The organism is Shewanella indica (assembly GCF_002836975.1).
Taxonomy (GTDB): domain Bacteria; phylum Pseudomonadota; class Gammaproteobacteria; order Enterobacterales; family Shewanellaceae; genus Shewanella; species Shewanella indica.
The window spans coordinates 1-57671 of record NZ_NIJK01000022.1 but is presented as its reverse complement, the minus strand read 5'-3'; the positions used below and the strand labels follow the sequence as shown (position 1 = coordinate 57671).

Sequence of the window (57671 nt, the reverse complement as noted above, 5' to 3'; positions counted from 1 at the left end):
CTTTAACATTTTTGCATTTGTTTTTCGGTTGTTAAAGTTATGTGTTGATTGGCTGTTTTTTTGATCTTGGTTTGTTTTTATTGTTGCTTGCTTAGGGCGCCTTGTGTTTTTGTACTTTTCCAAAACCAAAGCTTTACCAACCTGAGTATTGTAATCTCACAGGCTTAGTGTCGGGTTTATCAGTTGTATGTATCGGCGCATAGGCTGTCAGATCCATTAATTTTCCTTGCCAGCCTTAAAGGCGTTGTTGTCTAAAACAGCGGAACCTTTTTGGCACTTCATGATCAGAGCTTGCATCGCAAGGTTTACGGTCAATATCATGGGCAAGTCAAAGCGCACTGTCACCAATTGGAAGCAATACAATCAGGCATTAGTTAACCGTGGCTCTATCACTTTCTGGTTGGACAAAGCGACTCAACACTGTCAGGCGATAGGCAATATGCGCCCCTGGAGTGTGGATCAGGAGCAGCGGCCCTTGTTTCGTGCCGTGCCCGGTTATCCAATTCAGTATGCCAGGATGAGCCGAGAAGGTTGGGTCAACGTGGAAGTGACTGTAAACAAACAGGGCTTTGTCAGCCATGTGGAAGTGCTGGACTCCAAGGGTGGCAAGCAGTTTGAAACTGAAACCGTCAAAGCCGTGTCAAAGTGGCGCTATGCACCTAAGTTTGTCGATGGTAAGCCTGTTAGCGCCAAGACGTGGTCGAAGATCTCCTTCACGCTTTAAGGCTGCAAAGCGGATTGTTGCCCAATAAAAACGCCGGCAGTTGCCGGCGTTTTTGTCCTCCTCATCCTGAGTTAGATAAGGAACACATTCAGACTACAGGCGCCGTGGGCACCAACTACCAGTGCCTGCTCAATGTCAGCCGTCTTGGATGGGCCGGCGATAAACACCCCAAACTCACCCGAGTCCAACATTATCTTGTCGGCCGCTTCATGCATGTTGGCGACAATGGCATCGGCTTCCAGTACCAGAAACAGGTTCTCACAGATAAAAGGTGTGATCCTGTGAGATAGAGACTTCTGACTGACCCAGATGGCACCGTTTTCAGCAACACCCACTTGACCCTTGATTACGGCATAATCGATATCACGCAGATCATGGCTGTCAGCGGGCACTTCACGGTTACCTGTTACCCCTTCTACCTGAGAGATAATCTGCTTGCCTTCGGCAATCAAGGCATCGACTTGCTGCTGCAGTTCGGTAAAACCACCACGCTTATGCAGTTTGCCGGCAACGGTTCCCAGGTTGGTTTCAAACTGGCCAATCAGGTCGTCCAGTCTAGGGGCCACATCTATGGCCGGCATATTGTGTCCTTCAAGTGCGCAGGACTTAAGGGCATCCAAAATAAAAGATTTGCTGGACATCTGATTAGCTCCTGTTTTTCTTGAACCAGGCCTCGAAACTAGAGGCGGGTGCCTTGGGCAGTTCACGGTATTTACCCCAAGCGCCAGAGAATGGCTTGAGCAGGCTACCTGGCAGTATTCTCAAGCCCAGTCTTGCCATGCTCATGGAGCAGTTCAGCATAGTGGTATTGGCCATAAACTTACCGACCAATGGCATATAACTGCCTTTACCGTAAGGCAGTTTACCTGACTCGGCCTTTAGACGACGCTGACGGAAGATGATCTTGTCCAATGGCACCTTAGTGGGGCATACATAGGAGCAAGAGCCGCACAGGGTACAGGCCCAGGCGATGGAGTTGGTGTCATCGTCCTGCGCACCGACTGCGATGCCAATTGGACCTGGAATAGTGTAGTTGTAGCTGTAACCACCGCTGCGACGATATACAGGGCAGGTGTTCAGACAACCGCCACAGCGGATACACTTGAGCGACTCGGCAAGGATCTTGTCCTTGAGCATCTCAGTACGGCCATTGTCCACTATGATGACGTGCATCTCACCACCGGCCTGCGGGCCGCGGTAGAAGCTGGAGTAAGTGGTTACCGGCTGGCCGGTGGCGTTGCGGGCCAGAGTACGCAGGTAAACTGCGGCGCTTTCCACCGATGGTACCAGCTTGTCTATTCCCATGGAGTGCAGCTGCAGCTTAGGCAGGTTACAGCCCATGTCGGCGTTACCTTCGTTGGTACAAACAACCACTGCGCCCTTGTCGGCGATGGCCATGTTAACCCCTGTCATGGCAGCATCGGCACTGAGGAATTGCTCACGCAGATGGGCACGGGCGGCACGGGTCAGGTAAGTCGGGTCGCTGGCACCGGCCTCTGTGCCGAGTTTTTCATGGAACAGTTCGCCCACTTCCTCTTTCTTGAGGTGAATGGCGGGGACCACGATATGTGAAGGTGGCTGTTTTTTCAGCTGAATGATGCGTTCACCCAAGTCTGTGTCTATGACCTCTATGCCCTTGCTTTCGAGGAAGGGGTTGAGATGACACTCTTCGGTGAGCATGGATTTGGACTTCACCAGCTTCTTCACCTGATGGCTGGCCAGAATCTCATGCACTATGCGGTTATGCTCGGCGCCGTCTTTGGCCCAATGCACTTGAATGCCGTTCTGGATACAGTTGGCTTCGAACTCTTCCAGATACTTGGCCAGATTGGTCAGGGTATGCAGCTTGATAGCCGAACCCAGATCCCTAAGCTGTTCCCACTCGGGCAGGCTGCCGGCAGCGCGGTCGCGCTTTTCCCGCAACACCCATAGGGCTTTGGAATGCCAATCAACTCTGGACTCATCGCGGCAGAAGATCTCTGCCTGGCTGGCGTGGGCTTTGGCCCCTTGTGTCTGTGACATGGCTATCTCCCTAAATGGCAGCGTTGAGGATCTGCGCCAGATGGCGGGTTTCTATCGGCAAGTTTTGGCGACGGATCATGCCGTCCAGATGCATCAGACAGGATGGGTCAAAACCGACGGCATAGTCTGCACCCGTGGCTGCATGGGCCTGAGCCTTGTCTTTGCCCATCTTGGCAGACACAGCACCTTCATCTACCGCGAAGGTACCGCCGAAGCCGCAGCATTCGTCGCGGCGATCCGGATAGGTGATCTCTATGCCGGGAATACGTTCCAGCAGGGCTTCCATTTTGTTGTAACGTGGGCCCATATATTCACTGGGGCTGGCGAGATCCAGCATACGAATACCGTGACAACTCAGTTGTAGGCTCACCTTGTGTGGGAAGGCTTTGGGGAAGCTCTCTACCGGGGCGACATCGTGCAGGAACTCGGTCAATTCGTACAGTTTGGCGATAACGGCCGCGGCTTCCGGGCTGTCGTCAAACTCATGGAAGTTTTCTTTGGCGGCTACCAGGCAGGATGCCGCTGGACATACGATAGCATCGCATTCGACTCCCTTGAAGGCGTTGAGCAGCTTCATAGTGGTCTTGCGGGCTTCGTCAAAACAACCCGAGTTGGTCATGGGCTGACCACAGCAGGTTTGGCCTTCAGGCAGGATCACCTGGTGCCCCAGCTTCTCCAGCAGTTCCAAGGTGGCGATGGCCACATCCGGCAGCATCTGGTTGACCAGACAGGGAATAAACAAGGCTATCTTCATTTGGTGTTTCCTAATTGGATGTTGCTTGCGTTAACCGACATCATCTATGTCCGGTGTGGTCAGATGCTTTCTGACTCTGTATTTGAACATCACCTGACACAGGGTAAATATGCTTGAATATAAGCCTATAACCACACAATAAATAGTGCTAATTCAGTAAATGATTAAAATCTTTTTTGCAAAAATGAGAAGGTTTTAACCATTTGATTTTAATGTGTTTATTTGTATTTACTTTGTTCGTTAATCCGAACGTGAATCCGTTATATAACACAGATGAAAAAAGAGGGAGCTAATGCTCCCTCTAAGTATAGTCAGCGACTGCACTCCTCCAGCAGATAAGCCAGGTGGCGGTAGGAAATACCACTGTGGTGGCTCAGGCCCACTTCACACATACGGTTGGCGTAGTAACCTTCCTTAAAGTCGGTGGGGATAAGTTTCTTAATGTTACGCAGTGCCGAGGCGTTGATCTCAGGCTTGTAAAGACCTTTCTCACCGGCATAACCACAACAGTCTACACCGGCCGGGCGCAGCACCTTGTTGGAGCAGGCATCGGCAATGGCTTGCATCTTGGGTTCCAGCTTCATCTTACGCGCCGAGCAACCCAGATGCAGTGCCACATTGACCTTCTTGGTGAGGGTGAGTTTCGGCAATACCTTGTCGTGCAGGAACTCGACCAGATCCAACAGTTCAACCTTGGGATTGCCGGAAAGAGCACGGTAGGTGCAGGAGAGGGCATCGACAACCACGGGCAGCTTGCCGCCCTCGGTCATGGCGCTGACTGCGTCAATAAGCTCGTCACGCTTCATATCGGCGTTCTTGAAATCCCCTTTTGATTCCCACATCTGGCCGCAGCACAGATTGCGGGTTTTGGCCGGTGTAATCACGTTATAGCCGGCACGTTCAAGCAAGGTCACTACCACTTCAGGCAAGGTACGGTCATCGGGATCCAGCGGTGTTGGGCCGAAGGTACGACCGCCGCAAGCGGCGAAGTAGACCACGGTTTCCTGGTTGGCTTTGGGAGCCGATGGTTTGGGCAGCTTACCGCCTTTGGGGAAGTCAGGGTTCCAGTAAGGCACTTCTTTGGAAATCGCCCGGCCCATGTTCATCAGCCCTGAGGTGATATCCGTGCCCGTGAGTTTGTGTATTGTGCCCAGGGCATCAAAGCCTGTGCTCAGCACCTGGTTGACGGCGCCCCAGTGCTTGGCCTGGAAGTCCAGAACCTTCTGTTCTGTGGTGGTGATATAAGGGGTACGCAGCTTGCGGACCAGTTGGCCCATGCTGTTGTCTACCGGGCAGGCAATGGTACACAGCTGACAGGCAGCGCAGGTATCCACCACATCATATTTGGCGGCGGCACGCATCTTCTCGGCCGCTTCCTTGTCGCCGCTCTGTTCCAGACGCTCGATTTCACGCAAGGTGGCTATCCGCTGTCTGGGTGACAAATTCAGCGCCGAGGTGGGGCAGGTCTTTTCACAGAAACCGCACTCGATACACTTATCGACCAGGTCATCCACTTCGGGACAGGGCTTGATATTCTTGATGTGTACCTGCTTGTCGTCGTTGAGGATCACCCCAGGGTTCAGCAGTCCTTCGGGGTCGAAGATCTGCTTGATGTTTTTCATCAGGGTGTAGGCGTCACTGCCCCATTCCATTTCCACAAAAGGTGCTACGGCGCGGCCTGTGCCGTGCTCGGCCTTCATCGAACCGTCGTACTTGTTGATCACCATATCGGCGACCGCTTCCATAAATTGATGGAACTGTTCGATATCGGCCTGGGAGCCGAATTTAGGGGTAATGATAAAGTGGAAGTTACCGGCTAGCGCATGGCCGTAGATCACCCCTTCAGGATAGCCGTGCTTATGGAACAGCTCGGTCAGATCGTGGGCGGCACTGGCCAGGTTTTCAACCCGGAAAGCCACGTCTTCGATGATTACTGAAGTGCCTTTGGGACGCTCGCCACCGATAATGGGGAATAGGCCGGAGCGCATGGCCCAATATTTACCGTAAACGGCCGGGTCACGGCTGAAGCTGATGGGGCGCTCGGTCTCGATATGCGCCAGTTTGGCGATAACGTCCTGGGTATAGCGTTCCAAAGTTTCATCATCGTTGGCGCGGGATTCTATCAGCAAAATCGCAGCGCCTTCAGGCAATTCGGCCAGCCAATCCGGCATGCCCTTTTTGCCTGTTACCGCCTTGATGGAGGCCCAGTCCAGCAGCTCGGCTGCGGCTACGCTTTCGCCCTGAATAGGGGGGATTGCCCGGGCTGCATCTTCCATATTGAAGAATACCGCCATGGCCGAGGCCTTGAATTTAGCCTCTTCCACTGTGTGATAGGTGACTTCGTTGACAAACGCCAGTGTGCCTTCGGCGCCGACTATGATGTGGTTGATGATGTCGAAGGGATCTTCAAAATCCACCAGGGCGTTGAGGCTGTAACCTGTGGTGTTTTTAATGGCGAACTTTTTGCGAATTCGCGCAGCCAGGGTCTCATTACCGCGAGCCATGGCACCTAAGTCTGCCAACGCCTTGAGCAGTTCGGGGTGTGACTGACGGAAGGCTTCTTTGGACTCTTCGCTGCCGGTATCCAGTTCTGTGCCATCGGCCAGCAGCAGTTTTACTGAGGAGATGGTTTGGTAACTGTTTTGGGCGGTGCCGCAGCACATACCGGAAGCGTTGTTGGAGACGATACCGCCTACCATGGCTGAAGCCAGAGTTGCCGGATCCGGGCCGATTTTTTTATTCAAAGGTTTGAGAGCAGCGTTGGCATCGGCGCCAATAACAGCGGCACCCAGAGTGACTTTGTTGCTGTCTTCGCTGATATCCAGGGTACGGAAACCGTCGAATCCGAGGATAAGCAATATGCCTTCTCCTATGGCCTGACCCGACAGACTGGTACCAGCGGCACGGAAAGTCACCGGAGCGCCGTAGCTTCTGGCTACAGCCAGAGTGCGTTTTACCTGCTCCAGATCCTCGGCATGTACCACAACCTCGGGCACTATCCGGAAATAGCTGGCATCGGTTGACCAGGCAAAACGGCGCACAGGGTCGTCACTGACGGCAGCTTCTCCCAACTGTTTACGCAGGTCACGGATCACGGCTTCATAGTTGATAGACATAAGACATTTCTCTACACATTAAATTTGATAATAAAGGCAGCGCCAAGGGCGGCTGCCTTATCGAGGAGTTATTATCGTTATTAGAATCCGCCCCAGAGCATTGCCAAGGTACCAGCCAGCAAAGCATAGCCAAGCGCTACAGGCATAGTCTTACGGATAATTTCAGATTCGCGACCGGCCATACCGACCACGGTTGCCGCCGCGACCACGTTCATCACGCACATCATGTTACCTGCGTTGGCACCAATACCTTGCAGTGCCAGGATAAGTGCATGGTTGGCCCCTATGTTATCGGCCACGCTGTATTGCAGGCCGGAGAACATCATATTGGAGAAGGTGGCCGAACCTGACAGGAAGGCACCGAAAATCCCGACTATCGGGGAAATCCAGGCCCAAACGCTGCCGAGGCTTCCGGCCAGCATATCGGCCAATGCTACCGGCATGGATTGCAGACCGGCACTGTTGGTGCCTGAGTTGAGGAAGATTTTCACCATAGGCACAGAGGCACCCAGAGAGATAATGGTTGGCACCATGGATTTGCAGGAAACCGTAACCGATTCTTTGATGGCCTTGGAGTTCATTCTGAACAGGAAGAAGCCCAGAATACACACGGCAATAAAGAAGGCGCCCGGTGCAAAGAAGGTGGCGAAGCCGGCCTTGAGCTCAGTGCCTAACAGGCCGGTCCAACTAATGTTGAAGCTGTTCAACCAGGCTTTCAGTGGCTGTACTACACGTGAAAGCACCAAGAGACCTGCCATGATCAGGTAAGGGGTCCAGGCGGCCAACTGGGAGAAACGCGCCTTGCTCTCTACTTGAGCTGTTTCGCCCTCTTTGTCATTTTCAGCGAAGTCATTCCAAGGGGTTTTAGGCAGTAACCAGCCTTTGCGGGCAACCGGGATTACCAATGCCATACCGACCAGGGCACCAATCACGGAAGGGAACTCTGGGCCGGCGAAGAAGTTGATCAACCAGGCAGGAATGGTGAAGGCTAAACCGGCGAACAGGGCAAATTTCCAGATGGCTAAGCCTTCCTTGAAGGACTTGTTGCGACCAAAGAAGCCAGTCAGCACAGACACCATTACCAAGGGGATCAGCGTACCTGTGATTAAATCTATGGTGATCATATGCATGGCAATGAACTGAGCATAATCGCTGAAGTGGCCCCCATGTTCGGCAATTTGCGCCGCAGCCATGCTGGTACCGCCTTCGAGCAGGCCCTGTTCCATACCAAAGAGCACTGGCAGACCAATGGCACCGAAAGACACTGAAGTTGAGTCGGCGACCAGGGCAACCACGGCGGCCGCAATCGGTGGGATACCCAAGAGCACCAACAGAGGCGCGCCAATCGCGGCTGGTGTACCAAAACCGGCAGAACCCTCAATAAAAGAGCCGAACAGCCAACAGATGATGATCACCTGAACCCTGGCGTCTGAACTGATATTGGTAAAACCGGCACGAATGGTATCCATGGCACCCGAGTATTTCAGGGTATTGAGCAGGAATACTGCACCGAAGATGATGGTTAAAGGTGTAATCGCCGACAGCAGGCCTTCAACCACGGAGGCGGCCAGCAGAGTGGTGTCCATCTGCCAGATAAAAACGGCGGCCAGGGCGGTTATCACCATGGAGATTGGCATAGCTCTGGATGCGGGCATCCGGAGCAACACTAGGAACAGCATGACGCTGATCACGGGTGTCAGACTTGCGAGTAACTGAAGAAATGTCATGGTTGCCTCATCATTTCATATGTTGCTTGTGCTTATTGTGGTGTTGAGAAAGTGCTATCGCCTTTCCCATTTGTTGTTGTGCGTGCTTATCATGGTTAATTTACCCGGAACCAAAATGATCTGGATCATCTTGCCTTTCGTATGTGGCTTAAGTTTTCGGTTATGGGAGCCGTGTCTCCGCTGGCAAATGAAAAAATGTGACATGACTCACTGCCGTGCTGGCGTTTATATAACTTTGGGGAATAGATATTTAAAAAATGGCCCACAACCTTAGGAATTATGGCTTTGTTTTACTCAAAAGGGTAATAAAGTGATCCTGTTATTTCATTTATGATGGAATGACAGGCTTATATCGCAAATCTTGAATGTGATTCAAGTCACACTAATTGAGCTTTTGGTGAAGTTGGTTTTTGGGTGTTTTTATTTAAAATAATATAAATCAGATAGATAAGTTGTTTTTTCTTGCTGGCTTACCGTGATCTTAGTCACCGTTATATCGGGCGTCATAAAACGTGACATTGATCACGTGAGTGCTGTTTTACATTTTTTGAAAATAAATAACAAAAAAGCACCTTTGTTCTCAGGTGCTTTAACCCAGGCCTGTGGCTGAACTGCGTTTGTAGCTGTAAGAGTTTGCTCAGGCCACTCAAGCTTCAAAAGAGTTTACTGCCCCAACCCAACTTGTTGCGCAATACATGAAAGTAGTTGTGCCCCTTTGGGTGGATGAGTTTGAGCCGCTCTTTGCTGCGCCTCAGGATAATTTCATCGCCCGGCATCACAGACAAGGTGACATGGCCGTCACAGCTCACTTCCAGGTTTTCGCCGTTTTCCGGTGACACTACCAGTTTGATGATGCTGGAGGCGTCGACCACTATGGGACGACAGGAGAGGGTATGGGGAAACATGGGCACCAGGATCAGTGCCTCGAGATTAGGGGTCAATATCGCGCCGCCGGCCGACAGCGAATAGGCGGTTGAGCCGGTCGGTGTAGAGACTATCATGCCATCGGCCCGTTGGCTGTACATGAACTGGTTGTCGATATAAACCTCGAACTCGATCATATGGGCTATCTTGCCTGGGTGCAACACGGCCTCGTTGACGGCGGTATTGCTGGCTTTGACTTCGCCGTGGCGATAAACCTCGGCTTCCAGCAGGAACCTGTGTTCTGTGGCGTATTCGCCATCCAGCACCTTGGCGAGCGACTCTTCAAAGGCATCCGGCGGCAGATCGGTTAAAAAACCCAGATTACCGCGGTTGACACCGATAACGCCGAGATCGAAGCGCGCCAGTACCCGAGCTGCACCCAGCATATTGCCATCCCCCCCGACGACTATCGCCAGATCACAGTGCTCGCCGATATCCAGTAGGTCTACCGCGCGTACATCTTTCCCGAGTTCAGCCGCGACTCTCTCTTCCACAAGCACATCATAGCCTTGCATTTTCAGCCAATAATGCAGACGCTTGAGGGTCAGGTTGGTCCCCTGATGGTGGGGTTTTCCTATCAGGCCTATAGTATGAAACTCAGTGGACATAGATTTTGGGAACTCTGGGGGTTGAAACGGTCAATTTGATCCCCATAATATGCCCAGAGTATGCAGAAACAAAGCATTTTTAGCTGGAGTAGAAATGAACAAAGAGTCATTTAAAGCAGAGCAGGAACAGGTCGAAGAAGTGGTTGACCAGGTTGAAACCACCGAGGGCGTAGCTGAGGAAGGCGGCATTATCGACGAGTTGACTCAGGCGAACTTCCGTATTGAGGAGCTGGAGCAGGCTTTATCTGACGCACAGGCGACAGTTGAGGAGCAGAAAGATTCTGTCATCCGTGCCGCAGCCGAAGTTGACAACATCCGTCGCCGGGCGGCGCAGGATGTAGAGAAGGCACATAAGTTTGCCCTGGAAAAGTTCAGCAATGAACTGCTGCCTGTGATCGATAACATGGAACGTGCTCTGGTGGGCGCAGATAAGGCCGATGAAGTCACCAAGCCTCTGTTTGAAGGTGTTGAGCTGACACTGAAGAGCTTCCTGTCAGCGGTGGAGAAGTTCGGTGTCAAGCAGATAGATCCTATCGGCGAAGCTTTTAACCCTGATCAGCACCAAGCCATTGGCATGCAACCAAGCGCCGAGTTCCCGGCCAATACCGTGATGCTGGTGATGCAAAAGGGCTATCAGCTCAATGAGCGTTTGCTGCGTCCTGCCATGGTAATGGTGTCCAAGGGCGGTGAAGGTGTTGATACCCAAGCCTGATAGCGCACTAAAACGCCCATAACGGCGAGAATAAAAAACCGCAGATAAGTCTGCGGTTTTTTTATTTGCAAGCAGATTTCCAGCCATGAAAAAGCCGAGCTAGGCTCGGCTTTCTTGTTCCTGGGTTTTCTGGAGCCTGGGTAGCTTTTGAATCCAGGAGCTTACTTCTGGCCAGCGGCCTTTTTGATAAAGTCCACAATCTCTGCCATAGGCACTTCCTGCTTTTCTCCGGTGCGGCGGTTCTTATACTCATAAACACCGGCATCCAGGTTGCGGTCGCCAATCACTATGGTGTGAGGCAGACCCAGGAGTTCCATATCGGCAAACATCACGCCAGGGCGCTCTTTACGGTCATCAAACAGCACTTCGATACCCGCATCGGTCAGCTCTTTATAAAGCTGTTCGGCAGTGTCTGTCACTCTGTGTGACTTGTGCATATTCATCGGCAGAATACCCACTGTGAATGGGGCAATCGCTTCCGGCCAGATGATACCGCGGTCGTCGTGATTCTGCTCGATGGCGGCGGCAACGATGCGGCTGACGCCGACACCATAACAGCCCATCAGCAGAGTCTGAGACTTGCCATTCTCATCAAGCACAGTGGCGTTCATGGCGGCCGAGTAGTTGGTGCCCAACTGGAAGATATGGCCAACTTCAATACCGCGGGCGAAGGCGTAAGTGCCTTTGCCGTCAGGGGTGGTTTCGCCTTCCACTACATTACGGATATCGGCGGCACTGGCCAGCGGCAGATCCCGCTCCCAGTTGATACCGAAATAGTGTTTATCGTCTAGGTTGGCGCCGGCGGCAAAGTCGCTCATCACGGCAACACTGTGATCTATGACCACTGGAATAGACAGACCGACTGGGCCAAGAGAACCTGGGCCGGCTCCCAAGGCGTCACGGATTTCTGCTTCAGAGGCAAATTCCAGCGGCGCGGCAACCAGTTCCAGTTTGTCGGCTTTGACTTCGTTCAGCTCATGGTCGCCACGGACAACCAGGGCCACCAGTGGGGCTTCTTCGGTGGCGCCTTTGACTATCAGGGTCTTGACAGTCTTGGTGATATCCAGGCCAAACTGCTCAACCAGCTCGTCTATGGTTTTGGCATTTGGCGTGTCGACCAAAGTCATTTCCTGAGTGGGTGCGGCGCGCTCTGTGGTCGGCAGCGGCGCTTCAGCCTTCTCGATATTGGCGGCATAGTCGCTGCCGTTGGAGTAGGCAATCAGATCTTCGCCGCTGCTTGCCAGTACGTGGAACTCGTGTGACATGCTGCCACCGATAGAGCCGGTATCTGCCAGTACAGGACGGAAGGCCAGGCCCATGCGTGACAAGATGTTGCTGTAAGCCGTGTACATGGCCTGATAGGTATCATCCATGGTTTGCTGATCCAGATGGAAAGAGTAGGCATCTTTCATCAGGAACTCACGTGAGCGCATAACACCGAAGCGTGGGCGAACTTCATCACGGAATTTGGTCTGGATTTGATACAGGGTCAGCGGCAGTTGCTTGTAGGAACTGACTTCTTTGCGCACCAGATCGGTAATCACTTCTTCGTGGGTCGGGCCCAGAACGAAGTCACGATTGTGACGGTCTACAAAGCGCAGCAGTTCCGGGCCAAACTTGTCCCAGCGACCTGTTTCCACCCAGAGATCCCCCGGCTGTACCATGGGCATCAGAATTTCGATGGCACCGGCCTTGTTCATCTCTTCACGCACAATGGCTTCGACCTTGCGCAGTACGCGCAGGCCGGACGGCAGCCAGCTATAGAGGCCTGAGGCGTTGCGACGTATCATACCGGCGCGCAGCATAAGCTGATGACTGACTATCTCTGCATTGGCAGGGTTTTCTTTCTGTGTTGATAACAGGTATTGACTGACTCGCATTACCTTGGGTCCGAAATGAATTGAATGGCCGCCATTTTATCACTTGCTTCGATGATGTCACGCGACCAGGGCGGATAAATTCCCCTTTCCTTGTTCGAATTTAGCTCGTCGGCAACCGATTGACACCGGCACTACAGTTGCCGCCGCGATTTTGGGCGCTGAGCAGGGCTTCTTCTGCTTGAAATAGTAAGTTGTCCCAACCTTGTTGTTTGCTGGGTTGGATGTTGGCCACGCCGATAGAGACTGTGAGTCGCGGGCTTTGGGCCTTGGCTCGCAGATTGGCCGCCAACACAAATTGATTGAGGCTCTGGGCGATGCGGATACAGGCTTCCGGATCCCGGTTGGGTAATAACAGTGCCAACTGAGATTGTTGTAACCGTGCCAGAAAATATTCACCCTTGATCTTAAAGTCCAGCAGCCTCTGGGCCAAATGCAACAGGGTTTCGCCGGTAATAATTTGATCGCTCTGAATGAGTAACAGGCCTATTCTGTGTTGCTTTGCAACCCCCTGATGCCAGTACTGTTTCATCAACTGGTTGAATGTACGGCGGTTATAAAGCCCCGTGAGTTCATCTTGTTGCTGCTCGCTGGTCAAGGCTCTCATCTGCGCCTCAAGGGACAACAGCGCATGGTTTATCTTGAGTGTTTCTCGGTTCACCGGGGCTGGCGAGCGGCCACCAAAGTTTTGCTCTACCAGTTCGCTGAGCTTGTTGCTGGTCTGCAATAGAGGCTTGAGCAAGTGGCGGCCAATGACTGTCCAGGCTACAGATTGGCTCAAAACTATCAGCGCCAGTGACCCGATCACCAGCCATAGCAGGGTTTGCATCAGCGATTGGCTGTTCTTTTGCATCTGGGCATCCAGATGGGTCAGGCCTATGCCGGACAGGCGCAGAGAAAGATGATCTATGGCGCTTATCATGCCATTCATATGTGGCGCTCTCAGGGGGTGACCGCTCATTACTGACAATTGCTGCCCCAGAACCAAGGCCTCATCATATTCTTTGGTTGCCAGGGTAAACTGGCTCAGGGTGGATATTATCTGTCGTTGTCTCTGCCTGGTTTCATCAAGAATCGCCTCCCGTTCATTAAGGGGATAACTGGGCCAGTTGTTTTTGAGTTTCAATAGTGCCAGATGCTGCATTTGATTGGCTCTAATGGCTTGCAGCAGCTGTTTTTGCTTCTGCAGTTCGGCGATATGGGTTGTGTTTGTGCTATCTATTATCCAGAGGCTGGCACCGCCAAAAAATACTATCAGCCCGGCCAGCAGGAAAAAACTCAACAGTAATCTGCTGCGGATACCCGGTAACCCCTTTGGTATGCTTCTTGGTGGTTGTGTGTTTGGGCGGGTTTGGCAATCCATGGCGCTCATCTTCCTAATTATTGATTTTTCTCTATGCCTGTCAGTGGCTTATCGCGTCTATCTCCTACTACTTTAGCAGGGTTTCCCGCCATTATGGCAAACGCGGGTACCGACTTGGTGACAACGGCGCCCATGCCAATGATGGCGCAGTCGCCTATGGTCACGCCATCGACGATTCCGGCCTGGGCGCCAATCCAGACATCTTCGCCAATAACTATTCCCTTGGATTGGCTGCTCTGACGATAGATGGGCATATCCGGCGCCATACCATGATTGAAGGCATAGATAGTGACATTGTTGGCGATGCGGGTCTTGGCACCTATCACTATGCCGCGACTGCCGCCGTCCAGTGAGCATCCGTGGTTAATGCTGACCTCCCGGCCTACCTGGATCGGCCCGTGCAGAAAGCAGTTGGCGGCTATCATGGACTCATCGCCCAGGATTATCGGCCTGCCGGGTTCGGCAAACAGTTCTGCTTCGGGGGCGATAAAGCAGTTCTGTCCTATGCTGATGGTTTCCAAAGCCTGTAATTTGGCCTGAATTGCCTGCTGCCAGGGAAGAGCCCATTCGAGATGCTTGGGTTTGAGGCGATACCAGAGCCAGGGCATCCAGGAGAGGCGCCTCTTGTGCTGCTCCTGATAATCATCCGCTGAGGGCTTAAAATCAATCATGCTCCGGCGCCGGACGCTTTGGCACAAAAGGGCTGTATGGTTTCGACTTCAATGCCTTGCTCTTGGGCATACCAGAAGATATCCAGATCATACAGCGCCACCTGATAGCGTTTCGGATCCGGTTTACCTTTCTTGTAAGCGGGTCTCGGGTCCTGGGCCAACACCGCTTGAATAAGCTTATCCAGCCCGGGATAGCGTTTCTCGAATTGGCTCAGTTGTTCTACTGCCTGATTGCTGAAGCTGACCTCAACCTGCTCGGGAGCCTGCTGCGCTATGCCGCCTATCGCGTCGGGTATCGCATCCGAGAAGGGGATATAGGGCTTGATGTCGATTATCGGGGTGCCATCGAGCAGATCCATGCCGGATATCTCCAGTATGACCTTGCCTTTGACTTGGTGGATTTGATGCAGCTTCACCACGGATTGGCCAATGCCATTGGGCCTGAAGGTGGAGCGGGTAGCAAACACTCCGAGCTTTTCATTACCGCCGAGCCGGGGAGGACGCACGGTGGTTTTCCAGCCCTGAGCCAGATTTTCATGAAAGCAGAACAGTAACCAGAGGTGGGAGTACTGCTCCAGCCCACGCACCGCATCGATATGATTGTAAGGTGCTGTCAGCTCGACAAAACCGCGAACAAAGTCCACCAACCCCGGCTGACGAGGAATACCAAACTTCTGTTTATATGGTGTCCGGCAATAGGCAACCGCTTCTATCTGAGTCGAAAACCCCATAACGTCAGGCTTACTCCTTCGGGGTTGTCAGACGAATAGCCTGGCCGACACACATGGCGCTGGTGTAGCAACCGGCTGCGGCTTCCTGGGTTTCGACACAGTTTTTAATAATGAGACCATTGGCTTTCATATCTGCAGCCGCCCGGCGCGCCTCGGTACGGGCATCAGCCATAGTGGCCGGTACACCATCGGGCTCGGACTGGCAGGCATTACCCTCAACCAATCCCAGCACTTCATATTGGCCCGTTGGTCGGCTGCCATCGAACAACTGTACTTCCGAGGGTTTGAAGTACTCCTCAATAGCCTGGCTGTCTAGGTTGGAATTGAAGCTGTATTCCCCGGCGCAGCCGCCAAGCAGCAGTACCAGAGTGGAAAGAAATATCGGTTTCATGGCCAGGCCTTATAGTTATTCGTTCATGCTCCCGGCCATCCCGGGAGCTGTATGGGAAATTCTATCGCTTCAAATACTTTTGATAAAGCTGCCGATGACGATTGTTGAGATCCACCTGTCTGCCGTCGATAAACATCAGCTCTATCCTGCTGCTCATGGGATCGAGAATATCGCCGCTGCTGACTACCAGATTGGCCTGAAACCCGGGCGCTATCGCCCCTAGCTTGTCTACGCCCAGTATCTTGGCGGCATCTTGCGTAATCGCCTTGAGCGCCTGCTCTTTGCTGAGCCCCCAAGCTACAGTTTGGCCTGCTGCCAGCGGCAGGTTACGGCTGTCCCAATCGGAGCTGAAGCCGAGAGCGAAGGGAATACCGGCGCGCTTGAGCAACGCCGGTACTCTAAATGCCTGGCCTATGGGCTCATCTTCGCGCAGTGGCAAGTCAAGCGTATGGGTATAGATGACGCTTGCCTCTATTTCATTGAGCGCTGCACCCAGGCGCCAGGCATCATAGCCACCGACCAGGGTGAGCTTGAATCCATACTGACGGGCGAGGGCAATGGCCGCCTCTATCTGCCGCTGCCTGTCGGCATGAACAAACAGCCGCCCCTCTTGGCGATACAGCGGTAAGAGCGCTTGCCAGCGGCTGTCTTCAAGGGCGCCTTCGCTGCTTTGCTGACTCAAGGCATAGCGTTTACCCGCTTCAAAGTGTTTGTGTATCTGTGACAGCGCGTCCTGATAGGCCAGTTGTGCCTGTTTATTCGCCTTGTCGGTACCTTGTTTTTGCGGCTCCGTTGGCCAATAGAGGTGGAACTGTGGTCTGGCTGGGACCTGGGCATCTTCTATGGTCCAGGCATCCAGGGATACCAGTGCAGATTGCCCTGCAATGCCTGTGCCTCTTGGGACTATTTGCGCGTGGGTGATACCGTTGGCCCGCACACTGGGCAACAATTCCGAATCCGGGTTGAAGGCGCTGGCGGCTTCAAGCTGTGGATTGGCACTGCCCACATCACGGCTATCGACTGTTGGCCTGGCCATGGCTATTTCCACCAATCCCAGGGTGGTATCCAGTGCTATGAGGCCGGGATAAAGGTGTTTGCCACTGAGATCAAATTCCCGGGCATTTTCAGCCGTTAATCCCGGGCCTACGGCGCTGATAACACCTTGCTCGAGCAGCACATCGGTATTCTCGAGAGTGCCTTGGCTGACGGTGTGAACCGTGGCGTTTTTCAGCAATATGGCTTGTTGCTGATGCTCGGCCGGGATCAGGTTATGGGCCTTTACCGGGGCGAGCATCAAGAGTGAACCACCCAGCAGCAGATGTGCCAGCATAGATGCCATGCGTGGCAATAGAGGAAACTTGGTCACAGGCGGCTCTCCTTATTCTGGCCCCAGGCGTTGAATTGGGTATCGCATTGCCACAAGGGCTCTATGATTTCTGAAGTCGTTTCGCCTTGAAGCCGCGCCGGGTCGCTGCCAAGAATTTTCTGGATCAGCGCTTGGCGCTCGCTGACATTAGCCTGGGTCATTTGCTTATCTTCAGCGCGGTCGAAGTAGCGTTTGCCGCCAATCCACACTGCCTGACTCTTGGCATAAACCGATAGGGGGTTGGCATCCCAGAGCACCAAATCTGCCTGTTTTCCCTCTTCTATAGAACCTGTTATGGCGTCTATTCCGAGCTGTTTTGCGGGGTTGATGGTTACCATCTTCCAGGCATCTTCTGGGGACATATCGCAGTATTTCACCGACTTGGCGGCTTCCTGATTCAGGCGCCGCTGCATCTCAAAGTCATCTGAGTTAATCGAGGTGAGCACGCCGGCATTCATCATCAAACAAGCATTTTGCGGAATGGCATCATAGACCTCAAATTTATAGGCCCACCAGTCGGCAAAGGTGGAAGCACCAGCGCCATGAGCCGCCAATTCGGGGGCCAGCTTGTAACCTTCCAGTACATGGGTAAAGGCGGTGACTTTGAAATCGTAAGCCTCGGCGAGGCGCAAGAACATCAGGATTTCAGACTGGACATAGGAGTGAATATGCACATCGCGTTCGCCATTCAGCACTTGGGCAATCGCCTGTAAACGATAATCGGGGCGAGGGGAGAGCTGCTTACGTTTCTCCCGAGAACGCAACTCGGCATATTGGGCTTGGGCATCTTTATAGTCTCTGGCGGCATTGAAAGCATCACTCATCAGGGCTTTAACCCCCATGCGGCTTTGCGGGAATCTGCGGGTATAACGCTCACCCCAATTGCTCTGTTTGACGTTTTCCCCCAAAGCAAACTTAATCCCTTGATGGGCTTGGGTGAACTTGAGGTTTTCGGCCGACTCTCCCCAGCGCAGTTGAATGACCTGCGACTGGCCACCTATGGGGTTGGCGCTGCCATGCAGCAGATTGGCGGTGGTGACGCCACCGGCCAAGGAGCGATAGATGGCAATATCATCCGGGTTCAGCACATCGGCTATTTGCACTTCTGAGGTGATGGCATCGGACATCTCATTGAGGCCGCCGTTGACGGCAATGTGGGAATGCTCATCTATGATCCCGGCAGTCAGGTGCATGCCAGCTCCCTCTATGACCTGATAACCACTCGGGGTGCTGAGATTGGTACCAATCTTTGCAATCTTGCCGTTGGCCAGAATCAGGTCGCTGTTGCCAATAATGCCAGCCTCGCTTGAGGTCCAAAGGGTGACATTGCGGATATGCAGTTTTTCCGTACCTGGCTGCTCACTGCGGCCATAGGCTTGCAGTGGACTCGTCAAACGGCTGAGATACTCGGGTTCAGTTTCACTCATTGTCTTTGACTGAGAGTTGACTGCCGCTGCCGAGGCTTTCGTTTCTTCAGCTGTTTCTGCCGTTAAAGGTGCGTGCGGCAATCTTGAACCGGCCAATTGGGTGATGGCACCGTCGGCACGCAAGAGTCTGCCCTGCAGCCCTTCATCATCTTGCCAAAGGGTTATTCGACTAATGCCACCGATACCGGCATCTTGCAAATTGGCACTGAAGCTCAGGCGTTTGCTATCGGTATTTAGATGAGCGAGTTCTACTTGTTGATCACCGCTGCTGAGGCTCCCCCTGAGTGTTCGGGGCTTTTGTTGACTCAGTTGTAGTTCAAGATCCAGTTCCAGTTCAGCTAGATGCAGACGATAACTGCCTTGCCACTGGTATCCAGGAGCCGTTTGTATTTGTTCTTCACCTTGTAGCCAAACGCTGATTATTTCGCCGTCCTGAAACAGATTGCCTTTGGCTATCACCAGATCGGCCATATAGCCAGGTGCCAGTTTACCGACTAAATCCTCTATGCCGGCAGCTGCAGCGGCCTGGGTTGTCAGCGCTGCCAATGCGGTTTCTTCATCGAGACCGGCCTGCAGCGCCATTCTCAATCTGGGCCAAAAGGCTTTACCATCCATGCCATATTGGGTGAAGGAGAAAGGAATGTTATTGGCGGCCATCACTGCAGGATTACTCGGTGCCCGCTCCCAATGTCTCAAGGTTCTGAGTGGCACTTCTCTGGCATAGTCTTCGTCACTGACCTGAGGAGCTGCAGGAAAGTTCAACGGCAATATCAACACGGGTCGATATTCTTGCAGTTCTTTCACTCTTGCATACTCCTGGCCATTTCCCAGTAAGATTGGCTGGATATCTGAATGGCTCAAGAGCTTGGCTGCACGCAACTGGTTATTGAGATTTCGGGTGTCAAATATCACTCCACGAGTTTTTATATCGTGTAAGCGCTCAAGGGCGATATTAAATTCCGGTGATAATAAACCCTCGCGTCCGGCTGCATTCTTTTTATTCTGGTTATACCAGTTGGCATCACTGAGAGTCTGTCTTATTAACGCTATGCTTCCCATCAGAGAATTGGGATAATCCTGTGGTGAATTTCCTTTATCAAATGCCATAAAATGTCGGCTTCTGGGGCGATATATCACTTGATTGCTATTTTTGTCGGCCAAAGAAAGTGATGTGCCTACTCCCCTGAATATTCCGTCAAGATGTGCACTCTGGACACTGGTAAAGCCATTACTTATCCAGTTTGATGCAGTTTTGTTGTCCGGCAAGACATAAGTAAACCATTCTTTCTCTGCATGAATGGCGCCATTTGCGGCTACCGCCCCTTTTGACTTAATTTGATAGACTGGAGCTTCAATTGCGGCCGGAGATTCTGAATACTCCAAACCATATTCGGCAAAGGGATCGATAAATCCCGGATAGATGGTGTAACCATTGAGATCTATCTTATAAGCATTTTGTGGAATTTCATTATTGGAAATTACTTGTTTTATTCGGTTATTTTCAATAAGTAATGTAGCGTTATCTAGCTGTTTTCCAGGTGAAAGTATAAGCTTGGCATGGGTTAAGGCGGTCAATCTCGGGGTATTGTCTGTCAGCTGTGTCTCATCGGCAAAGGCGCTACAGGCCACAAGACTGAACAACAGTAGGTTTATGGCGGGGAAAGAAATTCTCATCTGTTGTGGCTACCTTGTCATAATTCCTTGGGGAGAGTCATTTTCATCAGAGAGGAACAGGCTGCGATCAATCAGTACGTTTCCCCTACGAGTGATAAAAAGCGGACGAAAGCCTCGCTTTAAGTCGGCAGTCGTAAACTTAACTCAGCCTAAATGTAAATGCCAAGGCGTAATTGTAAGGCTTTTTAACAGATGCCAGACGTCTATCAGACATAAAAAAGCCCCGACACTGTCGAGGCTTAAGCTAGAAAAACCTGATTAAATCAGGAAATCATCCATTGAACGACCTTTATCTACTTCGTTCTTGAATACAGTTGGCATACGGCCTTGGCCGGTCCAAGTAATAGTTTCGCCATCTACAACGATTTTGTATTTTGGTGGGCGGGGAGCACGCTTCTTGGGAGCAGCCTTGGCGGCAGCAACATTACCCAGATCTTCAACAGATAGGCCAACGGCTTCCATCTGCTTACGGATCTCTTCAATTTTAGACAGACGTTCAGCCTGTGCCTTTTCTTCTTTCTTGGCTTCTTCTTCACGATCAATAATGATCTTATCCAATTTGACTGCCAGATCGCGCAGATCTGCAACGCTTAACTCTTTTACTGCGGCTTTAAAACGACGGCCGTGAGTCAATATATCAAGAAAATCGCTCATAAGTATTTAGGTCCCACGCTAATTTATAAATTGGGTTAAGGTGAACATCGCTATAAATAATAGAAACTATAAGTGTCAGGATCAAATATTTTTACGCCAATTGACATTAATTTCTTTATTTATTTCAATTCTACGACCATAAAAGTTGCCAAGTGTTCAAAAAACTGACCATAAAGTGTGACAGAATTGGCAAACGAGCGTTTAAACTACTGTTGACGTTAACGTCAACAGCACGTAAAGTTGAGCCATCCTGTACTGATGTATCTGGTATCATCGGTACGTAATCCACATAAGATACAAGGTGTAGGAAGGAAACCCTATGAAAGTATTGGTGCCAGTAAAACGTGTGGTCGATGCCAATGTTAAGGTCAGGGTCAAGGCTGACAATACAGGCGTTGAAACAGCCAACCTGAAAATGGCGTTGAATCCATTTTGTGAAATTGCGGTAGAAGAAGCCGTACGTCTAAAAGAAGCCGGCAGTGCTTCTGAGGTCGTTGTTGTCAGCATAGGTCCCAAGGCGGCACAGGAGCAACTGCGTACCGCATTGGCTCTGGGCGCCGACCGTGCCATTCACATTGAAACCGATGAAGAGCTGGTGCCCCTTTCTATTGCCAAGTTACTCAAGGCAGTGCAGGACAAAGAGCAGGCGCAGCTAATTCTGCTCGGCAAGCAGTCCATCGATGGTGATAACAATCAGACCGGACAGATGCTGGCAGCGCTCGCCGGTATGCCTCAGGCAACCTTTGCATCTGAAGTGAAGCTGGAAGGTGAAACTTTGCTGGTTACCCGTGAAGTGGATGGTGGTTTACAGACTCTGTCCATGCCTCTACCGGCTGTAGTTACAGCGGATCTGCGTCTAAACGAGCCTCGCTATGCTTCTTTGCCCAATATCATGAAAGCCAAGCGCAAGCCGCTGGAAACCATGAGCATTGAGGATCTGGGAGTGACTCTCAAGCAGCACGTACAGGTGTTGGAGGTAGCAACGCCGGCCAGCCGTCAGGCGGGTGTGATGGTGGCTTCCGTTGAGGAGCTGGTGGACAAGTTGAAAAACGAAGCGAAGGTGATCTAAATGGCCGTATTAGTAATAGCAGAACACGATAATGCCAGCCTGAAACAGGACACAGCCAAAGTCGTCGCCGCGGCCAAAGCCATAGGTGGAGATATTCACCTCTTGGTTGCTGGTCAGGATTGCAAGGCCGCAGCCGATGCCGCCGCCAAGCTTGAAGGCGTCAGTAAAGTACTGTTGGCCGATAATCCTGCCTATGGTGCTCATCTTGCCGACAATATTGGTGAGCTCATCTTGTCTTTGAGTGGCGACTACAGCCATATTCTGGCTGCAGCCTCAAGCCAGGGTAAGGATATACTGCCAAGAGTGGCGGCTTTGCTGGATGTGGCTCAACTTTCTGAGATCACCAAGGTGATCGATGCCGATACTTTTGTCCGTCCCGTTTATGCCGGTAACGCCATGGCGACCGTTAAGAGTCTGGATGACAAGAAAGTGGCCACAGTGCGCGCCAGCGCCTTCGACGCCGTTGCCGAGACAGGTTCAGCTGAAATCAATCAGCTCGACAGCGTCTTTGACGCCAAGAGCAGCTTTGTCTCTCAGAGTTTGACCGAGTCAGCTCGTCCGGAGCTTGGCAGTGCCAGAGTGATTGTTTCCGGTGGCCGCGGTATGGGCAGTGGCGAAAACTTTGCCATGCTGGAAACCCTGGCCGATAAGCTTGGCGCCGCAGTGGGTGCATCACGTGCCGCAGTGGATGCCGGGTTTGTTCCCAACGATTTGCAGGTCGGTCAGACAGGTAAAATTGTGGCGCCAGAGCTGTATATTGCTGTGGGTATCTCCGGAGCGATTCAGCATCTGGCCGGGATGAAGGATTCAAAAGTCATAGTGGCTATCAACAAAGATCCTGAAGCGCCTATTTTCCAGGTTGCCGATTATGGTCTGGAAGCTGATCTGTTTGATGTGGTGCCCAAGTTGAACGAGTTGATTTAATCTGTGATCTAGGTCACGATAGGCGGCTTTGGGGTAGCATCCTCAAAGCCGCCTATGTTTTTATGTGCCTCACGCCTGAAATCAGGCGTCCTGAGAAGTAGAGGCGCACTAAATATCAGTAGCGGTAAGCAGGGTGATTCCGTTTATGTATCGCGAAAGGATTTGGTGCCGAAGGGGTTGCGACTCATCAAAGTCCACCGCTGGGGCTGTTACCAAATAGGGGCAGCACTGCCATAGTATATTCTGTCGGGATGACAGGTTGACGTTACTATGGAGCGCTACTGAAAGGACAGGTGCTACTCGGTATGTTTTTGCCTTTTCCCACCAGTTCAGTTGCCCTCCATTCGTATTTAACGAAGAACAAGACTCAATGACAGTACTAAGTTATGCCGACTCGGCACTCTCTTTGTTGCCGCCGGTTGTGGCAATTTTATTGGCGATCTTCACCCGGCGGGTGTTGTTATCTCTAGGGCTGGGAATACTGATCGGAGCCTTGTTGCTCAATCAATGGTCGGTGTTGGATACCGGGGTTTATCTGGGGCAAAGGGTGCTTTCCCTGGTTTGGGATGATGGCGCTTTTAATGCCTGGAACCTGTATATTCTGGGGTTCCTGGTGCTGCTGGGAATGATCACTGCACTGATTACTGTTAGTGGCTCTGCCAGAGCCTTTGCCAACTGGGCCAGACAGCATATCCGCAATCGTCGTGATGCTAAGCTGCTAACCATGTTTCTCGGTTGTGTGGTGTTTATCGATGACTACTTCAACAGCCTGGTGGTGGGCAGTATCGCTAGACCGCTCACCGACAGATATTATATCTCCCGCTCCAAACTGGCGTATCTTTTGGATTCAACCGCAGCGCCTGTGTGCGTTATCTCGCCGGTTTCCAGCTGGGGTGCCTATATTATTGCCCTTATCGGCGGTATTCTCACGGCTCATGGTTTTACCGAGACCGGACATCTGAGCGCTTTCGTGCAGATGATCCCGATGAACTTCTATGCCCTGTTTGCCCTGGCGCTCTTGCTATGCGTGGCCTATATGGAGCTGGATATCGGCGCCATGCGCAAACACGAGCTTAATGCCCGTAAAGGCAATCTCTATGATGAGTCCAAGGGACTGCCGCCAGGTGCCAATGCCGATCTGCCCGAGGCGGAAACCGGTCAGGTGCACGGCCTGTTCCTGCCCATAGGTGTCTTGGTGGTGGCGACCTTCTACTTTATGGTTTCCAGCGGCGCCGATGCCCTGGCGGCAGAAAGCCTGCCTTTCAGCATCATAGGTGCCTTTGAGAAAACCGATGTGGGCTCGTCACTGTTTTTTGGCGCTTCCATCGGACTGGTGGTAACGCTGCTGCTGGCCTTTATCCAGAAGATTGAAGCCAAGATGATCCTCAAGGCGCTCACCTCGGGTGCCCGTTCTATGTTGCCGGCCATCTATATTCTGATGTTTGCCTGGACCATAGCCGGGATCATAGGCTCATTGGAAACCGGCAAGTTTATGGCCAGTCTCGCCAGTGGCAATATTCCCTTTGCCTTGCTGCCGGCCGTGTTATTTATTTTGGCTGGGCTTACCGCCTTTTCTACCGGCACCAGCTGGGGCACTTTCGGGATCATGTTGCCGATTGCTGCCGATATGGCTATGGGCAGCCACAGCAGTATGATGTTGCCTATGTTGGCGGCCGTGCTGGCCGGTGCTGTATTTGGCGACCACTGCTCGCCGATATCGGACACCACGATTCTGTCATCTACAGGTGCCGGCTGTCATCATATCGATCACGTGTTGACTCAGCTGCCTTATGCGGTGTTGGTGGCGCTTATTTCTCTCGGTGGTTATATAGTGCTCGGTTTTACCGAGTCGGTATGGTTGGGGCTTGCCTGTAGCTGTGTATTGTTCCTGCTGGGATTGGTGTGGCTCAAATGGCAACAACCCAAGAATACTAATGCCTGAGCTGCCACTCAATAGCTTGCGTTAACAGCACCCGCCCTGATGGCGGGTGTTTTGTTGTAATGTCATTTCGTTTACTTGATTCAGCTTGGGAGTTGGCTTTGGTAAAGAGTCGTGTGCCGGCATCAAGTTCGGCCGTATTTGAATACCTGATCAAGATTAATGCTGGTTTAAAGTCCAACAAGGAATGGAATAACTAACCTGCGATGGGAAAAGGCTTCTGATATACTTGCCGCCTTCGCCAGTTGCCGGAGGCTTTCCGGTAAGATTCACTGTTTGGAAATACCAATGAACAACCTGTTTCTGTTTTGTCGTGCCGGCTATGAAAAAGAGTGCGCGGCCGAGATCCAAAATCGGGCGGCACTGCTCAATGTCGGTGGTTTCGTCAAGGCCAACAACAACGATGCCTATGTGATCTTTCAATGTTTTGCCGAAGGGGAAGCCGACACTCTGGCACAGGAACTGGCGCTGGACTCATTGATCTTTGCCCGGCAGATGTTTGTTTGCGGCGATCTGCTCAGCGACCTGCCTCCGGAAGACAGGGTAGGGCCAATTACCGCCGCGCTTGAAGATGTTAGCAAGGGCGGTGAACTCAGGGTCGAAACCCCGGATACCAACGAAGCCAAAGAGCTGCTGACCTTCTGCCGCAAGTTTACCGTGCCGCTGCGTCAGTCGTTGAAACAGAGTGGTACACTGCTGACCAAGGAAAATCCCAAGCGGCCGATAATCCATGTGTGCTTTGTGGCACCGGGCAAGGCGTTTGCCGGTTATTCCTACAGCCATAACTCGTCACCGTTTTTTATGGGGATCCCCAGGCTCAAGTTTCCCGCCGATGCGCCCAGCCGCTCGACTTTGAAACTGGATGAGGCCTTTAATCACTTTATTCCCGAGCCGCAGCGGGAGGAACGTTTACGCAGCGGTCTCAACGCCGTGGATCTCGGCGCCTGTCCCGGCGGCTGGACCTATCAGTTGGTGCGCCGCGGCATGTTTGTATCGGCCGTCGACAACGGCCCCATGGATGCAGGTTTGATGGAAACCGGCCAGGTGACTCACTTCCAGGCCGATGGTTTCCGTTTTGAGCCCAAGCGCAAGAACATCTATTGGCTGGTGTGTGACATGGTGGAAAAGCCGGCCAGGGTGGCCGAGCTGATGGAAGCCTGGGCCATCAATGGCTGGTTCAAAGAGGCTATCTTTAACCTGAAACTGCCGATGAAGAGCCGTTACAAAGAGGTGAGCACCATATTGGAAAATATGCAGGCCATTCTCAAAGAAAACGGCATCACAGAGTTTAAGCTGGCTTGTAAACACCTCTACCACGACAGGGATGAAGTGACAGTGCACCTGTGGCTGCGACCCAACTCGCCTTGGTGAGTTGGGGAGGGGGCGAACAAGTCCCATGTGTGCTCTGCGTCGGCTTATGGGCTTGGATGCAAGGCGTGGTTCGCACCTTCCTTGCCTCAAGCTGGCCTTGATGCTTTTCAGCTCAAGGCCATATGCTGCAGCACGGCATCCGGAATGTCATATTGGCCGCAAACCCACTCAAGATTGCTATCGATAAAGCCGAGTAACTCCCGGGTCAACATCAGGTTATAGACGGCATCGGCCACCACCCTGATGTATTCCGCTTTCTTTCTCGGTGACAGGTGATGGTGGCGCCGGTAATCCTGCAATGCCTGCTCCAGCTTCTTGCCGGCAACGCCCAGGGAACCGGCTTGCTCCCGCATCAATTCCTGCTCTAACAGACTCTGCTGTTGCTGCTTTAGTTCACTCAGTTTTGAGGCTGACACCCGCTGCTCCTCTGGCTGCTTCTCCTGTTTTTAAGTGTGTGCCCCAGATAATGGATCAACAAGTCGGTGTCGGCGAAATGTTCGCTGGCGCACAAAAATCTGCTCTCAAAAGACCATGTAACTCTTACTCGGGGTGTTTGTAGTCATTTAAGCTTGGAAAATATTGAGTTGTATCACGCAACTAAAAAACTTTTAAGGTGTAATCCGCCGCGGTTCCTGTTACTAAATAAGTTCTGTTTCTTGATATGAGTCTGCGGATAGAAGTAATGCAGTTTTCCAAGTTTGGCGACAAGTTTAACCGTTATACAGGTATCACCCAGTTGATGGATGATCTCAACGAAGGGCTACGCACTCCGGGGGCGATTATGCTGGGGGGCGGTAACCCGGCGGCCATCCCCTCCATGCTCGACTATTTTACCGAGCTCAGTGCCGATATGCTGGCCAAGGGCGAGTTGCTCGCGGCCATGACCAACTATGATGGCCCGCAGGGAAAAGATGCCTTTCTCAATGCCTTGGCCAAGCTGCTTAACGATACCTACGGTTGGTCGCTGACCAAAAACAATATCAGCCTCACCAACGGCAGCCAGAGCTCGTTTTTCGCGCTGTTCAATCTATTTGCCGGTACCACTGCTGAGGGGCAAAAACGCAAGATCTTACTGCCGCTCGCTCCTGAGTATATCGGCTACAGTGATGCTGGCCTGGAAGATGAACTGTTTCGTACCTTCAAACCGGAAATTACCAAGCTGGATGGCGGCTTGTTCAAGTACCACATCGACTTTGAAAGGCTTAAAGTCGATGCCGATATCGGCGCCATTTGTGTTTCGCGGCCGACTAACCCCACAGGCAATGTGCTGACAGATGAAGAGGTTGATAAGCTGGATAAGCTGGCAAGAGCGCACGGGATCCCACTGATCCTCGACTGCGCCTATGGCTCACCTTTCCCCAATATTCTGTTTGAGGATGTGACTCCTTTCTGGAACGACAACACTGTGTTGTGTATGAGTCTCTCCAAGCTGGGGCTGCCGGGGCTGCGCTGCGGCATAGTGATAGCGAACGAAGCCATCACCCAGGCGCTGACCAATATCAACGGTATTATCTCACTGGCTCCGGGCAGTATGGGCCCGGCGATGGCGACAGAGATGATAGCCCGTGGTGATATGCTACGGCTCGGCAATGAAGTAGTGCGGCCTTTCTATTTGCAGCGGGCGCAGCAAACCGTGGCCATGCTGCAACAGGCTCTGCCGGACCCCAGGTTCAGAATTCATAAACCCGAGGGCGCGATTTTCCTCTGGCTTTGGTTTGAGGGCCTGCCCATCAGTGCCATGGAACTTTATCAACGCCTGAAAGCCAGGGGCGTGTTGGTGGTGCCAGGAGAGTACTTCTTCTTCGGACTGGCCAAAGAGTGGCCACACGCCGGTGAGTGTATTCGGATGAACTATGTGCAACAACCTGAATTGATGCGTCGCGGCATTGAAATTATCGCCGAAGAAGTTAATAAGGCCTGGGCGCAGCTTGGTTGAAACCAAGGCTACTATCGCAGAGTTGCTTGCTGTGAGTTTCAGGCAACTCTGCTGTAGCGTTGTGAATCGGTAGTGTTCATAAATCTGTGTCATTTGAGTAATATACACCCAAAAGGATATTCAAATGACCAAACCTACATTCGACATGGAAGCCGTCATTGAAGCTCTGCGTGCAGCTAAAGACCTGACCGGCAAAGATGGTATTCTCACCCCACTCATTAAACAGCTTACTGAAGCGGCCCTCAAAGGGTTTGAAAGATTATTTTCTCTCAGTGAAAACATCAGTGTTTCTGTGAGTCAGGCAACTAGAGCCTTCACTCAGCTAATAATGGGTGTCTTTGTTACTTCTCGCTTGTTAAAGGGCAAAATTTGGTTGGCTATAATCTTGAGCGGAGCGAAATCAGCCAACTGAATTTTGTCCACTATTCAACAGCTTGTTAGTTGCGTTTTGCAAACTGCCACCAATCCCTATTTGCATAGAAAATCCAACTCAAATTTTTAGGAACCACATATAGGAATAGGATATCAGTGGAACTCTGAAATCTATCAAAGCTTTCCCAGTTCAATTCAAATTCAGCGTTTAACCTCTTAGTTAAGCCTGTACTTGTGTATGTTCTTTCAAACGTCTCAAACGCATAAACAGAGATATTATTTGAATGCTCAGAGGTGGAAATGAACACTGCATCAAATTGCTCTTTAGATAACCAATTATGGTCGTCTGAGTTAAATCCTTTAGTAACCAACCAGTCATTATCAATTAGGTTAATTTCATGGTCACCATCCAAAACTAAAATGCTTTTCAAATTATCGAAATTCATTTGGATACCAGTAAGCAACTAACGCCGCCAGCAGGGGCAGACAAAGCGCGCAGCGGTTTGGCTGTCCCTCTGGCTGGCTTTGTTACGTGTTTGGTGGTGTGTGGCCATAAGATATTGCGAGTTTCCTTTGACTACTCGATAAGGCTGGCCAGATCATATGAACCCGATCTAAAGGCATTTGGGCCAGGTCTGTTTTGTATTTGTCCTTTTTAAGGCTTACCTTAAAGAAAGATGGGCTATGGTCAACCTTGTTACTGTTAAGACGCCAAAATACGACAAAGGCAAACTTAGGAGTTAAATACTTATTCTTTAAGTAAAAATCTAACGCATTTGAAAGTATGTCGTTATTCTCCGATGCCGCAAGCTTCTTCAGTGCCTTAATGCACGAATCGAGCCTCATCTTTTTCTTAAGGTCTTCTAGTTTCTTAGCTGCCCCTTTCTGATCAAGTAACGCACCATTATCAAAAACTTGTACCTGAAACTTCAAAATACAGCTTGAACCAACCCATAATCGATGATTGGTATGTCTATTCATTATCTCAAAGTGATAGCGAAGTTGTTCTTGGTCACATAACTCACAGTCCTCTTCCGCTATTTCGTGATCCTCTATATTTTCAGTGAAATACCATTCCTTAAATGCCTCAGGAAGAGTTCCTGCTACCGATAGAGGTAATATGTTATCTGCAACACGCTGAGGATATGTGCTCATGATCCCTCTCCCTGATAGACACGTAACAGCTGTATAGTGCGCATGCGCGTTTTAGTCCTCGGATGAGTGTAAATGCGCATCGCTATCTGTTTGTATTCGCTGGTTATAATAGAGTTTAGTCCAAATATCTCTTGCAGCTAAACGCGCATGCGCGGTTTTCAAACCTATTATCTACCAGCTGTATTTTTTAACGTTATGAATTTAATAGTATTTTCTAAAATTTTACAGAAATAACGCGCAAACTTACCTATAAATTTCCGGCATTTTGTCGAGAACGTCAATAATACTGTATAAAAAATCAGTTCTGAGGTGCTTTTCATGAGCGCCGCAAACGCTACAACTCGGGCCCTACAACCCAAGCCCTACAAAAAACGTTAAGTAAAGCCATGGCTACCGCACGGGTCCAAACTTTGTTCGTCCCTGTATTACGCTGAAACCGGAAAAGTGTTGCTGCTTCTGGCCTTAAGCTTAAGAAAGTGCTAAATCTAAGCGTTTGAATTGGTTATACAATACCCAGTACTGAATTTGAAAACAATTAGCCAAAGGTCAAGTTTTGACAAAGGCAACAAAACCCTGATTTGGGTTGTTTTTACAACAGAATTGACTGGGTTTGAAACCCAAAGAGACTTTCCCCAGCTAATGCTGGGTGTTTGCATTATTCCCCGTTTTCGATGGTCACAGTTCAACCTGTGCTTGGAAATATATGTATGTCTTTGGGCTATATACGATTTCAAATTCACCTAATCATCAGGAACCTCAAATGCTAAAGGTATACACTTTGCCCGCTCGAAGCGGCCGCAGGGCGTTGATGACAATCGCGTAGCGAGGCATGGATGCCGAAGCAGCGCCAGTCGAATCAGGGATGAGCGTCTGGCGCGATAGCGAATTGACATCATAAGCACAAGGGGTTTTCCGCTGCGTCGCGGGTCGCTGGGGATTTGGAAAGGGGGCGAGTCGATACAGCCCCCTTTCCTCGGGTGTGGGGCGAAGCTCCACGACTTTAGGCCGCTGGCACAGCGGCTAACATAGCTTTAAGCCAAAACTTACCAATGAACTTGATCCTAGCGGCTAGCTAAGTTGTAGCTAATCACCTGCGGTGCGCCTTTCGCACAGGCGATCCTGTGACACGGCGTGAATACATCCTTGTAGCCTCGACGAAAACGTCCCTGTTTTCGACGGTCACAGTTTCGCCTGTGCCTGGAAATGAGGTGTATGTCTGTAGAAATATTGGCAATTTTAAGCAACGTTATTTTTGCAGAATTGCACCAATTCCCCCTTCGGAGCCGCCGCTGGCGTTGTTGCAAATTGGCGTAGCCGAGACAGGGATGTCGAGGCTCGAAGGTCGAGCAAGGCGAATGTTGCGAAGCAACAAGTTCATGAGCGCGAGCCAAGGCAGGCGAGCTGGCCGTTATGCATGGAAGCATTTGGCGAGTCCTGAGTGTAGCCAATTTGCTTCATAAGCCAGTGGGGATTTCGGTTACGTCGGGGTGTCCTTGGGGATGCAAGGGGCTTTGGACAAGCAAAACCCCTTGCCCGGTGTGGTTTGGCNCAGTGGGGATTTCGGTTACGTCGGGGTGTCCTTGGGGATGCAAGGGGCTTTGGACAAGCAAAGCCCCTTGCCCGGTGTGGTTTGGCGAGAGTTGCATAGCAACGTGCTTTCGAGCGAGAGCCAGGGATGGCGAACTGGCCCTTGTGCATGGAGGCATTTACACCACGACTTTCGGCCGCTGGCACAGCGGCTAACATAGCTTTAAGCCAAAACTCACCAATAAACTAGGTCTTAGCTTCTGGCTAAGCAGCTGCCAATCACCTGCGGTGCGCCTTTCGTACAGGCGATCCTGTGACACGGCGTGAATACGTCCATGTAGCCTCGACGAAAACGTCCCTGTTTTCGACGGTCACTGTTCCGCCTATGCCTGGGAATAGATGTATGTCTGCAGCTCTATCAAATGTTTCAAACCACTCAGTACTAACAGGGTTGCACCAGTCCTCCCTCGGTGTCGCCGAAAGCCGTTGGCGCAAATAGCGTGGCTGAGGGCGAATGCTCGTCGGTGGCGAGTGTGCTTATGAGCGAGAGCCAGGGATGGCGAACTGGCCGTTGTGCATGGATGCACTTGCTCCACGACTTTAACCCGCTGGCACAGCGGCTATCATAGCTTCCAGCTAAAAGTCGCTAATTGGGCCTCCGGCGACGGATGTTTCCCATTGCCTGCCAACGCAGACATAAAAAAGGATGACCTTGGGTCATCCTTTTTAGCAACTTACTGAGTTGATATTAGATCAGAGTCTATCCAGTACCGCTTGGGTGAAATCTGTGGTGCCATGGGTACCACCGAGATCGCGGGTAGTGCGGTCGCCTTCTTCGATAACCGCAGAAACGGCGGCGCGAATGGCGGCGGCTTTATCTGACATGCCCAAGTATTCCAGCATCTGGATAGATGCCAGGATCACTGAAGTTGGGTTCGCCAGGTTTTTGCCGGCAATATCCGGGGCACTGCCATGAACCGCTTCAAAGATAGCGGCGTTGCTGCCGATGTTGGCGCCCGGGGCCATACCCAGACCACCCACCAGACCGGCACAGAGATCAGACAGAATGTCACCGAACAGGTTGGTGGTGACTATCACGTCGAAGTTTTCCGGGTTCATTACCAGCTTCATGCAAGTGGCGTCAACAATCATCTCTTCGGTAGTGATATCCGGATAACGCTGGCTGACTTCACGGGCCACTTTCAGGAACAGGCCTGAAGTCGACTTCATGATGTTGGCCTTGTGGACTATGGTCACCTTCTTGCGACCTTCCTTGCGAGCCAGTTCATAGGCGAAGGTAGCAATCTGCTCGGCACCCTGACGGGTAATGATACTGGTGGCTTCGGCAATGGCACCGTCTTCAGACAACTTTTGTCCCAGGCCTGAGTACATACCTTCAGTGTTTTCACGCACTGTGATGATATCTATGTTCTCATATCTGGCTTGGGTGCCCTTGAAAGAAAGCACAGGACGCACGTTGGCGTACAGGCTGAACTTCTTACGCAGGGTTACGTTGATGGAGGTGAAGCCTTCGCCAACAGGCGTTGTCAATGGGCCTTTGAGGGTGATACGGTTCTTCTCGATGAGATCCAGCGTGCGCTGAGGCAGGAGCTCACCGTGTTTTTCCAGAGCAGTCAGACCGGCATCGGCAAATTCATATTCAAAGTCGCACCCCGCCTTATCGAGAATTTTCAGAGCTGAGTCGATAATGCTGGGGCCGATCCCGTCACCAGGGATCACGGTAATAGTTCTTTTTGACATGGAGAGGTCCTTCCACGGTTGGTCGTTACTGCTATTTATCAGACCATGTCAGTGACACGGTTTTCGACTGAGAATTTTGTGATTTAGATCGCCGCTATTCTATACACATTCAACGCATTTTCACAGGAAATAGTGAGCAATCTCACGCTTTTTTCTGTAGGCTGACTTGCTAAAAAGTCGGCGTCTGACCATGATGGAACGCCAACAAAATAAAAAGTCTACTTTAGTCTAACAACAATGAAAAAGAGGACGATCTTGAAGTTAACGCCCTTAGCATCGCTGCTGTTGCTGTCAGCCGGTTTCGCGACCGCAGTCAGTGCCCAGAGCAGCCCCTCACTGACCCTCAAGGATATAATGCAGTTTGAGTCGATTACCGATCAGGTTCTCGACCCACAAGGCAAGGTGCTGGCCTATAGTGTTGCGCCGGATCGCGGCGACAGCCGTGGTGTGGTCAAGTCACTGGCCAATACCAAGGTTTATGATGTCGCCGGTGGCTCCAAGCCGCAGCTGTCAGCCGATGGCCGTTACACTGCCTTTACTCTGGCGCCTTCGCTGCTGGAATCGGAAAAGCTTGCTCCCAAGGCGCGCAAGAAGCTGAAAAAAGGCCTGTTGCTGCTGGATAACACCACAGGTGAGCAGCGCCGCTTTGAGCGGGTCAAGTCTTATGCCTTCAGCGAAGATGGTACTTTGCTGGCTATCTGGTATGAGGCCGATGAAGAAAGCAAAGAGAGCGCAGAGACAAACGGCATTGATGCCAAAGAGGCCTCAGCCAAAGCAGCCAATCAAGCATCCGCCCCCGAGGCTCCAGCAGCCAAAACGCCGAAACTGGATGCCGGCAGCAGTCTCGAGCTGTTGTCGCTGGCGAGCGGCAAGTCACAGCGTTTCGAGCATGTGACCGCCTGGCAACTGGCTTATAACGGCAGTGTGCTGGCACTGGCGCAAAATGACAGTGCAAGTAATAGTCACAGCATCTCTGTGCTCGATACCCGCAGCTTTGAACTCAAATTGGTCAGCAGCCAAGCCGATAAGCAGTTTGGTGCCTTGGCACTGAGCCGTGATGGCCACTATCTTGCCTATACCCGAGGTGATGCGGCGCTGGATGCGAATGAGCGCCCCTATGCCTTGTCTCTCTACGACAGAGAGTCGGGTAAACTGAGCCAGATTCTGCCGAGCAAGGGCGACAGCAAGGGTTGGCTCATTAATCGCCATGCCAAGCTGAGCTTTTCGGCCGACGGTGAGCGGCTGTTCTTCGGCCGGGTGCCCGAGATAAGCAAGCAGCTGCAAATTCCCAAGGTGGAGCAGAGCTGCGACCTGTACGACACCGCGCTGGTCAGTGCCCAGCGGGATTTGCGCCTGTGGCACGGGGATGATCCGCTGATCAAGCCCAATGAAGTTAAACAGTATGAAAAAGAGCAGAGCCGCACTTATCTGGCTGTGCTGCATCTTGGCTCGCGCAACCTAGTGCAATTGGCCGACCGCAAGGTGCCGGACATTGAGCTGAGCGAACACAAGCGGGTGCTGCTGGGGAGTTCGGATATTCCCTATCGCAAGATGATCACCTGGGCCGGTTTCTATCGGGATTTTTACCTGGTGGATATCAATACAGGGCACAAGACCCGGGTATTGACCCAACAGCCAAGCGGCAGTGCGCCAACCCTGTCACCGGCAGGTAAATACCTGGCCTTTTATCAGCAGGGCGGTATCTATCTCTATGATGTGGCCAGCGGTCGAAAACATAACCTCAGCAGCAAGCTCAAGGTCAGCTTCGCCGACGAAGATCATGATTATCCCTCTGCGGCGCCCGGCTATGGCTTCGGCCCCTGGCTCGAGGATGACTCAAGCCTGCTGGTGTACGACAAATACGATATCTGGCAATTTGATACCCGCTCCCACGATGGCTTTATGCTGACAGGCGGTGAGGGCCGCAAGCAGCAGCAAAGTCTGCGTATTGAAGCTCTGGCCCAGCCAGACAAGGCTTATCCGGCCACTGTGGCGCGTAACCAGGCTGTGTTGCTGCAGGGCTATAGCCACAAGACCAAGGCCGACGGTTTTTACCGTGCGGTTATCGGCCGGGCTCAACTGACGCCGCTGCTTGCCAAAGACAACAAGCTGTCTGTGCTGGCCAGGGCCGACAAGGGTGATACCTTGCTGTTCAGTCAGGAGCGTTACGACAGCTATCCGGATCTCTACAGCTCGGCTTTGCTTGAGCCGGCCAAGGCGGTCAAACAAACCGACTTTGATGCCCAGCGCCGCAAACTGCCTTGGGGCAAGTCAGAGTTGGTACACTGGCGCGACGGTGATGGCCGTGAAATGGACGGCGTGTTAATCAAGCCTGCCAACTATCAAAGTGGTAAGCGTTATCCTGTATTGGTATATTTCTACCGCTTTATGAGCGATCGCCTGCACGCCTTCCCGGACATGAAAATCAATCACAGGCCCAACTTTGCCTGGTATGCCGCCGATGATTACGCCATCTTTCTGCCGGATATCCGCTTTGAAGTCGGCTATCCTGGTATCAGCTCGGTCAAGGCATTGACCGCCGGAGTGCAGAAGCTTATCGACATGGGGATCGCCGATCCGGATGCCGTCGGTATTCAGGGCCACTCCTGGGGCGGTTACCAGACAGCTTTTGCCGTGACCCAGACCAATATCTTCAAGGCCGCAGTCAGTGGTGCCCCGGTAAGCAATATGACCAGTGCCTACAGCGGCATACGTCACGGCACCGGCCTTGCCCGTCAGTTCCAGTATGAAACCGGCCAGAGCCGTATCGGTGAAAGCCTGATGCGCGCGCCGCAGAAATACATAGAAAACTCCCCCGTGTTCTATGTCGATCGCATTCAAACGCCGATGATGATCATGTTCGGTGACAAAGACGATGCCGTGCCTTGGGAGCAAGGGGTTGAACTGTACCTGGCAATGCGCCGCGCCGGAAAAGATGTGGTCTTGCTGCAGTATCAGGACGAGCCGCACCATCTGAAGAAGTATCCCAACAAGCTGGATTACAGTGTGCGGATGAAAGACTGGTTCGATCATTACCTCAAGGGAGCCAAGGCCCCCGAGTGGCTTGAAAAGGGCGAAGCCTATCGCGAGCCCAAGGCGGAAGACTGAACTTTCTTGCTGGCAAAATAACTCACAGAGGCGGCCTAATTGGTCGCCTTTTTTTATAGGGTAGGGGCTGGCGATGTGGAGGGGGTTCTTCAGTCGGTTCTGGATGTAAAGTGTTGTTTTTCGTGAGAGGGAAGGAGGGTGTTCAATATTCTGTGTCAGCCTGTCATAGCTGTCGTTATTCGGGTTGAGCTGGGGCCTTGGGTAGCACTTGCTGCGGCGAATGTTGCTGCAGATATTGCTGGTAAGTGTCTTCGCCCCAGGCCAGCAGTTGACCATTTTCGAATAGCAGTGGGGTGCATTCATCTTTGGTGGTCTTACCGTCTGATTTACTGTGATGGGTGCGGTAGAAGAGGACCTGCAGTGAATGACCATAGGTTTGCTTGGCTTCGCTGAAGTCGGCTTTGCCCAGGGTTTGGGTGACTTCTGCCTGTGTTTGCCCCAGTTGCAGGGCGGAGATCATAGACTGGTTATAGGTTTGCCTGTCTTCCCAGCTCATGTCTTCCGGCTTTGGCTCGTAGAAGATAATGACCACGGCAACAAAGGCCAGGTAGGCGAGAAAGATGCTGCCGATAACGAGAGGTGCCTTATTTTTCATATTGTTATTCCGTTTTATTGCTCAATCTGGGTTTACTCAAGAGCAAGACAGTTCACTCTGTATTGAGTGGTATAAGATACTCGCGACAGTATTAGTGTAAACAGTGTGTTTGTAATATGTTTTGTTTGTGGGTGTTTTCTTTAGATTGAAAATAGTCATAGAGCACTTCAGCAATGCTATCCAGTTCGTCTCTTGTACCTATGTCTATCTCGGCATACAGATTTTCACCTGGCTTGTAGGTTTTTTAATACGCTCAACCCCGAACGGCTCTATTGAAGAGAGGATGTCGGCGCAAGGTTTAGCAAAGAACAGGCGAGGGCACTGGGCAAAATCCACCACCAGATCTGGCCCCAATTCCGCTGAGCGTTGGGGGGGCTTTTATCAGCCAGTTCCGTTCCAGATAGAATTAGCGGCGGTGGAAAATCAGCTAGTCATTCATATTTGTATATGTCATTAAACCGTTTGGCCGGGAATGCAGCATATCCGTTGGAAGAGGATTGTTAAAAATAATTAGCAGCCAATAAGGCTGTTAAGGGTTTAGGCGTTTAGATCGTTTGCACTCAAGCCGATATTTGAGCCCGGTTCGCTATTTCTGTGTCTGTTTGGGGTTGGTCTGCAGGGGCTGTATATGTTGCTGCAGATATTGCTGATAAGTGTCCTCGCCCCAGGCCTGGAGTCGGCCATCTTTAAACAATAGTGGGGTGCATTCGTCTTTGGTGGTCTTGCCGTCTGATTTGACATGCTGGGTGCGGTAGAAGAGCACTTGCAACGACTGACCATGGGTTTGCATCGCTTCGCTGAAATCGGCTTTGCCCAGGGTTTCAATGGTTTGTTCCAGTGTCTGCCCCAGTTGTAATTCAGTGACCTTGGACAGGTTATAGGCTTGCCTGTCTTCCCAGCTCATCTCTTCGGGTTTAGGTTCATAGAAGAGGATGACCACGGCAACAAAGAGCAGATAGGCGACAAAGATGCTGCCGATAATCACAGGGGCTTTACCTTTCATACGGTTTTTCCATTTTATTGCTTAAGTTGAGCGTTGAGAGTCTTAGCTTTCTTTGACTCTATACTGGTTCAAGCGAATATTAAGTTCGAGATCGGTGCGTAGTTTTGCCAAGCGATAGCTGAGGCGCGCCATCTCCTTGCCCTCGGTTAATTTCTTGGCTTGTTTGGCTCCCAGAGTATCGAGCGCATTGTAGACATTGGCCAGAGTGCGAAAGCTTCTGAGCAGTTCACCGGCCGTCTTGGGACCTATTCCCTGAATGCCGGGGATCTTATTACCACTGTCGCCGCTGAGGGCCATAAAGTCCAGCAACTGGCTCTGCTCTATACCGAGTTTCTGCTCCAGTGCGGCAATATCCATGGCAGCGCCATTGAAATGATCCCACAGCAGTAAACGCGGTAACCTCAGCTGGCAAAAGCCCTTGTCGGTAGAGACAATAATCGCTTCACCACCGCGCAGGCACAACTTGCTGGCCAAGGTGGCGATAACATCATCGGCTTCCGATAGCGCATTGATGGAGCCGATGCCCGCTTCGGCCAGTGCCTGTTTCAGTGCCGGCAGGCCATCGGCCAAGGCTTGGGGCATAGGTTTGCGGCCTTTTTTGTAATCCGGATACAGGCGTTTGCGCCAGGATTCTTCATCGCCGTCCCAGACTATGGCCACGTGGGTGGGGCTGTGCTGGCGAATAAGCTTCTGGCAGGCATTGCGGCTGCGCTCGGTCAGCCCTTGCATGTCGGCTTCATCCGGCTGCGCCGCATGCAGGCGGCGCACCAGATTCATGCCATCGATAATCAGCAGTCGGTTCATTTCATTATTTGATAACAGGGCACATAGGCGGTGCCAGGTAACTTCATTCTTTGCTGGCTGACAAAGGCGCCCAGTAATTTATCCATCAAGGCCATCAGCTCGGGGTCGCCCTTGAGCTTGAATGGACCATGATGCTCGATGTTTTTCATGGTTTCGGCTTTGACGTTGCCCGCCACTATGCCGGAAAACGCCTTGCGTAAGTTGGCCGCCAGCTCAGCCTTGTTGCTCTGGAAGTGCAGGTTGAGGTTTTCCATCACTTCATGGGTGGGTACAAAGGGCAACTGGAATTCCGGCTCTATCTTGAGGCTCCATTGGTATTGGTAGGCATCACCGGTTTGCTTGCGGTGACGTTTAACCTCTTCCATTCCGGCACGCATGATACGCGCGACCTGGGGGGCGTCGTCTATGATGATTTGGTATTTCTGCTGCGCCTGCTCGCCCAGCGTCGCGCCGATAAAGGCATCGATTTCGCGGAAGTAGGCTTCGCTTTCTCTGGGGCCGGAGAGTACCAGCGGGAAGGGAATATCGGCATTTTCGCGGTTGAGCAAAATACCAAGCAGGTAGAGTAGTTCTTCTGCGGTGCCGGCACCGCCGGGGAAAATGACTATGCCGTGCCCCAGACGAACAAAGGCCTCCAGACGTTTTTCAATATCCGGCAGAATCACCAGTTCATTGACTATCTGGTTGGGCGGCTCGGCGGCGATAATGCTCGGCTCGGTCAGGCCTATGTAACGGGCGTTATGAATACGCTGCTTGGCGTGGCCGATTGCGGCGCCCTTCATTGGCCCCTTCATGGCACCTGGGCCACAGCCGGTACAGATATCCAGCATTCTCAGCCCCAACTGGTAGCCTACTTCTTTGGTGTATTTGTATTCGGTATCGTTTATCGAGTGGCCGCCCCAGCAGACCACCACATTGGGATCCTGCATCGGGGTAATGGCTCTGGCGTTTCTCAGAATGTCGAACACCACGTTGGTGATGTGGCTGGCATTAGTGAGGTTAATGTGTTTTAGACCATCGTATTTGTTGCTGACATAGATGATGTCCCTGAGCACGGCAAACAGGTGCTCCTGAATGCCGACTATGATCTGCTCATCGACAAAGGCACTGGCCGGCGGGTTGACCAGCTCCAATTTGATACCACGCTCCCGGCGCAGCACATTGATTTCAAAGTCCTGGAATTGTTCAAACAGTTCTTTGGCATTATCAGTCTGCTGCCCCGAGGCCAAAACGGCTAAAGAGCAGTTGCGGTAGAGTTGGTAAAGGTCACTCTTGGCACTTTGTTTGAGGCGGTCTGCCTCCAGTTGCGACAGTTGGTCCATACTGCCGCGGGGACTGATCCTGACTATCATGACGACTCCTTGAGCTGAAACCGGAGTCATTGCTGTCAATCTATAATGACTCTGTCACGGCTTTCATGTTTGGCTTTGTAGAGGGCCGCATCGGCACGTTCGAAGGTTTCCTGGATGTGTTCGCCATCCAATATCTGCGCGGCCCCTATGGATACTGTAACTGTAATACGCTGATTTTTAAATTTAAAAGGAATATTTTTAATTTTTTCGCGCACCCTGTTCAATAGTTGTTCTATATCCTTGGGGGAAACATCCGGAATGATGAGAACAAACTCCTCCCCGCCGTAGCGGGCGACAAATTCAGTGTCACGCAGGGAGTTCTTCAACGCCATGGCGATAACCTGTAGTGTCTTGTCACCTGTGGTATGACCAAAGCTGTCGTTGATGGATTTGAAGTGATCTATGTCGGCTACCGCCAGCCACAGGGGTTGTTTATTGCGCTGGAAGTGGCGGTATTCCTGCTCCATCCGCTCCTCCATGGCCGCGCGGTTGGGCAGCTGGGTGAGGGTATCGAGCATATTGAGCTTTTGCTGTTCAAACAGCCTTTCTTTATAGGTGGTGGCTTCGCTTGAGAGATCATTCAGTTCTTTGCGCATAGTCTCTATCGACTTACGCAGCAAGGCTTGCTCTCTCTGCTCCAGCGCTTCTTTACGGGCAAGGCTGGCACGAATGGTGGCCAGTTGTTCGCTGATCTGCTGTTTTAGTTCGGTGATGTCGTCAATATCCACCAGTGACGCACCAACATTGTCTACCTGGGCGTTGAGCTCGCGATTCAATTGGCTCTTGAGCTGATGGCTGCGCTGGGACTGATTGTATGAATCGCTGACCACTTCCCGTACGGCACTCAGGGCATCGTTGAGGGCAAACAGAAACTCCTGCGAGGCGGTTTTTTCGCGGGCAATGTTGTCCAGCAGCAGCGAGAGTATGGTTTGATAGGCTTCCAGCAGAGCCTCGACATCTATCTCGGTCGAGGCCAACAGCTCTTTGATCACCAATACCTGATCACGCTGATCTTTGCGAAACTCTATATTGGATATCATCTGCGCCAGTTCATGGCCAAGCTGCCTGTGTTTAGGCAAGATAGCAATGGGAGATTCAGATTCAAATTGGCTTTCGAGCAGCTGTTCATAAAAGCCCACCAGTTGCTCGACCTTGGGAATATAGTCCCAGACGGTATGAAAAGGTTTGCCCAGCTCCTGCTTGAAATAGCTGACCTCTTTCTTGAGGCGTTCGGGCATGGAGTCGACTCGTTGCAATTGGCGGCTGAATTTGCTCAGGCTGGAGCGGCCCTCTTCGAGTTGGCCCATCACATGATGGTACTGTCCCTTGAGTAGACGTTCGACATCGACCAGATCCGGCAGGACATCATTAATACGTTCATAGGTTCCCAGGTTATGCCTAAGCTTGGCCAGTTTGTTGTCAAGCTCCAGACTTTGTCCCTTACAGGCCAGACTGAGATGACCAATAAACTGCAGTAACGCCTGCAGTTTGGCATTTCTGTCTTCATTCATTTCATCCAACGCGGCTTTGGTAGAGTGCAATTTCTGTTTCAGTACACCCAGTTGCGACACCGTTGCGTTTGAGTCCTTCATTCCTGTTATTTTCCTTCGATGCGCGATCGAATCAATCGTCGGGTCATGAGAGGCTTGATTTCTTATGACGCCGGTTCCAGACACTTCTAAATGGTATCGCAATCCGGCCGGAGTGCAAATCTGCCATCTAGTTGTTGAGACAAAGTTTTGTCGTTTAGATCAAATTATTGACACATGTTCGCTTCTGGACGGTTGGAGTACCTCCGGCCAGTGGATCTTATCTTTCTCACCATTGGTTTCTACTCTTATCAGGCCGCGGATAATGCTCTTTTGCAGTTGCAGATAGAGCGGGGCTGAGAAGATGGCAGCCGGGGTGAAGTCCAGAGTACTGAAACCGACATAGCTGCCTTGGTTATTCTGCAAACTGATGGCTCCGGCAAGGGCCATCTGAGTGGTTTCAACCAGGGTTTCAAGAGACAATTTAACATCCGGGTTAGCCAATAGTGGCAGCGGAATATACCCCAGGGCCAGTCTTGGGGTTTGCCCCTGGAATTGCCATTCGCTAAGTTGATGGTAAAGCTGTGCCGGTCTGGTTTCTTCGGTAAGAGTCAGGGCAAATAGGCCGGGTCTGAGCAGGAATACCTTGGCACCTGTGGTAGCGGTAATCTCCTCAGCCTGTTGCGCGAGTCTCGGCGCCGCCAGGCTGTTGCCCAAGGTGAGGTCGCTGTTGAGCTCATTCTCAAGAGATAGTAGCGCCAGTCCCTTGGTTTTACTCGAAATATTGCCAAGCAGAGCGCGATAACCGGGCAGGCCAGTTATGGGTTCCAGCTGCATTTTCGTTTTCAGGGCCTGGTTGGTTTTTGCCATACGTTTACGCAATTTATATTGCTGCATCGTCAGTGCCAGCAACAGTAGACTGCACCCCAAGCTGACCACCAGCAAGATATTACGGGTATGCAATGAATCTTGTTGTTGTAGCTTTTCCTGCCTGAGTTGACTTACTTCCAACTTCAATTTTTGCTCTGTGACAGCAGAGGAGCTGACATCCGAGTTGGCATTCCGTTCTTGTTCCAGCAGCTGTTGTTGTAGTTGGAGGCTTTGCTCCTGAGAGAGCAGCGCCTGTTGATATTGTCCCAGCGCCTTGTAAGCATAGGTTTGATGACCCAGAGCTTCAATCTGCTCTTGTGGTAACGCCAATAATTTAGCCAGTCGCAGTGCTTCTGTGGCGTGCTGCATAGTTAAAGGCCAATCCTCTATGGCGCGCGTTACTTCAGCTATCAGCATCTCATTGTAAACAAGGTAATGATTGCTTTTTCTGTCTTTGAATATTGCGTTGGCCTGAAACAGGTAATCGAGGGCGACCTGATGGTCGTTCAAATTGAAGTAAGCTTCTCCGAGGTTGTGGAAGTTTAACCCCTGGGCGATAAAGTTTTTTAGCTCGGCATCAAGCTGCTGGGCATTGAGGTAGTAGTCTATTGCTTTATTCCATTCGCCTGTATTGGCATATACCATGGCGATAACCGTCATGGTATGGGATAGAAAAGAGCCTGAACCCATAGCCGTATAGGCATCGGCTGCTCCATGAGCAAACTCCAGAGCCTCGTCCCACTGCTCCATATCCCGATAGAGCTTGGCCAGGTTCAGCTGTAGTAGCGCCTTCTGATTGGGATGGTTATAACGGCTGGCCAACCGGAAGGCCTCGGTGTAGTGCTGCAGCGATTTGGTCTGCTGATCGTTCACATTATAGTATTTGCCCAACGCCGCCTCGGCATTGGCTATCAGGTAATCATTTCTTAGTTGGTAGGCGGTATCTCTGAGCAGGTTGTAGGCGTTCAGAGAGGGAATAGGTTGTTTGGCTATCAGGTTGACTGTACCCAGATCTTCATAGATGACATACCTGAGCAGTTGACTGCGTTTATCTTCTGCTTCGCCCAATTGTTCGAGTGCTTGTTGGTTGAGGGCAACAGTTTGTTGATATTGTTGATCAACCCGACCAAGATAACGACCTTCCAAGTTATAGAGAGCTGCTTTTTCATAGTCGCTGCGGGCAATTATCTTTAATAGTTCAATGATTTCCAGTGCCTGTTCCAGCCGGCCGGGAACCAGCACTTGAGCATCCAGATCCAGCCGTGCCAACAGGATAAGCTGGTTTATCAATTGTCCCGATGTGTAGCCCAATTCAGATGCGCTGGCCTGAAACTCTTTAAGAGAAAGATATCGCAGTGATTTTGGCGTTGAACTGACCACCGTGCTATGGAGTTGCCTGGGCTGCTCTCTGAAATTTATCTCTATATCATCCAGTTCATCGGCCTGCGTCGTGCCTATAAGCAGCATGGATGCGATGAAGATAACCCTGAAAAAGTACATATATTTGCCTTTGTCCCTTTCTTTGGGGACTTAATTGTTAGCTTTTATTAGCAGCGGGTGAGGTGAACTCCCCGAATTGTTATACTCGGCCGATTTTATAACAACAATGACATAAGAAGGAATTACGAGTGAAATCCGCTGTTTTGTCAATCATATCTTACTCTTCCCTACTGACAACACTGGGCTGGACATCTTCAGCTTTGGCTGACATTGATTATCAGATAAATCTGAAAAGTCCCGAACATCATTTGGCTCAGGTTAATGTTACTTTCCCGCAACATTCCGGGCAACAGCTCAAGGTTAATCTGCCGCTTTGGCGTACCGGCAAGTATCAGGTATTACCGCTGGCGGATGGGGTTCGACGTTTTCATGCCACGGACGAGCAGGGCAATAGCCTGCCTTGGAAGCGCAGCGCCAGCGGTGAATGGACTGTGGCTTTATCCAAGCCGACAGCGGTCACCGTCAGCTATCAGCTCTACGCCAACGAGTTGGGGCAAAGGGTCAGGCATATTGATGCCAGTCATGCGTTTCTGGATGCCAGCGGCGTCTTCATGTACAGCCCTGAGTTTCGTCAGGAGCCAGTCAAGGTAACACTGGATGTGCCGAGTGATTGGCGCAGTTACTCGGGGATGGCCGCGGGTGATAAGCCCCATTCGTTTGTGGCCGCCAACTATGATGTGTTGGTCGACTCGCCGATTGAAACCGGGCTCAGCCAGCATCGCGCCTTCAAGGCCGACGGCAAGCAGTATGAGTTGGTGGTTTGGGGCGAGGGCAACTACGATCTGGAGCAGATAGAGGAAGACCTCGGTAAGTTGTCCGCTACGGCGGTGGCCATTTGGGATGACTATCCCTTTGAGCGTTATGTTTATATGGTGCACGCCACCTCGGGGGCCCGCGGCGCCACCGAGCATTTGAACTCAACCATTATCCAACTGCCCAGATTCAACTTCCGTGAGCGTCAGGATTATCTGCGTTTTATCAGCACGGCTTCCCATGAGTTTATTCATACCTGGAACGTCAAGGCCTATCGCCCGGAGGGACTGGTGCCTTATGACTATCAGCAGGAGAATATGACTGAGCTTTTATGGATGGCGGAAGGCTCTACCAGCTATTTTCAAAACCAGTTGTTGCTGCGTGCCGGGATCATGACGCCGAAAGAGTTTATGGAGGACCTGGCCAAACGGGTCAATGCCAATCAGCATAAGCCGGGGCGGGAAATTCAGTCGGTGGCCGAAGCCAGCGCCGGTCAATGGGTCAGTACCGGCGGTGATTACGCCATTAACCACAGTGTGAATATCTACTCTGAAGGTTATCTGACTTCGCTGGCGCTGGATTTTTCACTGCTGCAGGACACAGCCCAAGAGGTGTCTTACCGGGATGTGCACCGAAGTCTCTATCGTGAGCATAAGGTTCCCAAGGGGTACAATGTCACGGATGTGAAACGTATTTTGAAAAACTTATCCGGCAAGGACTATGAGCCTTGGTGGCAAAGCCATGTCAATGCCCCCTTGGTGCTGGACTTTGACAAACTGCTGAGCCAGGCAGGGCTTAAGACCGCCTACGGCAAAGACAGTAAGGAGCAAGCCTTTGCCGGTATGACACTCACTTCCGGCTCTTTGGTGTTGCAAAGTGTTGAGCGTGGTGGCCCGGCTTGGCAGGCGGGCATAGTCGCCGGCGATCAGTTGCTGGCTATCAATGGTTTGAAAGTCAGCGCCGAAGGTTATGGCAAACGTTTGGCTGACTTTAAGGCGGGTGATGAGTTGAGAGTGACCCTGTTCCACGACGATAAGCTCATAGAGCGGCGCGTGACTCTGGCCTCAGAGCAATCCGGCAAGCTGCAAATTAAGCCTAAGGAAAGTGTCAGCCGCGCCCAGAAAGCCTTCTTCAAGGCCTGGCTTGGCATAGACTGGCCGTTTGACGCTCAGGGTAACTATAAGTCCTGAGTCTGATTGTCCAGAAAACGCCGGCGCATCTTCACTTGCGCCGGCGTTTTTTATGGCGGTTATTTTATCTCAGCGTAGGGGACTTCTGCCCGGGAGCTTGCAGACAGAAGCCGAGGCAGACTCTAATGCCGTTCACACTAAGTGAACGGCATTAGGCCATCAGGCGCCTTTTTACTTGGATATAGCGATTACAGGCTGTCTTCAACGCCGCCCAGGGCGTCGACCAGTGCCAGCATCAGTGCGACCAGTTCGCTGCTCATCAGCTCAAAGTCGGCGTCCAGTTTGGCCAGCGGATCCTCACCGGCAACATCATCGGTGGCGGCGCGGAACTCTTCCGAGAACTTGAGGCGACGCAGTCCGGCATCGGATTGCAGCACAAAGGCGATAGACTGACCGAAGTGCAGTGCCAGTTTATGCACCTGCTTGCCGGTTTCCAGGTGAGCCAGTACTTCTTCTTCGCTCAGATCCTGCTGCTTGAAGCGCACGGTTGCACCATCATCGGCGGCAGACTTGAGCTCGGCTTCATCCTGAATGGTGAAGGGGGCTGGGGCATTGCCTTGCTTGAGCCATTCGGTCATTTGCACTTCAATCGGTGTCTTGGTACTCATTGGCACCACAGGCAGGCTGCCGAGCGCTTTACGCAGCAAGGCCAGCAGTTCTTCGGCCTTGGCGGCGCTGGAGCTGTCTACCAGGATCAATTGCTCATCCAGCAGCAACAGAGCCTTGATTTGGCTGCGACGGGAGAAGGCTCTTGGCAACAGAGTGGTGGTGATTTCATCCTTGAGCGCATCTTTCTCTTTCTTGGTCAGCTTGCGGTTTTCTTCCTCTTCCAGCAGCGACACCTTTTCTTCCAGCGCTTCCTTGATGACCTGAGAAGGCAGCAGCTTCTCCTCTTTGGTGGCACAGATTAGGTGACGGTTGTTGGCGCTGTGAACCAGGGTGTGCCCCAGTTTGCCCAAAGCCTTGGAAAAACCGAACTTGCTGATGTCCTGACTGGAGCAGGGAGAAAAGGTGAAACCCTCAAGGGCAGTCTCCAGTGCCTCTATATCGGTAGAAAATGGTTTGTTGAAACGATATACGGTGAGATTTTTAAACCACATGACAGGCGCTCTTTGAAAAATAAAGCCGCAGTGTAAGGCATGAAATCCTCAAGGTAAACCCGCCCCGTTAGCACAGATTTTTCAACCCGGGAAAGATTTAACCAAAATGTCATATGGTGTATTGCTTGTCGCTAGCCCGCGTGGTTAAGGGCTTTTGCCTTTTTTAAGGAGACTCTAAAGGCATAATGAATCCGGCAGGTTAAAAGATGAAATAAAACTGCAACAGACTCGTTGCACACTTTCGCTCGTTCCAAACCAATAACCAAGACGAAGAGAACGTCGAAAGGAATTAATGATGAATGCATTTTGCAAAACACTACTCGCTTCAGCCATAGCTTCAGTCTCTCTGGCCTCTGCCCACGCTGCCGAGCCGCTGACCGTTTACGGCAAGTTGAATGTTACTGTTCAGTCAAATGACGAAGCTGCTGCTGACGATTCTGAAACCGCGGTTCAAAGCAATGCCTCTCGTTTTGGCGTGAAAGGCGAATTCGATCTGGGTAACGATCTGGCTGCATTCTACACAGTGGAATATGAGGTAGATACAGGTAATGATGCCAAAGATAACTTCTTGGCTCGTAATCAGTTTGTTGGTTTGAAAGGTAACTTCGGTGCTGTCTCTGTGGGTCGTAATGACACCATGTTGAAAGTCGCTCAAGGTAAAGTTGACCAGTTCAACGACCTGTCAGGCGACCTCAAGAGCCTGTTCAAGGGTGAAAACCGTATTGAGCAAACTGTAACTTACCTGTCACCTTCATTCGGTGGTTTCAAAGTTGGTGCCACTTATGCTGCTGAAGCTGCCAAGTCACAGGGTGGTGAAGATGGGTTCTCTATTGCTGCCATGTACGGTGACAAGGATCTGAAAAAGAGCGCAGTATTCGCCTCTGTTGCTTATGACTCAGAAGTTAAGGGCTACGATGTCCTGCGCGCCACAGTACAGGCCAAGCTGGCAAACTTCGTTCTGGGTGGTATGTTCCAGCAGGAAGAGAAGTCCGTCGATGGTGACAGCAAGAACGGTTACCTGCTGAGCGCGGCGTACAAGATTGATGCAGTGACTCTGAAAGGTCAGTGGCAGGATATGGAAGATAAGGGTGATTCCTGGTCTATCGGTGCTGACTACAAGCTGGGTAAGCCAACCAAGCTGTTTGCCTTCTACACCAATCGCTCCATGGAAAATGTGGATGATGATGACAAGTACATAGGTGTTGGTCTGGAGCACAAGTTCTAAGTCAGGCCATGATGCATTGAAGGAGAATCTGGGCTCAGTGTTGAGCATTTAAACCAGGATCTTATGGAAAAGCTGAAAATCCGATGACCAGTGTCATCGGATTTTCTATTTCACGAAGCAGCCTTCATATCAACCGCGCAACAGGCACATTTGCTCGGTGAAATCGTTGTTTCAAGTTGAGCTGAAAACTGAAATTCAAAGGTTTAGTTTGCCAACGCCTTGAGTTTATAGATTAAGTCCAGCGCCTCTCTCGGGCTGAGTTCATCCGGATTCAGTCTGCCAAGCAGAAGTTCAAGCTCAGATGGCGGTGTTTCCAGTTGCAGTGTGGCCTGGGTCTGAACATGGGGCTCTTGACCGTGATCGCGACTTTCAAGTTGCTGCAGTTTCAATTTGGCGGCCTTGATCACCGAGGCTGGAACACCGGCCAGTGAAGCAACCTGCAAACCATAGCTCTTGCTGGCAGCTCCTTCTTGCACTGCGTGCATAAAGACTATGCTGTCGCCATGCTCCATGGCATCCAGATGCACATTGGCAACCTGGGGCATCAACTCTGCCAACTGAGTCAGCTCGAAATAATGGGTGGCAAACAGTGTCATGGCGCCGAGTCGCTGGGCCAAATACTCTGCCGCCGACCAGGCCAGTGATAAGCCGTCATAGGTGGAGGTGCCGCGGCCAATCTCATCCATCAGCACCAGACTCTCTGCGGTCGCATTGTGGAGAATATTGGCCGTTTCTGTCATTTCCACCATAAAGGTGGAGCGGCCCGAGGCCAGATCGTCCGAGGCGCCGATACGGGTGAAGATCCTGTCCACAGGCCCCAGAATCGCCTTGTCTGCCGGCACAAAGCTGCCGATATGCGCCATCAGGGTGATCAGTGCCACCTGACGCATGTAAGTGGACTTACCGCCCATATTGGGGCCTGTGACCACCAACATTCTACGCTCAGGGCTAAGGGTTACCGGGTTGGCGATAAAGGGAGCCTGGCTGACTCGCTCAACCACGGGGTGACGCCCGGCTTCGATATGTATGCCCGGCTTATCGCTCAACTCCGGTTGGTGGTAGTTGAGGCTGTCGGCCCGCTCGGCAAAGTTGCTCAGTACATCTAACTCGGCCGCCGCCATGGCAAAAGCCTGCAGTTCGCTGAGTTTGGGTAGCAGGAGATCGAACAGTTCGTCCCAAAGCTGTTTTTCCAGTGCAAGCGCCTTGCCCTGACTGGAAAGCACTTTCTCTTCATACTCTTTCAGCTCGGGGATGATATAGCGCTCGGTGTTTTTCAATGTCTGGCGTCTTTGATAGCTCAGGGGCACCAGTGCCGATTGTCCACGGGAAACTTCGATATAGTAGCCGTGTACCCGGTTGAAACCGACTTTCAGGGTGGCTATTCCAGTTTGTTCTTTTTCCCTGACTTCCAACTGTTGCAGATAGTCACTGGCGCCTTCACTAAGGCGGCGCCATTCATCCAGTTCGGCATGATAACCATCGCGGATCACGCCGCCATCACGAATAAGTACCGGCGGGTTGTCGACAATCGCCCGCTCCAGCAGCGCGAGCTCTTCAGGGAATTCACTGAGCTGGTGTTTCAAACGTCCAAGCTCGGGGCTTTGGGTGTTTGCCAATAGTTGCTGCAGTTGCGGCAACAGCGCCAGCGCTTGTCGCAGACGGGCAAAGTCTCTCGGGCGGGCGCTTCTCAGGGCCAGGCGCGCCATGATCCGCTCCACATCACCAAGCGCCTTTAGGTCGTCATGCAACGGCTCGAACAGGCCGCTGGCAATCAACTCTGCCACAGCGGTTTGCCGCAGGCCAATCTGTTGATGGTCTCTGAGTGGCTGATGGATCCAGCGCTGTAACATCCTGCTGCCCATGGGGGTGGCGGTTGCATCCAGTACCGAAGCCAAAGTATTGTCCCGGCCACCGGCAAGGTTCACCGTCAGTTCCAGATTCCGCCGGGTGGCGGCATCCAACACTATGCTGTCGCTCTGGTTAAAGCGGGTAATGGCATTGATATGGGGCAGTGCGGTGCGCTGGGTATCTTTGACATACTGCATCAGGCAGCCGGCCGCCTGCAGTGACAGCCTGGCGTCTGTTATGCCAAAACCACGCAGATCTTTGGTGCCGAATTGATCCAGCAACAATCGCATGCTGGTATCCAAGTCAAACTCCCACTCGGGACGACGGCGTTTGCCCTTGATGCCGGCAATCAGGCTTTGTTGGGAAAAGTCTTCGCTGTAGAGCAGCTCGGCCGGTTTGGTGCGTTGCAGCTCGGCCTCCAATGATTCAAGAGTGGCCAGCTCGGCAATCACAAAACGGCCGGAGGCCACATCCAAGGTGGCGTAGCCAAAACCGTTCTTGCCTTCGTAGACGGCGGCCAGCAGGTTATCCTGACGTTCTTGCAGCAGCGCTTCATCGGTGAGAGTTCCCGGAGTCACTATGCGCACTACTTTGCGCTCGACCGGCCCTTTGGACGTGGCCGGATCACCAATCTGCTCACAGATGGCAACCGACTCACCGAGCTGCACCAGCTTGGCGAGATAGCCCTCCACCGCATGATAAGGAATACCCGCCATAGGAATAGGATCGCCACCACTCTTGCCTCTGGCCGTCAGTGAAATACCCAAGAGCTCGGAGGCTTTTTTGGCATCATCGTAAAACAGCTCGTAAAAGTCCCCCATGCGATAAAACAGCAGCATTTCGGCATGCTGCGCCTTCATCGATAGATACTGGCGCATCATAGGGGTGTGTTTTTCCAAATCCGGGTTATCCATAGGCGTAATCACTGCATTCATGGGAGCTTTCAGATATTTCCTTGACTGTGTTTCCAAGAGCGGTTGCCCTTTTTCAATGGCGCCAATAGTATCAGTTATTCATCACTGAGCCAGTCGTGGGCGGGGAAATTTTACGCCTTCGGTCACAAGTGATTGATCAGCAAGCGGCCTTTAAATAAATTACCGCCAGCACTTGATACTGTATGATTGTACAGTATACTAGGTGGCAGATTGGTATTTACCCCAAAGCTCTGAATAAAGGGGCGGCAACATAGATTTCAGGCGACGTATTACGCCGCAATCAAGAGGGAACAGGAATGAAAATAGATCCAAACAAAGAGAAGGCGCTTAACGCAGTTCTGGGACAGATAGAGAAGCAGTTCGGTAAAGGTTCTATCATGAAACTGGGTGAAGACAGAACCATGGATGTCGAAACCATCTCTACCGGTTCGCTTTCTCTGGACGTGGCTCTAGGGGCCGGCGGTCTGCCAATGGGCCGTATTGTTGAGATCTATGGTCCTGAATCTTCAGGTAAAACAACTCTGACACTGGAAGTGATTGCTGCGGCGCAGCGTGAAGGCAAAGTCTGTGCCTTTATCGATGCCGAGCACGCACTGGATCCTATCTACGCCAAGAAGCTGGGCGTGGATATCGATAACCTCCTGTGTTCTCAGCCAGATACAGGTGAACAGGCGCTGGAGATCTGTGATGCGCTGACTCGCAGTGGTGCCGTTGATGTCATCATTGTTGACTCAGTGGCGGCTCTGACTCCCAAGGCTGAAATCGAAGGTGAAATCGGTGATTCCCATATGGGGCTGGCGGCTCGTATGATGAGCCAGGCAATGCGTAAGCTTGCCGGTAACCTCAAGCAGTCCAACACTTTGCTTATCTTCATCAACCAGATCCGGATGAAGATTGGGGTCATGTTCGGTAACCCAGAAACCACCACTGGTGGTAACGCTCTTAAGTTCTACGCCTCAGTTCGTCTCGATATCCGCCGTACAGGCGCTATCAAAGAGGGTGATGAGGTTGTTGGTAACGAAACCCGGGTTAAAGTGGTTAAGAACAAGATTGCCGCCCCCTTCAAACAAGCCGATTTCCAAATTCTCTATGGTCAGGGTATCAACCGTACCGGTGAGCTGGTTGACCTGGGCGTAGCCCACAAGCTGGTGGAAAAATCCGGTGCCTGGTACAGCTACAAGGGTGACAAGATTGGTCAAGGCCGCGCCAATGCAGGTAAGTACCTCAAGGAACACCCTGAAGTGGCTGCTGAAATCGAAGCGGCACTGCGCGCCAAACTGCTCAGCAAAGCAGAAGCAGCTCCTGCCAGCGCCGAGACGGGTGAAGGCAATATCGACTTGGAAACCGGAGAAGTTTTCTGAGCCAGTCGGTAATGGAGGTTGCGGTCGCGCTGTTGGCGCGCCGCGACTATGGCCGCGAGCAACTCAAGAGCCGTTTACTGGGTAAGGGCTTTGAGTCGCTCGAGGTAGAACAGACTTTGGATAGTCTGGAAACCAAAGGCTTTATCGATGATCAGCGTTTCGCTGCAGCCTTGTTACGCAGCCATATTGCCAAGGCCCACGGCCCGGGAAAAGTGCGTCAGGCACTGATGCAAAAAGGCTTGAATAAACAGTGTATCGAGCAGGTTTTGGATGCCTGTGATTGTGACTGGTTTGCCTTGGCGCGCAGCCGTGCACTAAAGAAATTCGGCGATAGTCCCGCTGATGATATGAAAGAAAAGGCTCGCCGAATTCGTCACTTGATGGGGCAGGGCTTTAGTTATGATCAAGTGGCATTCGCCCTTGAATATGACCCTTACGACTGATTTTTCTCTATCACTAAAGCCCTTTTCATAACCAAGTTTACCGCTGCCTAATCTCTGCAACTGACTTCATTTGACAAACCTCAACATTCACTCTTATTAAGTTGCAGCCTTTTTTGCGCTCTGTACCAGCACGCAATCCAGGTGCTAGTTTTTGCGCTTGTCGCCCATGGTTATATCCCGCTAAAGCCTCTGTATCCTGGTTTGCCCGCGCAGGTTTCTATACTCGCTGAGTAATTCAACATCTATGGCAAATAGCATTTGCCTGCCCCGTTAATCCGGTTTTGGCTTATGCCGTTAATGCTCTCTGTACCTCGGCTGTATCAGGCGTCATACCCTGCGCAATCTAATTGGTATTCTGGCGCTGCATGCTTATAATGCTTGGCAAAAGAGCGCTCGAGTGGCCGGGCGATGCACGCCTTTAGACCACTTTTTATACATTATTCAGGCTTAAGTAACTCAGGACGATTTATGTACCAAACCACAGCAGCACTCAGAAGTGCTTTCCTGGAGTTTTTCCGCAAGAATGGCCATCAGGTAGTCGACAGCAGTTCTCTGGTGCCAGGCAATGACCCCACTCTGCTATTTACCAACGCCGGGATGAACCAGTTTAAAGACGTATTCCTCGGTATGGACAAGCGTAGCTACAGCCGCGCTACCACTTCGCAGCGTTGTGTTCGCGCCGGTGGTAAACATAACGACCTGGATAACGTGGGTTATACGGCCCGTCACCACACCTTCTTTGAGATGCTGGGTAACTTTAGCTTCGGTGATTACTTCAAAGAAGATGCCATTCGCTTTGCCTGGAATTTCTTGACCGAAGAGCTCAAGCTGCCCAAGGAACGTTTGTGCGTTACCGTTTATCAATCCGATGATGAAGCCTTTGATATCTGGAACAAGCAGATAGGAGTTCCCGCCGAGGATATTATCCGTATCGGCGACAACAAGGGCGCACCTTATGCTTCAGATAACTTTTGGCAAATGGGCGATACAGGCCCTTGTGGTCCTTGTACTGAAATTTTCTATGACCACGGTGACCATATCCCTGGCGGTCGCCCAGGTACACCGGAAGAGGATGGCGACAGATTTATTGAGATCTGGAACATAGTTTTCATGCAGTACAACCGTCAGGCCGATGGGGTGATGGAACCTCTGCCCAAGCCATCTGTTGATACAGGTATGGGGATAGAGCGTATTGCCGCCATTATGCAAGGTGTGCATTCCAACTATGAAATTGACGTGTTCCGCACTCTGATTGCCAAGACGGCCGAGATCATCGGCGTAACAGATCTGGAAAACAAATCCCTGCGGGTTATTGCCGACCACATCCGCTCTTGCGCTTTCTTGATTGCCGATGGCGTGATGCCGTCCAATGAAGGCCGGGGCTATGTACTGCGGCGTATCATCCGCCGCGCCGTGCGTCACGGTAACAAGCTGGGCGCCACTGATACCTTTTTCTATAAGCTGGTACCTACACTTATTGACGTGATGGGCGATGCCGCCAAGGGCCTTAAGGCGACTCAGAGCATAGTGGAAAAGGCGCTGAAAGCCGAAGAAGAACAGTTTGCCCGTACACTTGAGCGTGGTCTGGGGATTCTGGATGTAGCCCTGTCTGAACTCAAGGGCGATACCCTGGATGGTGAAACCGTATTCAAGCTCTACGACACCTATGGTTTCCCTATGGATCTGACCGCCGATGTTTGCCGCGAGCGTAATATCAAGGTCGATGAAGAGGGTTTTGATGCGGCGATGGCCGAGCAGCGTAGCCGGGCTCAGGCCGCCGGTCAATTTGGTGCCGATTATAACGCCGGGCTGAAGATTGATGCCGACAGTGAGTTCTGCGGTTACAGCGAACTGAGCGGCAACGGCAAAGTTATCGGCATCTATGTCGATGGTCAGGCGGTCGACACTCTGGATGCCGGTCAGCAAGCGGTTATTGTGTTGGATAAAACCCCATTCTATGGCGAGTCGGGGGGGCAGGTAGGCGATAAGGGCCAACTGACAGCCGAAGGTCTGCTGTTTGAGGTGAGCGATACCCAAAAGTATGCCCAGGCCACAGGCCATATCGGCCAACTGAGTAAAGGCAAACTGACTCTGGGTCAGGAGCTGCTTGCGCAAGTCGATAAGAAACTGCGCCATCGCACCCAGCTGAACCACTCAGTGACTCACTTGCTGCACGCCGCGCTGCGTCAGGTATTGGGTGAACATGTGACCCAGAAAGGTTCTTTGGTGGAGCCTGAGCGTCTGCGTTTTGACTTCTCCCACTTTGAAGCGGTTAAGCCTGAAGAGCTCAAGGCGGTTGAAGAGATGGTTAATACCCAGATCCGTCGTAACCATGAGCTGCAAACGGCCGAGATGGATATAGAGCAGGCCAAAGCCAAAGGCGCCATGGCCTTGTTCGGTGAGAAATACGATGCCCAGGTTCGGGTTGTGACTATGGGTGACTTCTCGATTGAGCTTTGTGGTGGTACCCATGTGGGCCGCACCGGTGACATAGGTCTGTTCAAGATCACTTCCGAAGGCGGTATTGCCGCCGGTATTCGCCGTATTGAAGCGGTAACCGGTGCTGCAGCCATGGCTTTCGTCGCCGAGCAACAGCAGGAATTGAATGATGCCGCTAACTTATTGAAGGCAGACAGTCACTCTGTTGTCGCCAAACTCAAGGCGCAGTTGGAGCGTAGCCGCCAACTGGAAAAAGAGATTGCTCAGCTTAAAGATAAACTGGCCGCCGCAGCCAGCGCCGACATGGTTGCCGATGCGCAAGAGATTGCTGGAGTCAAGGTGTTGGTGAAACAGGTCGAAGGCATCGACCCAGGCTCTCTGCGTGGTCTGCAGGACGAACTTAAGCAGAAGCTGCAATCTGGCATAGTGGTGCTGGGTCTGGCTCATGGCGACAAAGTCAACCTTATCGCCGGGGTGACTAAAGATCTGACCGCTAAGGTGAAGGCCGGTGAATTGGTGGCCATGGTGGCCGCGCAGGTTGGTGGCAAGGGCGGTGGTCGCCCCGATATGGCTCAGGCCGGTGGTAGTGAAGTTGCCAACTTGCCTCAGGCATTGGCATCGGTAACGCCTTGGCTGACTGAACGTCTGGCATAATTTCGCCACCAACGAGGTCTATGTGACACAAGAAGTACGTTCAGGCAGTAACGAGCGACTGTATGTCAAAAAGTTCGGTGGCACCTCGGTAGGCTCGATTGAGCGTATCGAGGTGATTGCCGAGCAGATTGCCAAGGCTCAATTGAGCGGCGAGCATCAGGTGTTGGTGCTCTCTGCCATGGCCGGTGAAACCAACCGTTTGTTTGCGCTGGCGGGGCAGATTGACCCTGAAGCCTCGGCGCGGGAGATGGATATGCTGGTTTCCACCGGCGAGCAGGTGAGTATTGCCCTGATGGCGATGGCACTGGCAAAACGTGGTGTTAAAGCCAAGTCGCTCAATGCCGCTCAGGTGCAAATCCATACCAATAGTCAGTTTGGCCGTGCCAGTATCGAACGAGTTGATGTTCAGTATCTGCAGGAGTTGCTGGCGCAGGGCATTATCCCGATAGTGGCCGGCTTCCAGGGACGGGATCAATTCGGGGAAGTGACCACTCTTGGCCGTGGTGGCTCTGATACCACGGCGGTGGCATTGGCTGCTGCGCTCAAGGCGCGGGAATGTCAAATTTTTACCGATGTGGCCGGTGTCTATACCACAGATCCCAATATCGAACCGAGCGCCCAGAAACTCGATGCCATCAGCTTCGAAGAGATGCTGGAGATGGCTCGATTGGGTGCCAAGGTGTTGCACCCGGATTCAGTGTCTTATGCCGAGCGCTTTCAGGTTCCCTTGCGGGTGCTTTCCAGCTTTGAGCCCGGCAGTGGCACACTGATCCGTTTCGATGCCTGTGAAGACAAGAGTAATCAAGTGGCCGGTATCGCTTGCAGTAAAGGGCAGGCGATGCTGAGTCTTAACCGCTCTGACGATTCATCAGACCCTTTTGCGGCAGTATTTTCACTGTTGGCCGAAAACGGTGTCGACGTGGATTTGGTAACCAAGGCGGGGACGGATGACGGCGTCAGTTTTACCATGGATGCTGACAGGCTCTCTTGGGCGCTAAAGGTGCTTGATGAGGCGGCTCTTGGCCTGTCGTTGGGGCCATTGGTGTTTGAAAAATCCTTGGCCAAGGTCTCTGTGATAGGCGCCGGCGTGCATCGCAGAGCCGAGGCAACCGCCAAGGTGTTTGATATCTTGGGGAATGAAGGAATTCATGTTAAGTTGATGGCAACATCAGAGATAAAGCTGTCTTTGGTTATTGATGAAGCGGATTTATACAGGGCAGTTCGAGTTCTACATCACGCTTTTGAACTAAATAAGGTGTAATTAAACAACGGATTTAGTATTGAATACTATTAATTTGTACTAAGCTCACCTTATAATAATGGTTACGACGGATGAGCGCCGTGTGTAGAAAATATGGAAACTAGAGGAGCAATCGAATGCTGATTTTGACTCGTCGTGTTGGCGAAACACTGATGATTGGTGACGAGGTCACAGTGACAGTGCTGGGTGTGAAGGGGAATCAGGTACGTATAGGTGTGAATGCACCCAAAGAAGTTTCTGTGCACCGTGAGGAGATTTATCAGCGTATTCAGTCTGAGAAAACCGGAACCCCTTCTGAAGGTGGTAACTTCTGAGGCGACACAAAGTGAACCTCCGTCAGGAATAGAAGAGTCAGTTTTTAAACTGGCTTTTTTATTTTCTGGCGCCGGAAAACCCTTGATAGCACAGGATTTGCGCGTTATTTAGGTGGGCTGATTAAAAACAGGACAAACGGAAAAGGTTTCGGAAAAAGGGTTTGACTTATTTTCTTCAAACAGTAATATGTGCGCCAAGAAAACGGAGAGGTGGCCGAGTGGCCGAAGGCGCTCCCCTGCTAAGGGAGTATGGGCTTTATCTCCCATCGAGGGTTCGAATCCCTCCTTCTCCGCCATTTCTTAACGTGAAATACGCGCATGTAGCTCAGCTGGATAGAGTACCTGGCTACGAACCAGGCGGTCGGAGGTTCGACTCCTTCCATGCGCGCCATTTTTCGTTTTAGCAGTAAAGAATACAATTCGCGCATGTAGCTCAGCTGGATAGAGTACCTGGCTACGAACCAGGCGGTCGGAGGTTCGACTCCTTCCATGCGCGCCATTTTTCGTTTTAGCAGTAAAGAATACAATTCGCGCATGTAGCTCAGCTGGATAGAGTACCTGGCTACGAACCAGGCGGTCGGAGGTTCGACTC

41 protein-coding genes, 3 tRNA genes, 2 pseudogenes and 1 riboswitch are annotated in these 57671 nt (G+C 51.7%); of the genes and pseudogenes, 20 read left to right on the top strand and 26 right to left on the bottom strand.

Features of this window, described 5'->3' with window-relative positions; translation table 11 throughout:
• Positions 1–319: 319 nt before the first annotated feature.
• Positions 320–427 (top strand): annotated as a pseudogene (locus CX650_RS20310) (IS5/IS1182 family transposase); the annotation flags it as partial.
• Between the two features lie 12 nt (positions 428–439).
• Complete coding sequence (locus CX650_RS20305; protein WP_268248591.1) at positions 440–724, top strand: energy transducer TonB; 285 nt, start codon at positions 440–442, stop codon at positions 722–724.
• 71 nt (positions 725–795) lie between these two features.
• Here the strand turns inward: CX650_RS20305 and CX650_RS05105 are convergent, their stop codons facing one another.
• From CX650_RS05105 to nadK, 6 genes are all read right to left on the bottom strand, one after another.
• Positions 796–1365, bottom strand: a complete 570-nt coding sequence (locus CX650_RS05105; protein WP_039035940.1) for a LutC/YkgG family protein — start codon at positions 1363–1365, stop codon at positions 796–798.
• Positions 1366–1369: 4 nt separating this feature from the next.
• Complete coding sequence (locus CX650_RS05100; RefSeq protein WP_101095184.1) at positions 1370–2746, bottom strand: lactate utilization protein B; 1377 nt, start codon at positions 2744–2746, stop codon at positions 1370–1372.
• 10 nt (positions 2747–2756) lie between these two features.
• Positions 2757–3500 (bottom strand): (Fe-S)-binding protein, encoded by a 744-nt coding sequence (locus tag CX650_RS05095; protein WP_039035938.1) that lies wholly within the window; start codon positions 3498–3500, stop codon positions 2757–2759.
• A 311-nt stretch (positions 3501–3811) separates the two neighbouring features.
• A complete protein-coding gene (locus CX650_RS05090; protein WP_101095183.1) occupies positions 3812–6616 on the bottom strand; it encodes an FAD-binding and (Fe-S)-binding domain-containing protein in 2805 nt (934 codons plus the stop codon).
• A gap of 80 nt (positions 6617–6696) precedes the next feature.
• A complete protein-coding gene (locus CX650_RS05085) occupies positions 6697–8343 on the bottom strand; it encodes an L-lactate permease (protein WP_052248277.1) in 1647 nt (548 codons plus the stop codon).
• Between the two features lie 653 nt (positions 8344–8996).
• A complete protein-coding gene (nadK, locus tag CX650_RS05080; RefSeq protein WP_039035936.1) occupies positions 8997–9875 on the bottom strand; it encodes an NAD(+) kinase in 879 nt (292 codons plus the stop codon).
• A gap of 94 nt (positions 9876–9969) precedes the next feature.
• On the opposite strand from nadK, the gene grpE reads away from it, so the two are divergent.
• On the top strand, positions 9970–10587 hold the full coding sequence (gene grpE, locus CX650_RS05075; protein WP_039035935.1) for a nucleotide exchange factor GrpE: 618 nt from the start codon (positions 9970–9972) through the stop codon (positions 10585–10587).
• Between the two features lie 161 nt (positions 10588–10748).
• Here grpE and CX650_RS05070 read toward each other — a convergent pair whose 3' ends face one another.
• The 8 genes from CX650_RS05070 to CX650_RS05035 all read right to left on the bottom strand — a co-directional run bounded on the left by CX650_RS05070 (position 10749) and on the right by CX650_RS05035 (position 20741).
• Entirely contained in the window at positions 10749–12467 is a 1719-nt protein-coding gene (locus CX650_RS05070) for a proline--tRNA ligase (protein ID WP_071477127.1), read from the bottom strand.
• A gap of 100 nt (positions 12468–12567) precedes the next feature.
• Positions 12568–13746, bottom strand: coding sequence for a GGDEF domain-containing protein (locus CX650_RS05065; protein ID WP_157822990.1), 1179 nt, complete (start codon positions 13744–13746; stop codon positions 12568–12570).
• A gap of 98 nt (positions 13747–13844) precedes the next feature.
• The gene (locus CX650_RS05060) at positions 13845–14498 is read right to left on the bottom strand and encodes an acyltransferase (protein WP_101095181.1); all 654 of its coding nucleotides are present in this window, start codon (positions 14496–14498) and stop codon (positions 13845–13847) included.
• On the bottom strand, positions 14495–15229 hold the full coding sequence (tsaA, locus tag CX650_RS05055) for a tRNA (N6-threonylcarbamoyladenosine(37)-N6)-methyltransferase TrmO (protein WP_071477125.1): 735 nt from the start codon (positions 15227–15229) through the stop codon (positions 14495–14497). Before tsaA ends, CX650_RS05060 begins: the two co-directional genes overlap by 4 nt.
• Positions 15230–15239: 10 nt before the next feature.
• The gene (rcsF, locus tag CX650_RS05050; protein ID WP_039035930.1) at positions 15240–15620 is read right to left on the bottom strand and encodes an Rcs stress response system protein RcsF; all 381 of its coding nucleotides are present in this window, start codon (positions 15618–15620) and stop codon (positions 15240–15242) included.
• Between the two features lie 61 nt (positions 15621–15681).
• Entirely contained in the window at positions 15682–16950 is a 1269-nt protein-coding gene (locus tag CX650_RS05045; RefSeq protein ID WP_101095231.1) for an amidohydrolase family protein, read from the bottom strand.
• Positions 16951–16982: 32 nt separating this feature from the next.
• On the bottom strand, positions 16983–20087 hold the full coding sequence (locus tag CX650_RS05040; protein ID WP_101095180.1) for an amidohydrolase family protein: 3105 nt from the start codon (positions 20085–20087) through the stop codon (positions 16983–16985).
• A gap of 258 nt (positions 20088–20345) precedes the next feature.
• Positions 20346–20741: an H-NS histone family protein gene (locus CX650_RS05035; RefSeq protein WP_101053614.1), complete on the bottom strand. Its 396-nt coding sequence runs from the start codon at positions 20739–20741 to the stop codon at positions 20346–20348.
• Positions 20742–21060: 319 nt separating this feature from the next.
• Here CX650_RS05035 and CX650_RS05030 point away from each other — a divergent pair, with 319 nt between their 5' ends.
• The 4 genes from CX650_RS05030 (at position 21061) to rlmM (ending at position 26044) form a co-directional block, all read left to right on the top strand.
• Positions 21061–21810, top strand: coding sequence for an electron transfer flavoprotein subunit beta/FixA family protein (locus CX650_RS05030; RefSeq protein ID WP_101095179.1), 750 nt, complete (start codon positions 21061–21063; stop codon positions 21808–21810).
• A complete protein-coding gene (locus CX650_RS05025) occupies positions 21811–22734 on the top strand; it encodes an electron transfer flavoprotein subunit alpha/FixB family protein (RefSeq protein WP_101095178.1) in 924 nt (307 codons plus the stop codon).
• Positions 22735–22824: 90 nt separating this feature from the next.
• Positions 22825–23023: riboswitch (Lysine riboswitch) on the top strand.
• An 81-nt stretch (positions 23024–23104) separates the two neighbouring features.
• Positions 23105–24676 carry a Na+/H+ antiporter NhaC family protein gene (locus CX650_RS05020; RefSeq protein WP_039035925.1) on the top strand — a complete coding sequence of 524 codons (1572 nt, stop codon included), beginning with the start codon at positions 23105–23107 and terminating at the stop codon, positions 24674–24676.
• Positions 24677–24961: 285 nt separating this feature from the next.
• On the top strand, positions 24962–26044 hold the full coding sequence (gene rlmM / locus CX650_RS05015; RefSeq protein WP_071477122.1) for a 23S rRNA (cytidine(2498)-2'-O)-methyltransferase RlmM: 1083 nt from the start codon (positions 24962–24964) through the stop codon (positions 26042–26044).
• Positions 26045–26151: 107 nt separating this feature from the next.
• On the opposite strand, the gene CX650_RS05010 is transcribed toward rlmM, so the two are convergent.
• On the bottom strand, positions 26152–26460 hold the full coding sequence (locus tag CX650_RS05010) for a hypothetical protein (RefSeq protein WP_101095177.1): 309 nt from the start codon (positions 26458–26460) through the stop codon (positions 26152–26154).
• Positions 26461–26726: 266 nt separating this feature from the next.
• On the opposite strand from CX650_RS05010, the gene CX650_RS05005 reads away from it, so the two are divergent.
• Together CX650_RS05005 and CX650_RS05000 are read left to right on the top strand one after the other, a co-directional pair.
• The gene (locus CX650_RS05005; protein WP_101095176.1) at positions 26727–27980 is read left to right on the top strand and encodes a valine--pyruvate transaminase; all 1254 of its coding nucleotides are present in this window, start codon (positions 26727–26729) and stop codon (positions 27978–27980) included.
• Positions 27981–28104: 124 nt separating this feature from the next.
• Positions 28105–28224: pseudogene (locus CX650_RS05000) on the top strand (IS256 family transposase); the annotation flags it as partial.
• Between the two features lie 193 nt (positions 28225–28417).
• On the opposite strand, the gene CX650_RS04995 reads toward CX650_RS05000, so the two are convergent.
• From CX650_RS04995 to CX650_RS04985, 3 genes are all read right to left on the bottom strand, one after another.
• Positions 28418–28798 (bottom strand): hypothetical protein, encoded by a 381-nt coding sequence (locus CX650_RS04995; RefSeq protein WP_071477379.1) that lies wholly within the window; start codon positions 28796–28798, stop codon positions 28418–28420.
• 82 nt (positions 28799–28880) lie between these two features.
• Positions 28881–29507 carry a hypothetical protein gene (locus CX650_RS04990; RefSeq protein WP_101095175.1) on the bottom strand — a complete coding sequence of 209 codons (627 nt, stop codon included), beginning with the start codon at positions 29505–29507 and terminating at the stop codon, positions 28881–28883.
• Positions 29508–31787: 2280 nt separating this feature from the next.
• Entirely contained in the window at positions 31788–32795 is a 1008-nt protein-coding gene (locus CX650_RS04985) for an isocitrate dehydrogenase (protein ID WP_025011991.1), read from the bottom strand.
• 255 nt (positions 32796–33050) lie between these two features.
• Between CX650_RS04985 and CX650_RS04980 the strand changes: the two genes are divergently transcribed.
• Complete coding sequence (locus tag CX650_RS04980; RefSeq protein WP_101095174.1) at positions 33051–35903, top strand: prolyl oligopeptidase family serine peptidase; 2853 nt, start codon at positions 33051–33053, stop codon at positions 35901–35903.
• A gap of 175 nt (positions 35904–36078) precedes the next feature.
• Here the strand turns inward: CX650_RS04980 and CX650_RS04975 are convergent, their stop codons facing one another.
• From CX650_RS04975 to CX650_RS04950, 6 genes are all read right to left on the bottom strand, one after another.
• Positions 36079–36498 (bottom strand): DUF3192 domain-containing protein, encoded by a 420-nt coding sequence (locus CX650_RS04975; protein WP_071476805.1) that lies wholly within the window; start codon positions 36496–36498, stop codon positions 36079–36081.
• A gap of 586 nt (positions 36499–37084) precedes the next feature.
• On the bottom strand, positions 37085–37501 hold the full coding sequence (locus CX650_RS04970; RefSeq protein ID WP_039034403.1) for a DUF3192 domain-containing protein: 417 nt from the start codon (positions 37499–37501) through the stop codon (positions 37085–37087).
• A 42-nt stretch (positions 37502–37543) separates the two neighbouring features.
• Complete coding sequence (gene xni / locus CX650_RS04965) at positions 37544–38305, bottom strand: flap endonuclease Xni (RefSeq protein WP_071476806.1); 762 nt, start codon at positions 38303–38305, stop codon at positions 37544–37546.
• Positions 38302–39657 (bottom strand): nucleotide 5'-monophosphate nucleosidase PpnN, encoded by a 1356-nt coding sequence (ppnN, locus tag CX650_RS04960; RefSeq protein ID WP_039034401.1) that lies wholly within the window; start codon positions 39655–39657, stop codon positions 38302–38304. The genes xni and ppnN overlap by 4 nt, the downstream gene beginning before the upstream one ends.
• Before the next feature lie 35 nt (positions 39658–39692).
• Positions 39693–41249 carry a GGDEF domain-containing protein gene (locus tag CX650_RS04955; RefSeq protein ID WP_101095173.1) on the bottom strand — a complete coding sequence of 519 codons (1557 nt, stop codon included), beginning with the start codon at positions 41247–41249 and terminating at the stop codon, positions 39693–39695.
• A 159-nt stretch (positions 41250–41408) separates the two neighbouring features.
• A complete protein-coding gene (locus CX650_RS04950; RefSeq protein WP_101095172.1) occupies positions 41409–43556 on the bottom strand; it encodes a tetratricopeptide repeat protein in 2148 nt (715 codons plus the stop codon).
• A gap of 128 nt (positions 43557–43684) precedes the next feature.
• Here CX650_RS04950 and CX650_RS04945 point away from each other — a divergent pair, with 128 nt between their 5' ends.
• Positions 43685–45499: a M61 family metallopeptidase gene (locus CX650_RS04945; RefSeq protein WP_101095171.1), complete on the top strand. Its 1815-nt coding sequence runs from the start codon at positions 43685–43687 to the stop codon at positions 45497–45499.
• A 188-nt stretch (positions 45500–45687) separates the two neighbouring features.
• Here CX650_RS04945 and rdgC read toward each other — a convergent pair whose 3' ends face one another.
• Complete coding sequence (rdgC, locus tag CX650_RS04940; RefSeq protein ID WP_101095170.1) at positions 45688–46599, bottom strand: recombination-associated protein RdgC; 912 nt, start codon at positions 46597–46599, stop codon at positions 45688–45690.
• A 292-nt stretch (positions 46600–46891) separates the two neighbouring features.
• On the opposite strand from rdgC, the gene CX650_RS04935 reads away from it, so the two are divergent.
• Positions 46892–47824: a porin gene (locus CX650_RS04935; protein ID WP_039034397.1), complete on the top strand. Its 933-nt coding sequence runs from the start codon at positions 46892–46894 to the stop codon at positions 47822–47824.
• Between the two features lie 203 nt (positions 47825–48027).
• Here CX650_RS04935 and mutS read toward each other — a convergent pair whose 3' ends face one another.
• On the bottom strand, positions 48028–50586 hold the full coding sequence (gene mutS, locus CX650_RS04930; RefSeq protein ID WP_373297563.1) for a DNA mismatch repair protein MutS: 2559 nt from the start codon (positions 50584–50586) through the stop codon (positions 48028–48030).
• Between the two features lie 317 nt (positions 50587–50903).
• Between mutS and recA the strand changes: the two genes are divergently transcribed.
• The 8 genes from recA to CX650_RS04890 all read left to right on the top strand — a co-directional run bounded on the left by recA (position 50904) and on the right by CX650_RS04890 (position 57578).
• Positions 50904–51968 (top strand): recombinase RecA, encoded by a 1065-nt coding sequence (gene recA, locus CX650_RS04925; RefSeq protein ID WP_039034396.1) that lies wholly within the window; start codon positions 50904–50906, stop codon positions 51966–51968.
• A gap of 11 nt (positions 51969–51979) precedes the next feature.
• Positions 51980–52411: a regulatory protein RecX gene (locus CX650_RS04920; protein ID WP_083399848.1), complete on the top strand. Its 432-nt coding sequence runs from the start codon at positions 51980–51982 to the stop codon at positions 52409–52411.
• Between the two features lie 468 nt (positions 52412–52879).
• On the top strand, positions 52880–55504 hold the full coding sequence (gene alaS / locus CX650_RS04915) for an alanine--tRNA ligase (RefSeq protein WP_101095169.1): 2625 nt from the start codon (positions 52880–52882) through the stop codon (positions 55502–55504).
• A 22-nt stretch (positions 55505–55526) separates the two neighbouring features.
• Positions 55527–56765, top strand: coding sequence for an aspartate kinase (locus CX650_RS04910; RefSeq protein WP_101095168.1), 1239 nt, complete (start codon positions 55527–55529; stop codon positions 56763–56765).
• 116 nt (positions 56766–56881) lie between these two features.
• The gene (gene csrA, locus CX650_RS04905; RefSeq protein ID WP_025011666.1) at positions 56882–57079 is read left to right on the top strand and encodes a carbon storage regulator CsrA; all 198 of its coding nucleotides are present in this window, start codon (positions 56882–56884) and stop codon (positions 57077–57079) included.
• Between the two features lie 204 nt (positions 57080–57283).
• Positions 57284–57375, top strand: a tRNA-Ser gene (locus tag CX650_RS04900).
• A gap of 18 nt (positions 57376–57393) precedes the next feature.
• Positions 57394–57470 (top strand) — tRNA-Arg (locus tag CX650_RS04895).
• Between the two features lie 31 nt (positions 57471–57501).
• Positions 57502–57578 (top strand) — tRNA-Arg (locus CX650_RS04890).
• The last annotated feature ends 93 nt before the right edge of the window (positions 57579–57671 follow it).

What these genes read in the sequence shown, in the direction of transcription:
- CX650_RS05045 (WP_101095231.1), bottom strand. Translation starts at nt 16,950, where the DNA reads ATGCTGGCACATCTGCTGCTGGGTGGTTCACTCTTGATGCTCGCCCCG.
- CX650_RS05025 (WP_101095178.1), top strand. Translation starts at nt 21,811, where the DNA reads ATGGCCGTATTAGTAATAGCAGAACACGATAATGCCAGCCTGAAACAG.
- csrA (WP_025011666.1), top strand. Translation starts at nt 56,882, where the DNA reads ATGCTGATTTTGACTCGTCGTGTTGGCGAAACACTGATGATTGGTGAC.
- alaS (WP_101095169.1), top strand. Translation starts at nt 52,880, where the DNA reads ATGTACCAAACCACAGCAGCACTCAGAAGTGCTTTCCTGGAGTTTTTC.
- CX650_RS05095 (WP_039035938.1), bottom strand. Translation starts at nt 3,500, where the DNA reads ATGAAGATAGCCTTGTTTATTCCCTGTCTGGTCAACCAGATGCTGCCG.
- CX650_RS04995 (WP_071477379.1), bottom strand. Translation starts at nt 28,798, where the DNA reads ATGAATTTCGATAATTTGAAAAGCATTTTAGTTTTGGATGGTGACCAT.
- rlmM (WP_071477122.1), top strand. Translation starts at nt 24,962, where the DNA reads ATGAACAACCTGTTTCTGTTTTGTCGTGCCGGCTATGAAAAAGAGTGC.
- CX650_RS05070 (WP_071477127.1), bottom strand. Translation starts at nt 12,467, where the DNA reads ATGCGAGTCAGTCAATACCTGTTATCAACACAGAAAGAAAACCCTGCC.
- CX650_RS04955 (WP_101095173.1), bottom strand. Translation starts at nt 41,249, where the DNA reads ATGAAGGACTCAAACGCAACGGTGTCGCAACTGGGTGTACTGAAACAG.
- grpE (WP_039035935.1), top strand. Translation starts at nt 9,970, where the DNA reads ATGAACAAAGAGTCATTTAAAGCAGAGCAGGAACAGGTCGAAGAAGTG.
- CX650_RS04975 (WP_071476805.1), bottom strand. Translation starts at nt 36,498, where the DNA reads ATGAAAAATAAGGCACCTCTCGTTATCGGCAGCATCTTTCTCGCCTAC.
- CX650_RS05100 (WP_101095184.1), bottom strand. Translation starts at nt 2,746, where the DNA reads ATGTCACAGACACAAGGGGCCAAAGCCCACGCCAGCCAGGCAGAGATC.
- CX650_RS05085 (WP_052248277.1), bottom strand. Translation starts at nt 8,343, where the DNA reads ATGACATTTCTTCAGTTACTCGCAAGTCTGACACCCGTGATCAGCGTC.
- CX650_RS04990 (WP_101095175.1), bottom strand. Translation starts at nt 29,507, where the DNA reads ATGAGCACATATCCTCAGCGTGTTGCAGATAACATATTACCTCTATCG.
- CX650_RS04920 (WP_083399848.1), top strand. Translation starts at nt 51,980, where the DNA reads ATGGAGGTTGCGGTCGCGCTGTTGGCGCGCCGCGACTATGGCCGCGAG.
- CX650_RS05040 (WP_101095180.1), bottom strand. Translation starts at nt 20,087, where the DNA reads ATGAGAATTTCTTTCCCCGCCATAAACCTACTGTTGTTCAGTCTTGTG.
- CX650_RS04985 (WP_025011991.1), bottom strand. Translation starts at nt 32,795, where the DNA reads ATGTCAAAAAGAACTATTACCGTGATCCCTGGTGACGGGATCGGCCCC.
- CX650_RS04970 (WP_039034403.1), bottom strand. Translation starts at nt 37,501, where the DNA reads ATGAAAGGTAAAGCCCCTGTGATTATCGGCAGCATCTTTGTCGCCTAT.
- xni (WP_071476806.1), bottom strand. Translation starts at nt 38,305, where the DNA reads ATGAACCGACTGCTGATTATCGATGGCATGAATCTGGTGCGCCGCCTG.
- CX650_RS04935 (WP_039034397.1), top strand. Translation starts at nt 46,892, where the DNA reads ATGATGAATGCATTTTGCAAAACACTACTCGCTTCAGCCATAGCTTCA.
- rcsF (WP_039035930.1), bottom strand. Translation starts at nt 15,620, where the DNA reads ATGAAACCGATATTTCTTTCCACTCTGGTACTGCTGCTTGGCGGCTGC.
- nadK (WP_039035936.1), bottom strand. Translation starts at nt 9,875, where the DNA reads ATGTCCACTGAGTTTCATACTATAGGCCTGATAGGAAAACCCCACCAT.
- CX650_RS05005 (WP_101095176.1), top strand. Translation starts at nt 26,727, where the DNA reads ATGCAGTTTTCCAAGTTTGGCGACAAGTTTAACCGTTATACAGGTATC.
- CX650_RS05035 (WP_101053614.1), bottom strand. Translation starts at nt 20,741, where the DNA reads ATGAGCGATTTTCTTGATATATTGACTCACGGCCGTCGTTTTAAAGCC.
- CX650_RS05030 (WP_101095179.1), top strand. Translation starts at nt 21,061, where the DNA reads ATGAAAGTATTGGTGCCAGTAAAACGTGTGGTCGATGCCAATGTTAAG.
- tsaA (WP_071477125.1), bottom strand. Translation starts at nt 15,229, where the DNA reads ATGGGGTTTTCGACTCAGATAGAAGCGGTTGCCTATTGCCGGACACCA.
- CX650_RS05020 (WP_039035925.1), top strand. Translation starts at nt 23,105, where the DNA reads ATGACAGTACTAAGTTATGCCGACTCGGCACTCTCTTTGTTGCCGCCG.
- CX650_RS05060 (WP_101095181.1), bottom strand. Translation starts at nt 14,498, where the DNA reads ATGATTGATTTTAAGCCCTCAGCGGATGATTATCAGGAGCAGCACAAG.
- CX650_RS04950 (WP_101095172.1), bottom strand. Translation starts at nt 43,556, where the DNA reads ATGTACTTTTTCAGGGTTATCTTCATCGCATCCATGCTGCTTATAGGC.
- CX650_RS05090 (WP_101095183.1), bottom strand. Translation starts at nt 6,616, where the DNA reads ATGTCTATCAACTATGAAGCCGTGATCCGTGACCTGCGTAAACAGTTG.
- mutS (WP_373297563.1), bottom strand. Translation starts at nt 50,586, where the DNA reads ATGGATAACCCGGATTTGGAAAAACACACCCCTATGATGCGCCAGTAT.
- CX650_RS20305 (WP_268248591.1), top strand. Translation starts at nt 440, where the DNA reads ATGCGCCCCTGGAGTGTGGATCAGGAGCAGCGGCCCTTGTTTCGTGCC.
- recA (WP_039034396.1), top strand. Translation starts at nt 50,904, where the DNA reads ATGAAAATAGATCCAAACAAAGAGAAGGCGCTTAACGCAGTTCTGGGA.
- rdgC (WP_101095170.1), bottom strand. Translation starts at nt 46,599, where the DNA reads ATGTGGTTTAAAAATCTCACCGTATATCGTTTCAACAAACCATTTTCT.
- CX650_RS05105 (WP_039035940.1), bottom strand. Translation starts at nt 1,365, where the DNA reads ATGTCCAGCAAATCTTTTATTTTGGATGCCCTTAAGTCCTGCGCACTT.
- ppnN (WP_039034401.1), bottom strand. Translation starts at nt 39,657, where the DNA reads ATGATAGTCAGGATCAGTCCCCGCGGCAGTATGGACCAACTGTCGCAA.